At 71.4% G+C, this 50,912-nt stretch carries 41 protein-coding genes and 1 pseudogene; 23 read left to right on the top strand and 19 right to left on the bottom strand.

Features of this window, described 5'->3' with window-relative positions; genetic code table 11:
- A partial coding sequence (locus tag ABZ857_RS34450; RefSeq protein WP_357051723.1) for a hypothetical protein occupies positions 1 to 216 on the bottom strand: 216 nt, incomplete at its 3' end.
- Between ABZ857_RS34450 and ABZ857_RS34455 the strand changes: the two genes are divergently transcribed.
- The 5 genes from ABZ857_RS34455 to ABZ857_RS34475 all read left to right on the top strand — a co-directional run bounded on the left by ABZ857_RS34455 (position 215) and on the right by ABZ857_RS34475 (position 5,086).
- On the top strand, positions 215 to 955 hold the full coding sequence (locus tag ABZ857_RS34455; protein WP_357051725.1) for a YggS family pyridoxal phosphate-dependent enzyme: 741 nt from the start codon (positions 215 to 217) through the stop codon (positions 953 to 955). The two genes, ABZ857_RS34450 and ABZ857_RS34455, sit on opposite strands and share 2 nt — an antisense overlap.
- Before the next feature lie 134 nt (positions 956 to 1,089).
- Positions 1,090 to 1,617: a cell division protein SepF gene (gene sepF, locus ABZ857_RS34460; RefSeq protein WP_079318306.1), complete on the top strand. Its 528-nt coding sequence runs from the start codon at positions 1,090 to 1,092 to the stop codon at positions 1,615 to 1,617.
- Positions 1,618 to 1,700: 83 nt separating this feature from the next.
- Entirely contained in the window at positions 1,701 to 1,988 is a 288-nt protein-coding gene (locus tag ABZ857_RS34465) for a YggT family protein (RefSeq protein WP_357051974.1), read from the top strand.
- A gap of 49 nt (positions 1,989 to 2,037) precedes the next feature.
- Positions 2,038 to 2,901, top strand: coding sequence for a DivIVA domain-containing protein (locus tag ABZ857_RS34470; protein WP_079318308.1), 864 nt, complete (start codon positions 2,038 to 2,040; stop codon positions 2,899 to 2,901).
- A gap of 46 nt (positions 2,902 to 2,947) precedes the next feature.
- Positions 2,948 to 5,086 (top strand): hypothetical protein, encoded by a 2,139-nt coding sequence (locus ABZ857_RS34475; RefSeq protein ID WP_357051729.1) that lies wholly within the window; start codon positions 2,948 to 2,950, stop codon positions 5,084 to 5,086.
- Positions 5,087 to 5,196: 110 nt separating this feature from the next.
- Here ABZ857_RS34475 and ABZ857_RS34480 read toward each other — a convergent pair whose 3' ends face one another.
- Positions 5,197 to 5,961 carry a hypothetical protein gene (locus tag ABZ857_RS34480; protein WP_357051732.1) on the bottom strand — a complete coding sequence of 255 codons (765 nt, stop codon included), beginning with the start codon at positions 5,959 to 5,961 and terminating at the stop codon, positions 5,197 to 5,199.
- Between the two features lie 273 nt (positions 5,962 to 6,234).
- Entirely contained in the window at positions 6,235 to 9,393 is a 3,159-nt protein-coding gene (gene ileS / locus ABZ857_RS34485) for an isoleucine--tRNA ligase (protein WP_357051735.1), read from the bottom strand.
- A gap of 715 nt (positions 9,394 to 10,108) precedes the next feature.
- On the opposite strand from ileS, the gene ABZ857_RS34490 reads away from it, so the two are divergent.
- Genes ABZ857_RS34490 through ABZ857_RS34500 form a run of 3 tightly spaced genes read left to right on the top strand, consistent with a single transcriptional unit; the run spans position 10,109 to position 12,043 of the window.
- Positions 10,109 to 10,504, top strand: coding sequence for a TraR/DksA C4-type zinc finger protein (locus ABZ857_RS34490; RefSeq protein WP_357051738.1), 396 nt, complete (start codon positions 10,109 to 10,111; stop codon positions 10,502 to 10,504).
- Complete coding sequence (gene lspA, locus ABZ857_RS34495) at positions 10,477 to 11,121, top strand: signal peptidase II (protein ID WP_357051741.1); 645 nt, start codon at positions 10,477 to 10,479, stop codon at positions 11,119 to 11,121. The genes ABZ857_RS34490 and lspA overlap by 28 nt, the downstream gene beginning before the upstream one ends.
- Positions 11,114 to 12,043 carry an RluA family pseudouridine synthase gene (locus ABZ857_RS34500; RefSeq protein ID WP_357051744.1) on the top strand — a complete coding sequence of 310 codons (930 nt, stop codon included), beginning with the start codon at positions 11,114 to 11,116 and terminating at the stop codon, positions 12,041 to 12,043. The genes lspA and ABZ857_RS34500 overlap by 8 nt, the downstream gene beginning before the upstream one ends.
- 232 nt (positions 12,044 to 12,275) lie before the next feature.
- On the opposite strand, the gene ABZ857_RS34505 is transcribed toward ABZ857_RS34500, so the two are convergent.
- The 5 genes and pseudogenes from ABZ857_RS34505 to ABZ857_RS34525 form a co-directional block, all read right to left on the bottom strand.
- Entirely contained in the window at positions 12,276 to 13,847 is a 1,572-nt protein-coding gene (locus ABZ857_RS34505) for a protein kinase (RefSeq protein ID WP_357051747.1), read from the bottom strand.
- Between the two features lie 93 nt (positions 13,848 to 13,940).
- Entirely contained in the window at positions 13,941 to 15,995 is a 2,055-nt protein-coding gene (locus tag ABZ857_RS34510; protein ID WP_357051750.1) for a protein kinase, read from the bottom strand.
- A 64-nt stretch (positions 15,996 to 16,059) separates the two neighbouring features.
- Entirely contained in the window at positions 16,060 to 16,365 is a 306-nt protein-coding gene (locus ABZ857_RS34515) for a hypothetical protein (protein WP_357051753.1), read from the bottom strand.
- Positions 16,357 to 16,497: pseudogene (locus ABZ857_RS34520) on the bottom strand (IS5/IS1182 family transposase); the annotation flags it as partial. The gene ABZ857_RS34515 and the pseudogene ABZ857_RS34520, both read right to left, overlap by 9 nt.
- A gap of 37 nt (positions 16,498 to 16,534) precedes the next feature.
- Positions 16,535 to 17,026 (bottom strand): GNAT family N-acetyltransferase, encoded by a 492-nt coding sequence (locus ABZ857_RS34525; RefSeq protein WP_357051756.1) that lies wholly within the window; start codon positions 17,024 to 17,026, stop codon positions 16,535 to 16,537.
- Positions 17,027 to 17,124: 98 nt separating this feature from the next.
- On the opposite strand from ABZ857_RS34525, the gene ABZ857_RS34530 reads away from it, so the two are divergent.
- The 4 genes from ABZ857_RS34530 to ABZ857_RS34545 all read left to right on the top strand — a co-directional run bounded on the left by ABZ857_RS34530 (position 17,125) and on the right by ABZ857_RS34545 (position 22,755).
- The gene (locus tag ABZ857_RS34530) at positions 17,125 to 18,051 is read left to right on the top strand and encodes a LysR substrate-binding domain-containing protein (RefSeq protein WP_357051759.1); all 927 of its coding nucleotides are present in this window, start codon (positions 17,125 to 17,127) and stop codon (positions 18,049 to 18,051) included.
- A complete protein-coding gene (locus tag ABZ857_RS34535; protein ID WP_357051762.1) occupies positions 18,048 to 18,272 on the top strand; it encodes a hypothetical protein in 225 nt (74 codons plus the stop codon). The genes ABZ857_RS34530 and ABZ857_RS34535 overlap by 4 nt, the downstream gene beginning before the upstream one ends.
- A 161-nt stretch (positions 18,273 to 18,433) precedes the next feature.
- On the top strand, positions 18,434 to 21,259 hold the full coding sequence (locus ABZ857_RS34540; protein ID WP_357051765.1) for a M14 family zinc carboxypeptidase: 2,826 nt from the start codon (positions 18,434 to 18,436) through the stop codon (positions 21,257 to 21,259).
- 65 nt (positions 21,260 to 21,324) lie between these two features.
- Entirely contained in the window at positions 21,325 to 22,755 is a 1,431-nt protein-coding gene (locus tag ABZ857_RS34545; protein ID WP_357051768.1) for a M1 family metallopeptidase, read from the top strand.
- Between the two features lie 55 nt (positions 22,756 to 22,810).
- Here ABZ857_RS34545 and ABZ857_RS34550 read toward each other — a convergent pair whose 3' ends face one another.
- A complete protein-coding gene (locus tag ABZ857_RS34550) occupies positions 22,811 to 23,446 on the bottom strand; it encodes a response regulator transcription factor (RefSeq protein WP_357051770.1) in 636 nt (211 codons plus the stop codon).
- Positions 23,443 to 24,588 carry a sensor histidine kinase gene (locus ABZ857_RS34555; protein WP_357051773.1) on the bottom strand — a complete coding sequence of 382 codons (1,146 nt, stop codon included), beginning with the start codon at positions 24,586 to 24,588 and terminating at the stop codon, positions 23,443 to 23,445. Before ABZ857_RS34555 ends, ABZ857_RS34550 begins: the two co-directional genes overlap by 4 nt.
- Before the next feature lie 123 nt (positions 24,589 to 24,711).
- Between ABZ857_RS34555 and ABZ857_RS34560 the strand changes: the two genes are divergently transcribed.
- Positions 24,712 to 25,518 carry a type II CAAX endopeptidase family protein gene (locus ABZ857_RS34560; protein ID WP_357051775.1) on the top strand — a complete coding sequence of 269 codons (807 nt, stop codon included), beginning with the start codon at positions 24,712 to 24,714 and terminating at the stop codon, positions 25,516 to 25,518.
- Between the two features lie 58 nt (positions 25,519 to 25,576).
- On the opposite strand, the gene ABZ857_RS34565 is transcribed toward ABZ857_RS34560, so the two are convergent.
- Together ABZ857_RS34565 and ABZ857_RS34570 are read right to left on the bottom strand one after the other, a co-directional pair.
- On the bottom strand, positions 25,577 to 27,445 hold the full coding sequence (locus ABZ857_RS34565) for a cellulose binding domain-containing protein (RefSeq protein ID WP_357051778.1): 1,869 nt from the start codon (positions 27,443 to 27,445) through the stop codon (positions 25,577 to 25,579).
- Positions 27,446 to 27,602: 157 nt separating this feature from the next.
- Positions 27,603 to 28,319, bottom strand: coding sequence for a DUF2470 domain-containing protein (locus ABZ857_RS34570; RefSeq protein WP_357051781.1), 717 nt, complete (start codon positions 28,317 to 28,319; stop codon positions 27,603 to 27,605).
- Positions 28,320 to 28,388: 69 nt separating this feature from the next.
- Between ABZ857_RS34570 and rpsD the strand changes: the two genes are divergently transcribed.
- Positions 28,389 to 29,003 carry a 30S ribosomal protein S4 gene (gene rpsD / locus ABZ857_RS34575; protein WP_357051784.1) on the top strand — a complete coding sequence of 205 codons (615 nt, stop codon included), beginning with the start codon at positions 28,389 to 28,391 and terminating at the stop codon, positions 29,001 to 29,003.
- A 59-nt stretch (positions 29,004 to 29,062) separates the two neighbouring features.
- Here rpsD and ABZ857_RS34580 read toward each other — a convergent pair whose 3' ends face one another.
- The 3 genes from ABZ857_RS34580 to ABZ857_RS34590 are packed head-to-tail and all read right to left on the bottom strand — an operon-like array spanning position 29,063 to position 31,928.
- Positions 29,063 to 30,436 carry a hypothetical protein gene (locus ABZ857_RS34580; RefSeq protein ID WP_357051787.1) on the bottom strand — a complete coding sequence of 458 codons (1,374 nt, stop codon included), beginning with the start codon at positions 30,434 to 30,436 and terminating at the stop codon, positions 29,063 to 29,065.
- A gap of 32 nt (positions 30,437 to 30,468) precedes the next feature.
- Positions 30,469 to 31,389, bottom strand: coding sequence for a hypothetical protein (locus ABZ857_RS34585; protein ID WP_357051790.1), 921 nt, complete (start codon positions 31,387 to 31,389; stop codon positions 30,469 to 30,471).
- 5 nt (positions 31,390 to 31,394) lie between these two features.
- Entirely contained in the window at positions 31,395 to 31,928 is a 534-nt protein-coding gene (locus tag ABZ857_RS34590) for a hypothetical protein (RefSeq protein ID WP_357051793.1), read from the bottom strand.
- 382 nt (positions 31,929 to 32,310) lie between these two features.
- On the opposite strand from ABZ857_RS34590, the gene ABZ857_RS34595 reads away from it, so the two are divergent.
- Positions 32,311 to 32,871 (top strand): RICIN domain-containing protein, encoded by a 561-nt coding sequence (locus ABZ857_RS34595; RefSeq protein ID WP_357051796.1) that lies wholly within the window; start codon positions 32,311 to 32,313, stop codon positions 32,869 to 32,871.
- A 287-nt stretch (positions 32,872 to 33,158) separates the two neighbouring features.
- Here ABZ857_RS34595 and ABZ857_RS34600 read toward each other — a convergent pair whose 3' ends face one another.
- Complete coding sequence (locus ABZ857_RS34600; RefSeq protein ID WP_357051799.1) at positions 33,159 to 33,848, bottom strand: GNAT family N-acetyltransferase; 690 nt, start codon at positions 33,846 to 33,848, stop codon at positions 33,159 to 33,161.
- Between the two features lie 431 nt (positions 33,849 to 34,279).
- Here ABZ857_RS34600 and ABZ857_RS34605 point away from each other — a divergent pair, with 431 nt between their 5' ends.
- Positions 34,280 to 35,053 (top strand): MerR family transcriptional regulator, encoded by a 774-nt coding sequence (locus tag ABZ857_RS34605; RefSeq protein ID WP_357051802.1) that lies wholly within the window; start codon positions 34,280 to 34,282, stop codon positions 35,051 to 35,053.
- A 120-nt stretch (positions 35,054 to 35,173) separates the two neighbouring features.
- On the opposite strand, the gene ABZ857_RS34610 is transcribed toward ABZ857_RS34605, so the two are convergent.
- Entirely contained in the window at positions 35,174 to 37,825 is a 2,652-nt protein-coding gene (locus ABZ857_RS34610) for a protein kinase (RefSeq protein WP_357051804.1), read from the bottom strand.
- A gap of 282 nt (positions 37,826 to 38,107) precedes the next feature.
- Between ABZ857_RS34610 and ABZ857_RS34615 the strand changes: the two genes are divergently transcribed.
- The 7 genes from ABZ857_RS34615 (at position 38,108) to ABZ857_RS34645 (ending at position 47,645) form a co-directional block, all read left to right on the top strand.
- Positions 38,108 to 39,190 (top strand): chorismate mutase, encoded by a 1,083-nt coding sequence (locus ABZ857_RS34615; RefSeq protein WP_357051807.1) that lies wholly within the window; start codon positions 38,108 to 38,110, stop codon positions 39,188 to 39,190.
- Positions 39,191 to 39,347: 157 nt separating this feature from the next.
- The gene (gene dnaE / locus ABZ857_RS34620; protein WP_357051810.1) at positions 39,348 to 42,869 is read left to right on the top strand and encodes a DNA polymerase III subunit alpha; all 3,522 of its coding nucleotides are present in this window, start codon (positions 39,348 to 39,350) and stop codon (positions 42,867 to 42,869) included.
- Between the two features lie 417 nt (positions 42,870 to 43,286).
- Positions 43,287 to 43,682 carry a hypothetical protein gene (locus ABZ857_RS34625; RefSeq protein ID WP_357051813.1) on the top strand — a complete coding sequence of 132 codons (396 nt, stop codon included), beginning with the start codon at positions 43,287 to 43,289 and terminating at the stop codon, positions 43,680 to 43,682.
- Positions 43,683 to 43,701: 19 nt separating this feature from the next.
- On the top strand, positions 43,702 to 44,724 hold the full coding sequence (locus ABZ857_RS34630; RefSeq protein WP_357051816.1) for an MvdC/MvdD family ATP grasp protein: 1,023 nt from the start codon (positions 43,702 to 43,704) through the stop codon (positions 44,722 to 44,724).
- The gene (locus ABZ857_RS34635; RefSeq protein WP_357051819.1) at positions 44,717 to 45,235 is read left to right on the top strand and encodes a hypothetical protein; all 519 of its coding nucleotides are present in this window, start codon (positions 44,717 to 44,719) and stop codon (positions 45,233 to 45,235) included. Before ABZ857_RS34630 ends, ABZ857_RS34635 begins: the two co-directional genes overlap by 8 nt.
- On the top strand, positions 45,232 to 47,025 hold the full coding sequence (locus tag ABZ857_RS34640; protein WP_357051822.1) for an ABC transporter ATP-binding protein: 1,794 nt from the start codon (positions 45,232 to 45,234) through the stop codon (positions 47,023 to 47,025). Before ABZ857_RS34635 ends, ABZ857_RS34640 begins: the two co-directional genes overlap by 4 nt.
- The gene (locus ABZ857_RS34645) at positions 47,022 to 47,645 is read left to right on the top strand and encodes a hypothetical protein (protein ID WP_357051825.1); all 624 of its coding nucleotides are present in this window, start codon (positions 47,022 to 47,024) and stop codon (positions 47,643 to 47,645) included. The genes ABZ857_RS34640 and ABZ857_RS34645 overlap by 4 nt, the downstream gene beginning before the upstream one ends.
- Before the next feature lie 18 nt (positions 47,646 to 47,663).
- Here the strand turns inward: ABZ857_RS34645 and ABZ857_RS34650 are convergent, their stop codons facing one another.
- The gene (locus ABZ857_RS34650) at positions 47,664 to 50,189 is read right to left on the bottom strand and encodes a tetratricopeptide repeat protein (protein WP_357051828.1); all 2,526 of its coding nucleotides are present in this window, start codon (positions 50,187 to 50,189) and stop codon (positions 47,664 to 47,666) included.
- 4 nt (positions 50,190 to 50,193) lie between these two features.
- Complete coding sequence (locus tag ABZ857_RS34655; protein ID WP_357051831.1) at positions 50,194 to 50,607, bottom strand: hypothetical protein; 414 nt, start codon at positions 50,605 to 50,607, stop codon at positions 50,194 to 50,196.
- Positions 50,608 to 50,912: the final 305 nt, after the last annotated feature.

Here is a 50,912-nt window from a genome sequence, read left to right on the forward strand (position 1 = left end):
CTCGTGCTGGACGCGGGCGGCGTCGTCGTCAGGCCCGGCGTCGTGTACGGCCGGGGCGCCGGCATCCCCACGGTGCTCACCGCCCCCGGGCAGGATTCCGGAGCCGCCGACCCCGATCACCTCCAGGACCGCGCAGCCGGGTCCCCGGCGTCCGGTGGTGTTCGAGGAGCAGGAGGAGGAGCTCGACGTGCCGGACTTCCTCAAGTGACGCTGCATGTTCGTTCGGCCGGGGGCGCGGTCCGTGGGTGACCGGCGCGAGGAGCTGGCCGCGGCGCTGGCCGAGGTGGAGCGGAGCGTCGAGGACGCCTGCCGGGCCGCGGGCCGGTCGCGGTCGGAGATCACCCTGATCGCGGTGACGAAGACCTACCCGGCCTCCGACGTGCGGCTGCTCGCGGAGCTGGGCGTGTCGCACGTCGGCGAGAACCGCGACCAGGAGGCGGCGGCCAAGGCGGCCGAATGCGCCGGTCTCGGCCTCACGTGGCACTTCATCGGCCAGTTACAGACGAACAAGGTCCGCTCGGTCGTCTCCTACGCCCACATGGTCCACTCGGTGGACCGCCCCCGCCTGGTGGACGCGCTCGGCCGCGAGGCCGTACGCGTGGGGCGCGAGGTGGACTGCCTCATCCAGGTCGCCCTCGACGCCGCACCGGGCGAGGGCGGGGCCGGACGGGGCGGCGCCGCGCCGCGGGAGGTGCCGGCGCTCGCCGGGCTCGTCGCGAAGGCGGAGGGGCTGCGCCTGCGGGGGGTCATGGCGGTCGCCCCGCTGGGGGAGGACCCTGCCGCCGCGTTCGCCCGGCTGCGGGCCGTCGCCGAGCGGGTCAGGGAGGAACACCCCGCCGCCGACGTGATATCGGCCGGAATGAGCGGGGACATCCCCCAGGCTGTGGCGAACGGCGCGACACACCTGAGAGTCGGTACGGCGTTGCTCGGCCGCAGAAAGCCCTTCGTCAGGTAATGTCCCCCAAGTGGACCATGGTGTCCGCGCTCAGGTAGAGGTCGATCAGCGGTGAGCTCCAAGGGGGGTACGGCTACCGCCCTGGCCTTCCAAAGGGACCTTGAAGGCACCAGTAATGCGGAGGACGACGAGCGATGGCCGGCGCGATGCGCAAGATGGCGGTCTACCTCGGTCTCGTGGAGGACGACCGCTACGAAGACAGGTACGCGGCAGAGTACGGCACCGACGAGGAGTACGGCGACGAGGAGTACGAGTCGCCGCGGCGCGGCTTCGCCGGTCCCTCGGGCACGCACTCCGGGCCTCTGGAGCGCGAGGACGACACCGAGACGGCCGTCCCCGCTCCGCGTCCCCCCACGACCGTGCTGGAGCGCCGTACGACCGATCTGGCGCGCATCACCACCCTGCATCCCCGCACGTACAACGAGGCGCGGACGATCGGCGAGCACTTCCGCGAGGGCACGCCGGTCATCATGAATCTGACAGAGATGGTCGACAGCGACGCCAAGCGCCTTGTCGATTTCGCGGCAGGTCTCGTCTTTGGCCTACACGGCAGCATCGAACGTGTTACCAACAAGGTGTTCCTGTTGTCCCCCGCCAACGTTGAGGTGACCGCCGAGGACAAGGCCAGAATCGCGGAACGCGGCTTCTTCAACCAGAGCTAGAGTTCCATACATGAACAGTGACCGGCTGAGCGGTGCCCGTGCGGCCCGAGGACGGCTGGACCGAGGGGAGGCGGGGCTCGACCGTGGGGATCATTAGCGAGATCTTGGTCATCGCCCTGACCCTCTTCCTGGTTCTGCTGATCGGCAGAATGATCATAGATACGGTGCAGGCGTTCGCCCGCACCTGGCGCCCCACCGGGGTCGTCCTGGTGCTGGCGGAGGTCGTTTACACAGTGACCGACCCGCCTCTCAAGTTCCTCCGCCGTTTCATTCCGCCCCTCAGGTTGGGTACGGTGGCCTTTGACCTGAGCTTCACAGTGCTGTTCATTGTGGTTTTGGTCTTGATCCAAGTCGTGAACGCGCTTCGTTGATCGGGTACCGTCCGACCGGACAGACTCCAAGCGCGCCAAGGAGACCCAAATGCCGTTGACGCCCGCTGATGTGCGGAACAAGCAGTTCAGTACCACCCGGCTGAGGCCGGGGTACGACGAGGAGGAGGTCGACGCGTTCCTCGACGAGGTCGAGGCCGAGCTGGACCGCCTCATCCAGGAGAACGAGGAACTCCGCGCGAAGCTGGCCGAGTGCCTCAGGGGCAAGGTTCCCGGGGGCATGGGCATGCCCGGCTCCATGCAGATGGCGCCCGCTCCCGTGGCCGAGCCCAAGCCCGAGATGATGGCCCCCCAGCCGGAGCCGATCAAGCCTCCGGAGCCGGCCCGCCCCGAGCCGGTGCCCGTCGGCATGGGCCTGCCGCCCGCCGAGGACAACATGGACACCGCGGCCCGCGTGCTCGCCCTCGCCCAGCAGACGGCCGACCAGGCGATCGCCGACGCCCGTCGCGAGGCGGACGAGACCGTGACCCGCGCCCGGCGTGAGGCCGACGACATCCTCGGCAAGGCCCGCCGCCAGGCCGAGCAGATCATCGGCGACGCCCGCGCCCGCGCCGAGACGCTGGAGCGCGACGCCCAGGAGCGGCACCGCCAGGCCATGGGCACCCTCGTGCAGACCCGGGACGAGCTGGAGCGCAAGGTCGAGGAGCTGCGCAGCTTCGAGCGTGAGTACCGCAGCCGTCTCAAGCTGTACCTGGAGAACCAGCTCGCCGAGCTGAACGTCGCGGGTGAGGGCAGCGGAGGCTTCCCGATCGTGGGCGCCGCCCCGGCCATGGCCCACGCCGTCGCCCCCGGTCCCCAGCAGATGACCGCCGCCCCCAACCCGTTCGGCCAGGAGCCCTCGCAGCACTCCGGCGCCTTCCCCGGTCCCGACGGCCCCCACAACGACCGCCGGTAAGCAGTGGCGGGTCCTCACAGGGACCCGATAGCTCGGAGAACCCCCCGTGATCCTCATCAGTGCCGCACTTGTCCTCGCCGCAATCGTCCTGCTCATCGCGGGCGTCGTGCTGGGGACACCCCCTCTCGTGATGTGGTCGATCGTCGTCAGCGTGCTGTCGGCGGTCTGCCTGCTGATCGGGGCACTGCTGAGGCGCCACGAGCTGTTCCCTGCCGGTGGGCGTGCCGCCGCGGGAACCGCTCCCACCCCCCAGGGTTCGTCCGTGCCCCAGCTCGCGCACGTCGGTGCCGTGAGCGGGGCGTACGGCGGAGCCCTCGCCGGGGCACCGGCGCATCCGGTGGCGACGCCCATGGTGGCGGCACCGCCGGTCACGCATCACGGGGCGATGCCCCCGCAGACCTTCCCGTCCCCGCCGCCCCAGCGGACGGGACCGATCACGCGGCCGCCGGCCGGTTCCGGCCGCGGCCTCGCCCCCGACGCGATCGTCCTCGTGATCCCCGGGCGCAAGCGTTTCCATCTGGCCACCTGCCGCCAGCTCGCCGGGCGTGAGACCGAGGAGCTCACCCACGAGGAGGCCCGCGAGGAGGGCTTCACCCCCTGCACCACCTGCCTCCCCGAGACCTCCACCCGTACGGCGGAGCCGGAGGAGGCCCCGCTCCGCGACGACACAGCCCGCGACGCGGTTCGCGACGAGAGCCTGCGCGCCGAAGCCGCTCCCACGACCCCCACGTCTCCGGCCGGGACCTCCGGCACGACCGACCAGGAACCGCCCCGTCCCACGCCCGCTGATCGCGAGCCGCCTGTCGCGCGGTTCCCTCAGCCCGGCGTCCCGGGGTCGCGCCTTCCCGAGTCGTCCAGCCCCCAGTCGTCCGGCCCCCAGTCGTCCGGCCCCCAGTCGTCTGTTCCCGGCGTGTCAGGCCCCGCGGCGGGTGCCGCCGGCGCCGCGCCGGCCGCCGCTCCGTCCGCATCCGGCCCTTCCACAGCGGGCCCGTCCGAGCCGGCCGATGACGAAGCGCGTGAAGAGCCCCGCGAGACGCCGGGGAAGGCGTCCGGGGAGACCACCGACGCCGACGAGGCGGACCCGCAGGACGGTCCGGCGGACGACACGGTCTCCGAGGCCGATGGCGAGACCGAGGGCGACGGGCACACACCGGTGAACTGGTTCGGCCGGGGCACGCAGCAGGAGTCCGGCTCCACGACCCCGGCGCCGGGGCCCGCCGCCTCCACGCCGCCGTCCTCGCCTTCCCCCTCGTCCTCCGCCGCGTCGTCCGGGTCCTCGTCCGGATCCTCCGCGCCGTCCTGGCCTTCCGCCACGTCATGGTCCGCACCGGCCTGGTCTCCGCCGGCGGCGGGATCGGCGTCAGGCCCGGCGGACGACGAGACGGACGAGTCTCTCACCGACACCGCGGAGCACGACTGGTTCAGGCCCGGCCAGGTCTCCCGGCCATGGGACCCGGCGCGCTCCAGGCCCGCCGCCGGAGAGGCGGCGAAGGAAACCCCGTCGTCAGGGGACGGCGAGTCCGGTGGAACCGCGGCTGGGGACAAGGCGCCCGGTGCGGCTGCGGCCTCGCCGCAGCGGGCCCCCTCTTCCCCCGTGGACGACGAGCAGGCCCGTGACGACCATGGCGACTCCGGCGCCGCGGACGCGCAAGCGACGTCCCGTCCGGAGGACGCCCCCACGCCCCCGCGTGCGGGGACCGGAAAGCCGGTGGAGCCGGCAGAGACCCCCGGATCCGGGCGCGCCGGATCCGCGGCCTCGGCCGGCTCCACCTCCGGCCCGGCACCCGCCGCCGAGAGCACCGCTGAGAAGGGCGCCGGGACGAGGGCTGAGAAGACCGGCCCCGCCGGCGAGGAGGACGGTGCGGGCAAGGGCGACGGCGCGGCCGCGGCGGCCGACGCGGAAAAGGCGGCCACGCCCGGTCCCGGCGATGCGGACACGGACGGCGAGACCGGGGAGAACCGCGGTGAGTCCGGGAGTGCGACCCGAGACGATCGCACCGCCGACGCGGCGGAGTCGTTCGCTGGGGGAGACACGCCGGTGCGGGTCATGGTCGGCACACGGCGCTACCACACGGGCGATTGCCCCCTGATCAGCGGGATGGGCGACTCGGGCATCGAGACCATGACACGGGCCGAGGCCGACGAAGCGGGCCTCACCCCCTGCTCGGTCTGCCAGAACGGCTGAGACGCGGGCGTAGGCCCCCTGCCAGGTCGCGGTCGAGCGGCGACTCGGGAAGCCACCCGTGCCCCAGGCAATGCCGCCGAGCATACCTCCATAGAGCGATGGCGGTGGCCTCAGCACCACCAGAGGCCCGCGGTGACGAGTATCGCCTTGATGTAGTTGTCCCGGCTGTAGGCCGAACAACTGAACCAGCCGCAATGGATCCAGAAGGCGATGCCCAGCGCGAGCAGGAGGGCGATGACCGCGACCAGTTTCCAGATGGCGAAATTGGTCGCGGCCCCGCGATCGGGCCGCTGCCTGACGTCGACGGTCTCCGCGAGCTTCGTGTCCATCCAGCCGGCCAGGCCGGTGAATCCCTGTTCGGCGGTGACCCGAATGGCGTCCTCGGTGAGTTTTCTGATCTCCTCGGCGTCCGATTTCTTCATTTCGATGTCCGCGAACGAGGCGAACGTCTCGGTCCGGAAATCGGCGAGCTCGGCACGCAGGTCGCGCCCCGACGCGCTCAGCTCGTGATCGAAGCGTTCCAGTTGCTCCCGGAGCTCCCGGAGGGTTTCGCGCGTCCGGCCGAGCGCCTCGACACCCAGGCGGTTGCGCTGCTCGAACCGCGCCCAGGCGTGCGCCGAGAGGTTCTGCGAGTGCTCGTCCGTACGGAACACCTCGTGGCGTTCCGCTCTGCGCGCGTAGAGCTCGGATTCGCCGACGTACGAGACGGCCTTCGACCAGCTCTCGATGAAATCCGGTAAGGAGCGCGCCGGGAAGTGCCTGGCGGCGTCGGCGAGAGGACCGACGCATTTCGCCCATTCGACGACCGAACTGTCCTCCCTGCCCAGGCTGTAAAGCATGTCGCCTCCCGCTTTCTCGAGGGAAATCCCGCCCATTTCTGCGATAGTGCGTCCCGTGCGGGACGATGTCAATGGGCGGCTATTCCGCTTCATTTGGTGGGCGGGATAAAAGGCGACCGCTGGGACATTGGTATTTTCATCGCGCAAACACGTTTTTCTCCGGAAGAGATGGCGTTGCGCATCACCCTCATCACCGCCTCGCCGGCATCGCTGGCATCGACGCGGAGAGCCTCCGGGGACGCGCCGGGAGCGGAAGGGGGCTCCCGACGCCGATGGGGCCGGTCGGCGACCGGCCCCATCGACTGCGGATCAGGCCTTGCGGAGGCGGAAGGACAGGCCGAGGTCGGCGTCCTCGTGGACCGGCAGGTCCTCGTCCGGAGTGCCCTCTGTGAGGCTTTCCGCCAGCACCTCGTCGGCGACGGCGCCGCCGCCCTCGCGCAGCGCCTCGGCCAGCTCGCCGTCCGCCGACCACCACAGGTGGATGCGGTCGGTGATGGACAGGCCGGTGGACTTGCGGGCCTCCTGGACGAGCCGGATCACGTCGCGGACCAGGCCGGCCCGGCGTAGCTCGTCGGTGATCGCCAGGTCCAGCGCCACGGTCTCGCCGGTGCCGGTGTCCACCGCGCCGGTTTCCACGGCCCAGCCCGACTTGGGCTGCTCGGTCACGATCACGTCGTCCGCGCCCAGCTCCACCGTGCCCAGCTCCCCGGCCTCGACCGTCGCGGACCCGCCCGAGCGCAGGGCGCGGGCCAGCTCCGCCGGGTCGGCGGCCGACACGGCCGCGGCGACGAGCTTGGTCTGTGAGCCGAAGCGCTTGCCGAGGCTGCGGAAGTTGGGCTTGACCGTGAACGTCACCAGGTCGGCGGAGAACCCGGACAGGTCCTCAAGCCGTTGAACGTTGAGCTCGTCGGCGATCAGATCGCGAAGCTCGCCGGGGAGCGCGGCCCAGCCGGGGGCGCCGACCAGCGCCCGGCCGAGCGGCTGGCGGGTCTTCACCGACGACGAGGCGCGCGCCGACCGGCCCAGCTCGACGAGCCTGCGCACCAGCGCCATCCGTTCCGACAGCTCGGGGTCGAGCAGGGCGGTGTTCACCTCCGGCCAGGTGGCCAGGTGCACCGAGGCCGGGGCGTCCTCGCCGCGCAGCACGTCCCACAGGTAGTCGGTGGTGAACGGCACGAGCGGGGCCATCAGCCGGGTGACGGTCTCCAGGCACTCGTACAGCGTCGCGAAGGCCGACGCCTCGCCGGACCAGAAGCGACGGCGCGAGCGGCGGACGTACCAGTTGGACAAGTCGTCCAGGAACTCGGTGAGCCGCCGCCCGGCCCTGGCGGTGTCGAACTCGTCCAGCGACGCGGTGACCTCGGCCACCGTGCGGTGCAGCTCCGCCAGCGCCCACCGGTCGATCAGCGGCCGGTCGGCGTACGCCGGGGCCTCGGCCATCCGCGCCGGGGACCACGACTCGGCGTTGGCGTAGAGCGTGAAGAACGACGCGGTGTTCCAGTAGGTCAGCAGGACCTTCCGGACGATCTCCTCCAGCGCGGCGTGGCCGATCCGCCGGGGCGCCCAGGGGGACCCGGAGGTGGCCATGTACCAGCGCAGGGCGTCGGCGCCGTGCTGGTCCATCAGCGGCATCGGCTGCAGGACGTTGCCCAGGTGCTTGCTCATCTTGCGGCCGTCCTCGGCGAGGATGAGGCCGAGGCAGAGCACGTTCTCGTACGACGAGTGGCCGAACACCAGCGTGCCGACGGTCATCATCGAGTAGAACCAGCCGCGGGTCTGGTCGATCGCCTCGCAGATGAACTGGCCGGGGAAGGAGCTGTCGAAGACGTCCTTGTTGACCAGCGGCGCGCCCCACTGGGCGAACGGCATGGCGCCCGAGTCGTACCAGACGTCGATCACGTCGGGCACCCGCCGCGCCTGCGCCCCGCACGCCGGGCAGTCGAAGGTCACGTCGTCGACGTACGGGCGGTGCGGGTCGAGGCCGGTCAGGTCGCGGCCCGCCAGCTCGCCCAGCTCCTTCAGCGAGCCGACGCAGGTGACGTGGTCCTCGTCCTGCGAGCAGACCCACAGCGGCAGCGGGGTGCCCCAGTAGCGGGACCGCGACAGCGCCCAGTCGACGTTGTTGCGCAGCCACTCGCCGTACCGGCCGTGCTTGATCGTCTCGGGGAACCAGTTGGTGCGCTCGTTCTCGGCGAGGAGCTGGTCCTTGATCGCGGTGGTCCTGATGTACCAGGACGGGAGCGCGTAGTACAGCAGCGGGGTGTGGCAGCGCCAGCAGTGCGGGTAGCTGTGCTCGAAGTGCTCGCCGCGGAACAGCAGGCCGCGCTCGCGCAGGTTCTCCGTCAGCGGCTCGTCGGCGTCCTTGAAGAACAGGCCGCCCACGAACGGCACGTCGGGCAGGAAGCGCCCGTCCGGGCCGATCGGGTTCACCACCGGCAGGCCGTACCGCTTGCAGACGGCCATGTCGTCGGCGCCGAAGGCGGGGGCCTGGTGGACCAGGCCGGTGCCGTCCTCGACCGTGACGTACGTGCCGAGCACGACATAGTGGGCGCCCTCGATGTCCACCAGGTCGAAGGGACGCTGGTAGGCCGTGTGCTCCAGCTCGGCGCCCCGGTAGGTCGCCAGCACCTCGGCGTCCTCGCCGAGGACCCGCCGCAGCAGCGGCTCGGCGACCACCAGCACCTCGTCGCCGCGCCGGGCCGCGACGTACGTCACGTCGGGGTGCACGGCGACGGCGGTGTTGGACACCAGGGTCCAGGGCGTGGTGGTCCAGATCAGCAGCGAGGCGCCCATCTCGGCCAGAGGGCCGGAGACGACGGGCATCCGCACGTACACCGACGGGCTGGAGACGGTCTCGTAGCCGCCGGGCTGGCCGAGCTCGTGGTCCGACAGGCCCGTGCCGCAGCGGGGGCAGTAGGGCGTGATCCGGTGGTCGCGGAACAGCAGGCCCTTGTCCCAGACGGTCTTGAGCGACCACCAGACCGCCTCGACGTACTGGGGGTCCATGGTGCGGTAGGCCTGGGACATGTCGACCCAGTAGCCCATCCGCTCGGTCATCTCCTCGAACGCGTCGACGTTCCGCAGCACCGACTCGCGGCAGCGCGCGTTGAATTCGGCGATGCCGTACGCCTCGATCTCGGGCTTGCCGGACAGGCCGAGTTCCTTCTCGACGGCGACCTCGACGGGCAGGCCGTGGCAGTCCCAGCCCGCCTTGCGGGGGACGTGGTAGCCGCGCATCGACTTGTAGCGGGGGAAGACGTCCTTGAAGACGCGGGCCTCGACGTGGTGGACGCCGGGCATGCCGTTGGCGGTCGGCGGGCCCTCGTAGAACACCCAGGAGGGGCCGTCGGCGTTCTGCTCCATCGAGCGCTCGAAGACCTTCCCGTCCCGCCAGCGTTCGAGGACCTCGTGTTCGAGGGCCGGCAGGTCGACCTGCGCGGGAAGTGAGCGGAAAGAGTGGGAAGACATCGTCGGGCGGAACCTCCACGCGGTGGCTGTGACAGCGCTGCTGACATGGCGTGAAGGGACGAAGCCGGGGACGGCTCCGCGGTACCACCCTTCTTGACGCCCGGCCGGTGCCGGACGCCCTCTCGTTTGCTCTCCGCTGCCGGTTCTACTCGGCCGGGACGGCCTTTCCTCCGGCGGCTCCGGGGTGATCTTCCCTTCGCGGCCCGCCCCGGGCTCACACCGTCCCCGGGTCGCTGAGCGGGCGGATGCGGAGGTACTCGTCCCCATCAACGCCTTGCAGACTAAGACGATAACGCAACCCGGCCGGAAGGGCTTCCCGATATACGGGTGACGTTCCGGGTGAGACCCGGCACATCGCGGGAATACGTGGGAGGAACACACGGAGACTCCGCGATTGTTGTGCTGGTGTGCGGGTGGGCCCCGGCGCCCGGCGGAAGGGCGACGGAGGGGCCCGCGGGCCGTCACCTCGGCATTCGGGGCACGCGGTCCCAGTGGCACCGCCCCAGCGGCACCGCCCGTGACAAAGTGATCGAAATGGAGTGCGACGAGGAGGAGCTGGCCGAATGCGCCACCCGGTTACGGGTGGGGTAAAAGCCTCAGCGAGTCCGTTGCCGATCCGTTATCGGCGGCTTATTCTGCCCGGACCGGCTCGAATCGCACCCTGCTCGAAGGGTGCCCTGGGCTCGAAGGGTTCTGGGCGAAGGGGAGGCCCGCAATGACGACGCGCACGGCGAGAACCGCCACCAGTGACGACGTCTGGTCCGACGAGGAGCTCGCCGAGGTCCATGAGCGGCTGCGGCACGAGATCGAGGAGTTGCACGCCGACATCGCCCGGGCGGAGGAACAGCTCGCGTCCGGGGACGTGAGCCAGGGCGCGGGGGACGATCCGGCGGACGCCGGAGCCAAGACGTATGAGCGTGAGCGCGAGATCGCCCTTACCCTGAATGCGCGCGACCTGCTCGCGCAGAACGAGCGGGCGATCGCCCGCGTCGAGGCGGGGACTTACGGAGAGTGCGAATCGTGCCACAAGCCGATCGGCAAGGAGCGCCTGCGGGCATTCCCGAGGGCGACGCTGTGCGTAGCGTGCAAGCAGCGGGAGGAGCGCCGCTGAGCGGCGAGCCCGCGTGGCCCGGCCGGGCGCGGAGGATCGCTCTCCTCGTCGTCGTCGCCGCGGTCGTGTACGTGCTCGACCAGGTCAGCAAGTTCCTCGTCGTGGAGTTCCTGGAGCACGAGGAGCCGCTCACCGTCGTGCCCGGCGCGCTGGTGCTGACCGTGATCCGCAACGCCGGCGCCGCCTTCAGCATCGGCACCGGCATGACGATCGTGTTCACCGTGATCGCGCTGGGTGTCGTCGTCGCGATCGTGCGTACGGCGCGGAAGCTGCGCAGCCTGCCCTGGGCGATCACGCTCGGCCTGCTGCTGGGCGGGGCCGTCGGCAACCTGACCGACCGCATCTTCCGGTCGCCGGCCCCGTTCCAGGGGCACGTGGTCGACTTCATCCAGGTGTTCCCGGTCACCCGGTTCCCGGTGTTCAACCTCGCCGACTCGGCCATCGTGTGCGGCGGCGTGCTCGCCGTGTTCCTCGCCTGGCGGGGCTACCAGATCGACGGCACCCGCCAGATGGACGAGCCGGCCGGCGACCACACGAAGGACCACGCGGAGGGCCACGCGGAGGGCGAGGCGGACAAGCAGGCCGGCGAGCCGGCGGGGGAGCGGGCCGATGGGTGACCAGCGCAGCCTGCCCGTGCCGGACGGCCTGGAGGGCGAGCGCCTCGACGCCGCCCTGGCCCGGCTCTTCGGCTTCTCCCGCACCCGCGCGGCCGAACTGATCGCCTCGGGGGACGTGCTGGTCGACGGCGCCGTCCCGGCGAAGTCCGACCGCGTCCACGCCGGGGCCTGGCTGGACGTCACGATCCCGCCGCCTCCCGCCGCGCCGATGCCCGTGGCAGAGCCCGTGCCGGGCATGACGATCCTGCACGAGGACGACGACATCGTCGTGGTGAGCAAGCCGATCGGCGTGGCGGCGCACCCGACCGTCGGCTGGACCGGGCCCACGGTGATCGGCGGCCTGCTCGGCGGCGGCCACCGCGTGTCCACGAGCGGCGCGGCCGAGCGGCAGGGCATCGTGCACCGGCTCGACGCCAACACCACCGGCGTCATGGTCGTCGCCAAGAGCGAGCGGGCCTACTCGCATCTCAAGCGGGCGTTCAAGGAACGCACGGTCGACAAGCGCTACCACGCGCTCGTCCAGGGGCACATGGACCCGCTGCGGGGCACCGTGGACGCCCCGATCGACCGGCATCCGTCGGGCGACGGGCGCTTCGCGGTGGTGGCCGGGGGCAAGGACTCGGTCACGCACTACGACACGATCGAGGCGTTCCGGGCGGCGTCGCTGCTCGACATCAAGCTGGAGACCGGCAGGACCCACCAGATCCGGGTCCACATGGCCGCGCTCAGGCACCCCTGCGTGGGTGACCTGCTGTACGGCGCCGACCCCACCCTCGCCGCCCGCCTCGGCGTGGGCCGGCAGTGGCTGCACGCGGTCTCGCTGTCGTTCGAGCACCCGGCGACGGGGGAGTGGATGACCTTCACCAGCGACTACCCCGCCGACCTGGCCGGCGCGCTGGAGATCCTCGCGGACGAGGGCTGACGCCGCGCTCCGGGCCGCGATGCGCCGAACGGCGTTCGAGGCGGCCGCCCCCGTTCGTGGTGACGCGGTCAGGCGGTCCGCCCGGCGAGCGGAGGGCCTCGCCCGACCTCAGGGGCGGGGGACGCGCGGCCGATCAAGGCTCGGCCGGCGGCCACGGCGCGGCACTCCCGGAGTCCTACGGGGCCCGGTGATGTCGCCGATGGCGGCGCGTGCCTTCCGCCTCGTCCGGCGGTCAGGCCTCCCAGTCGTTCTCCGGCTGGGTGTAGCCGTCGGGGATGTCACCGGCGCCGTCGTCCGTGGTGGCCTTCTTGCCCTCGCCTTTTCCCCGGCCCCCACCCTTGCCCTGGGACGGCTCGGCGGTTTCGCCGCCGTTCCCTGACTTGGACGTGGAGGGCTTCCCCTTGCCGGACCCCTTGCCCGTCTGCTTCGCCGGGGGAGACCCCTTGGGCTTGCCTGCGCCTTTGGACGGGGCCCCGGTGGGCTTCTCGGCCGACCTTCCGGTCCTGTCCGCGGACCTGCCGCGATCCTCCGTGCGGTGCCCGCTCCCGGTCGTGCCGGAGGCGCGCGATGAGCGCTTCGCCACCGGCTGGGTGCCCGTCTTCTCCGCCTCGCGGCTCTCGGTCCGCTTGCCGGCCTCGGCGGTCCCGGCTTCGGCGGTCTTGGTCGCGAAGACCGTCACCGTGGGCGTGCTCACGACGGTGCCCCTCGGGTCGGCCGGATGCCGGGCTGTGGTGAAGGCGACGGCGCCGGCCGCCAGCCCGACGAACGCGACGAGGGCCCCGGAACCCGCCGCCAGCGCCCAGGGCCTGCGGCGTCCGCCCACCGGCACGGGCGCGGGGACCGGCGTCGGCGTCGGGGTGCCCTCGCCGAGGGGCACGGGAGTGGGCGTGAGAGCCGGAGTCGCGGTGTCGAATCCGGGCAGCAATCGGGCGAGCCGGGGCGGCTGCCGCGGACGGGGCACGACCGGGCCGGTCACCTGGCCGGTGGCCACGGCGTGCAGGTGCTGCGCGGCGTAGTCCGCGGTCATCCTGCGGTCCGGGTCCTTGATCAGCAGTCCCTCGATCACCGGTGCCAGCGGCCCGGCGTAGTGCATCGGGCCCGCCTCCTCGTACATCACCGCGGCCAGCGTCGCCAGCGCGTGGCCCCGGTGGAACGGCGAGCGCCCCTCGACGGCCATGAACAGCGTCACTCCGAGGGACCACAGGTCCGAGGCCCGCTGCGCCTGCCGTCCCGCGGCCCGCTCCGGGGCGATGAACGCCGGGGTGCCGATCAGCATGCCGGTGCGGGTGACCGGGGAGTCGTCCTCCATCGCGGCGATGCCGAAGTCCGTCAGCACGACCCGGCCGTCGTCGGCGAGCAGCACGTTGTCGGGTTTGACGTCCCGGTGCAGCACGCCGTTCGCGTGGGCGACGCGCAGCGCGGCCAGCACCTGGGACCCGATCTCCGCCACCCGACGCGGCGGCAGGGGGCCCTCCTCGCGGATGACCGATCCCAGCGTCCTGGACGGGATCAGTTCGAGGACGATCCAGGGGTAGCCGTTCTCCTCGAAGGCGTCGTACACTGCCGCCACGCCGGGATGGCTCAACCGGCCGGCGGCCCTGGCCTCGCGGAAGGTCCTGATGGTGAAGACCTCCCGCTCCGGGCCGGTGAGCTCGGCCGACGCGAGCAGCTCCTTGACGGCGACCTCCCGCTCGAGCACCTGGTCGACGGCTCGCCACACGGTGCCCATGCCGCCCCGCCCCAGCGGCTCGATCAGGCGATAGCGTCCTGCCACGACACGTTCGGAGGTCTGCGCTTCAGCCATGGTTGTCGCGCTACCCGTCTTGGGCGAACGCATGCGACATCGTTACTGTTCTGGGGCGAAATCCCCCTTGACCTGCGGATCTTCACCGAATCGTTATTTTGGTCGGAAGGTGTCCGTAAAGACATTGAAGTAGGACAAACCGGATGTCCATCGGGAGTCGGCGACCTGCCAGTAGAGGGCGACGCAGCGGCCGTCGTCGAGCCTGAAGGCGCGGTCGAGCACCCGCACCTTGCCGGCGTCGGTCATGTGGGTGAACTCCCAGTCGGCGGAGGAAACACCGAGGTAGTTTCCGGAGGCGAGGCCGATGCGCTCGTAGCCGCGCAGGTATCCCTTCTTGGTCGAGGCCGCCTCGACCGTACGCAGCGCGGCCACCGGGTCCGTGGTCTCCCAGGGGGTGAAGTCGACCTGCAGGTAGTCCCGTCCGCTCGGGTCGTGGAAGCGCACCCGGGTGGCCTCCCTCTTGAACGGGACCCAGCCGGAGGGCAGGGCGATCGAGAAGCCCAGCGAGTCGCGGTGGGTCTTCCACCCCTTGGGCGGCCTGGCCGCCGTCGGCGTGGGGGATTCCGGCGACGGTTCCTCCGACGGCTCCTCTGACGGCTCTTCCGACGGCTCGTGGGAGGCGCTCGGCTCGGTGTCCCCCGGGGTGGGATCGGTGTCGCCCGAGGTGGTGCCGGAGCCCGAGGTGGTGTCGGAGCCCGAGGTGGTGTCGGAGCCAGAGGTGGGGCCGGTCCCCGACGGGGTGAGATCCTCGGCGGCGGTCCCGCTCCCGGCCAGCGTGCGGTAGCCGTACCAGCCGCCCGCGACGACGGCCACGAGCAGCAGCGGTAACAGGACGAGCAGGGTCACCTTGGCGGCGGCGCCGCGCCTCGCGGGGCGGGCACCCGGTGCGGCGTGCGCGCCGGGGTGCGCACCCGGCGGAACGGCAGGGCCGCCGGGACCGGCGTGGCCGGCGTGGCCCGGCTGGGGCCCCTGGCCGCCCGGATTCGTGGCGTACCCTGCCATCGCCGCGCCACCGCCCGGGCCGGCCGACCCGGGGTAGGTGGCGGCCCCGGGCCAGGAGGGGGAACCGCCGGACTGGTGCGGGCCGCCGTGCGACTGGTGGACGCCGTACGGCTGCGGGGGGCCGGCCGGGCTCTGACTCCAGGACCCGGGCTGTCCCGGATGCCCCGGGCCGGAGGGCGCGCCGTCGTAGGGCTGCCGGGGACCGGAGGGGGTCTGCGGCCACGGGCCCGCGGGAGGCTGCGACGGGCCGGACGGCGCGCCGCTCCACGAGCCCGGCTCGGGTCCGGGACCCGCCGCGCTGTGACCCGCCGAACTGTGACCTGCCGAACTGTGACCCGCCGCCATGGCGGCGTCGAGCAGGGCGGCGGCCTCGGCCGCGCCGATGCGCCGGGCCGGGTCCTTGCGCAGCAGACCTTCGAGCACCGGCGTCAGGGCGCCCGCCCGCTGCGGCGGGGCCGGATCGTCGTGCAGGATGGCCGCCATCGTGGCCACGGGGGAGTTGCGGTCGAACGGAGTCCTGCCCTCGACCGCGGCGTACAGCGTCGCGCCGAGGGACCACAGGTCGGACTCGGGGGTCGCGGGATGGCCGTTCAGCCGCTCGGGCGGCATGAACGCGGGGGTGCCGGTGATGCCGCCGGTCATGGTCAGCCCGGGCTCCTCCGGCATCGTCGCGATGCCGAAGTCGGTCAGCACCACCCGGGTCTCCCCGTTGAGCAGCACGTTCTCCGGCTTGACGTCCCGGTGGAGCACTCCCGCGGCGTGCGCGGTGCACAGCGCGTCGAGCACCTGCAGGCCGATCGCGGCGACCCGGCCGGGCGGGAGGGGGCCCTGCTCGCGCAGCACCTGGCCCAGTGACCGCGACTGGACCAGTTGCATCACGATCCAGGGACGGCCGTCCTCCTCGATGACGTCGTGGACGACGACGACGTTCGGATGGTCGATGCGTCCCGCCGCCCGCGCCTCGCGGATGGTGCGCCGGTTGAAGGTCTCCCTGTCCTCTTCGGAGGTGGGGTGGTAGAGCACCTCTTTCACGGCCACCGTACGGTCGAGCAGGTCGTCGTGGGCACGCCAGACGACGCCCATGCCCCCGCGGCCGATCGGTTCGAGCAGGTGATACCTGCCCGCCACCCGACGCTCCTCGTCCACCCTGTCCTCCTCGAAACCACCTGAATGTTCCCACAGCACGGCGCGCGGCCGTCCGTTTTCGATCTCAGGAGGCGGTGAAGGCGGCGCGGCCGGGATGCGGCAGCCGTCGGCGCCCGGGGTCGAACGGCCGGAAGCGGTCCGCGACGAAGCCGACGAGCCGGCCCGGCACCGGATGGCGGTGCTGCCGGTGACACGGCGGCGAGCACGGGTGGTCGCGGCCGACCAGCAGGCGCAGCGGTTCGAGGGAGGCCGGTTCGCGTCTCAGTTCCTCCTCCGGGGTTCCGCTCACGCGGGCGAAGGCGGCGTCCCTGACCGCACCGAGATCGAGACGCCGCCGCCCTATCCGCATCCGCCAGTTGTGGTTGCGCACGGTGATGATCGTATCGGCGAGGTCCGAAAAGGCGTCGATGACGGTGGTGCGCCGCTCGTAGCAGCGGGCGAGCCGGTGGAAGGCGTTTCGCCAGGCGTGCGTGCGTTCGACGTGCCGGCGCCGGCCGGCCTCGCGGCGCGAGGCAGAGTGCGAGCTCCGGGCCGGGGCGTCACTTCAGTTCCATGAGGATGTCGGCGCGGGCGTAATAGTCGGCCACCGGGAGGCGGTCGCGGGTGATCCTGACGAACCCGGCCTCCTCGTACAGGTGGATGGCTGGAGCCAGCTTGCTGTTGGTGCCGAGGAACAGTCGGGCCGCACCAAGTGCCCGGGCACGGTCGATCGCCGCGGCTATGAGTTGGCGGCCGATGCCGCGTCCCTGCGCGGCGGGGGTCACGGCCATCTTCGCCAGCTCGAACACGGCGCCGGGATAAGCCAGAAGCGCGACGCATCCGACCACGGCGCCGCTGCCCTGCTCGCGCGCCATGAGCACATCACCGCCCGGGCCCACGATGCGGCCGAACGGATCTCCGAGAACCGACCGGTCCTCCTCCTGAAGGGTGAACAGCCGGGAGATCCACTCCTCGTTCAACACGCGGAACGCGTCGGCATCACTTTGTGAGGCGATCGAGGAGACCACGGTCGGAGCAGAGATGTACGGCATGAGGCGGTTTCCCTTCGGGTGTTAGCTTCCCGCTAGCCTCCGGCCCCCTCACCCATATGTCCAATACAAGCGGTAACCTCCATCAATAAGCTAGAACTATGGATCAGCGAGTCGAGCTCCGCCACTTGCGGTACTTCCTGGCTGTGGCCGAGGAACTCCACTTCGGCCGTGCCGCCCAGCGGCTGAGCATCGCTCAGCCCGCCCTGTCCCAGCAGATCAGGCAGCTCGAGAAGATCGTCGGCGTTGAGCTGTTCCGGCGGACCTCTCGAAGCGTCCGCCTCACAGACGCGGGAGCGGCGTTCCAGCCACGGGCGAGGGACCTTCTGGGCCGTCTGGCGGCCGACCTCGACGAGGCCGGCCGGGTCGGGCGCGGCGAGGCCGGTCGCCTGGATGTCGCCTTCATCACCTCCGCCGCCGCGATCGTCAGCGAACGGCTCCGTGAATTCTCCCGCTGCCGTCCAGACGTCCAGGTCAAACTGCACGACGGCTTCACCGTCGATGTCCTGGCGGCCCTGGAGCGGGGCACGGCCGACGTCGGGATCGTGCGGGACGCCGAGGAGCGAGACGACATCGACCTTTCCCCGCTGACAACGGAACGGTTTGTGGCCGTCATCCCCACGGAACACCCCGCCGCAAGGGCTGATCATGTGGCGGCAACGGCGCTGGCCGCCGATCCGCTGATCCTCTTTCCGCGTTCAGCAGGTGCCCAGGCGTTCGACGTGAACACACAGCCCTTGCGGGACGCCGGCATCGACGTCCAGGTCGCGCAAGAGTGCTCGAACTGGCACACCATCATCATGCTCGTCGCCGCGGGCCTTGGCGTCACCATCGCCCCCTACAGCGTCACGACACTGCTCCCGGCAGGCGCCCAACGTCTCGAACTCGACGGACCTCCCACAATGAGCCGGATTCTCATGGCCACCCGCCGAGGAGACGACCGTCCCCTCGTACAAGCCTTCATCGCAGCGTCCGAGTCCGTGACAGGTCGTGGTCGCGACCAGACGACGAGAGCACGTTCGACGTGACCGATGTGGTCTTCACCCACCCGCACTTCGATCGCATCGGCTGGGCCGTCGTCGACGGCCGGCCTGTCTTCCCCCGCGCCACCTACCGCGCCCGCCGCGCCGATCGGCAGTACCGCGTAGTACCGCGGCGGGCTGTGACCACCGCCGAAGCGGGCGAAGCCGATGCCCAGTTGTTATCGGACGTTATGAAAGGACGATTCGGTCAGACGATGCCGCGCTGACATGCGGAAACGTCATTGCTCACAGTTTCCGTCCAGGCGTGGTTATATTTCGCGGCGTCTTGTCCGGTTTATTCCCTTCTAATACTGTCCGCAGTGACTTTGTCGTTTCCCGGACGGGTGCTCCCCCCGAGACCTCCCCCGTCCCCCCGCCTGGAGGCGAGATGCGGTTACGCACGACGTTGTGCGGAAGATCCCCCTACGGCATGGCGCTCGGCGCCGCGGTCCTGGTGTCGGCCGCGCTCACGCTGACGCCCGTGTCCCCGGCGCAGGCCGACCCGGCCGATGCGCGCAAAGCGCCCGAACGGTGCAGCACCGACCCGAACGCGCACCTGGCCACGGTGCCGGCTCCTGAGCAGTTCTTCGGCTTCCCGCTGGGCAAGGGACAGCCCCGGGTGCTCACGACCGAAGAGATCGAGAAGTACGTGGCAGCCGTGGGAGGCGCCTCGGACCGCGTGGTCACGGGCACCGTGGCGCACAGCGTGACCGGCCAGGACCTGCCGTACGCCATCGTGTCGAATTCCCACAACATGGTCCCGGGGCAGCTCAAGAAGATCGCGGACCAGATCCGTTCGCTGCGCGACCCGAGGTCGCTGCGGGCGGACAAGGCGGCGCGCATCGCCGGCGACTCGCCCGCCATCGTCTGGATCGCCGGCAACGTGCACGGCGGCGAGAAGAGCGGCGCCGACGCCGCGCTCAAGACCCTGTACGAGCTGGCCAGCGGCCTGTCCTGCGACGTGGCCAAGCGCAACGACAACCTGGTCACGGTCATCGTGCCGACCCAGAACCCGGACGGCCGCGACGCGAACCGCAGGCAGAACGAGTACGGCTTCGACCTCAACCGGGACTGGTTCGCCCGCACCCAGCCGGAGACCGACGGCAAGATCGAGATGCTGCGCCGGTATCCGCCGCAGGTCTTCGTCGACGCGCACGAGATGGGCGGGCGGCAGTACTTCTTCCCGCCGAACGCCGACCCGATCCACCACGAGATCGCCGACCAGCCGGTGAACTGGATCAACCGCATCGGCGCGGCGAACGCGGCGGGCTTCGGCTACAACGGCGCCTGCGGCGGCGCGGTCACCACCGAGTGCTACTTCAACTACGCGACGTACGACCTGTTCTACATGGGCTACGGCGACACCGTCCCGGCCGCGGGCTTCGGCGCCGCCGGGATGACGTTCGAGAAGGGCAGCTCGTCGGCGGTCGAGGACCGGGTGCAGCAGCAGTTCAACACCCAGTGGGCGACGACCGGCTGGGCCGCCGACAACAGGCGCGAGGTTCTGGACGGCTACTTCAAGATCTGGCAGACCGCGCTCGCAGAGGGTGCCGCCGGCACCCTGGAGCCGAACGAGGTCGTCCAGCCGACGAACACGGTCCGGTTCCCGGTGCCCGACGTCACGATCCGGTCGTACTTCCTGCTGCCCGACCGGCAGCTCGGCGACGTGCGCCGGCTGGTCGAGCGGCTGCGCCGCATGGACGTGGAGGTCTACCGGGTGAAGAAGCCCGTGAAGGTGCCCTCCGCGCGGGTCTTCGGCGGCCGGACGGCCAGGGACGTGACGGTCCCCGAGGGCGCCTACTGGATCCCGATGGACCAGCCGCAGAAGCACTGGATCCAGGGGGTCATGGGGGAGGACCCGTACGTCCCGTTCCCCTACTTCTACGACGTCTCCTCGTGGAGCAACCCGCTGCTCTCCGGCGTGAACACCATCTCCACCGGCGACGTGCTGTCGCCGAAGGCCGACCTCGTCAAGGACGCCGACGGCGGCGTGGCCTCGGCCGCGCCCCGGGGCGGGTCGTACTCCTACCCCATGGACTCGGCCGCCGCGTCGGAGCTGACCTTCCGGCTGCTCGGCGCGGGCGTGCCGCTCACGCGTGACGCCCGGACCGGGGTCGTCGGCCTGCCCGCCACGGCGATGAACCGCGGCGAGCTGGACAAGCTGGCCCGCTCACTGGGTGTGACGGTCGAGGGCTCCGCCGCCCCGGCCTCCGGCGCCGCGCTGCGCACGCCCGACGTCGGCCTGTTCGCCGGCACCGGCGTCTCCACCACCTCCGGCTCCTACGGCGAGGCCCGCTACGTGCTCGGCGACCGCTGGGGCCTCGGGCTCACGCCGGTGACCACGGCCGACATCAACGGCAACACCCCGGCGTTCACCGGGCGGACCGTCCTGCTCGTGCCCGACGGCAGCAGCTCGAACGGCGGGCTGACCGCGCAGGGCCTGGCCAACCTCAGGCAGTGGGTGGCCGCGGGCGGCACGTACGTCGGGCTGCGCAACGAGGGCACCCGGGTCGCCAGGGCCGCGGGCCTCACCTCCACGACCGAGAAGGCCAAGCCGACCGGCTACCAGGTCATCGGGTCGCACTTCCGGGTGGACGTGACCCAGGGCAGCCCGGTGTCGCTCGGCCGCCCGGCGGAGGACTTCCAGTTCAACAACGGCGACCCGATCCTCAACCCCAGCCAGACCGGGGTCAACGTGCTCACCTACCCCTCGGACGACACGTTCTGGTCCAACGGCTACACGGTGGGGGCCGAGGCGCTCAAGGGCACGGCCTCTCTCGTCGACGAGCCGACCGGCGCCGGGCGCGCCGTGCTGTTCGCGTACAACCCGCTGTTCAGGGCGTACAACGAGAACGGCATCCACCTCCTCGCCAACGCGCTGCTGTACCCGGCGGGCGCGTCCCAGGCGAAGCAGCGGATCGCCTCGGCTCCGGCGGAGCCCCTGCGCATCGCCGCGGCGACGACGGAGGAGCCGCCGAACCTCGGCGGGGAGTGGCGGCCGATCGTGATCCAGGTGGCCGACGCCGACCTCGCGCGGACCCGGGCGGTGGTCGAGCGCTACACCGACACGGCGCTGACCGCCTCGGCGGACGGCTCGTCCTACATCACGATCCCGAACCCCGACGGACTGTCCGCCGACGAGCACCCGTTCGTCCGCGACCTGGTCCGCGACCTCGGCGCGGCGGGCATCCCGCTCCGCTCCGTCGTCGCCTGATCCCACCTGAAGGACCGGGCCGGGCGGCCGGTCTCCCGGCCGCCCGGTCCGCGGAAAGGACTCCCATGACATCGTCCCGTTCGCGCCGGGCGGCGCGGCTCGGCGGCGCGGCCCTCGCGGCCGCGCTGCTCACCGCGACCCAGGCGACCACGGCTCTCGCGGCTCCCGGGAACCCCGGGGAGCCGCGTTACTCCGCGGGCGCCCCCTCGCTCGGCGATCCGTACTTCCCCGACCAGGGCAACGGCGGCTACGACGTGCGGCACTACGACGTCACCTTCTCCTACGACCCCGCCACCAAGGTCATGGACGCCACGACGGTGATCACCGCGGTCGCCACCCAGGACCTGGACCAGTTCGACCTGGACTTCCGCGGCCCGCAGATCACGTCGCTGAAGGTGGGCAAGCACCCGGCCGCCTACCGGCGGGACGGGCAGGAGCTCGTCGTCACCCCGCGGCCGAAGCTCAAGACCGGGGAGACCTTCACGGTCACGGTGACGTACGCGGGGACGCCGCCGGTCGTCACCGACCCCGACGGCTCGATCGAGGGCTGGGTGCCCACGGACGACGGCGCCTTCGTGCCGGGCGAGCCGCAGGGCGCCCCGGCGTGGCTGCCGGCCAACGACAGCCCGGCGGACAAGGCGACGTTCACCTTCCGCGCGACGGTCCCCGAGGGCGTCACGGTGGTCGGCAACGGCCGCCTGGTGTCCAGGACGACCGCGAACGGCAGGACGACGTTCGTCTGGGACTCGGCCGAGCCGATGGCGACCTACCTCGCCACGGTGACCCTGGGCAACTTCGTCGTCAACGAGACGACCACGCCCGGCGGCATCCCGGTCTACACGGCGGTGGACCCGCGCCTGGTGACCCAGTCGGCCGCGGCCGTCGCCCGGATCCCCGACATCCTCGAGTACTTCTCCTCGATCTTCGGGCCGTACCCCTTCAACCAGGCGGGCGCCATCATCGACCGCGCGCCGGACGTCGGCTACGCCCTGGAGAGCCAGACCAAGCCGATCTTCTCCAGCGCGCCCGGCGTCGGCACGATGGCGCACGAGCTCGCGCACCAGTGGTACGGCGACAGCGTGAGCGTCGGCAAGTGGTCCGACATCTGGCTGAACGAGGGCTTCGCGACGTACGCGACCTGGCTGTGGACCGAGCACAGCGGGGGCGCCACCGCGCAGCAGACGTTCAACAGCTCCAGCAACTACGGCCGGGCGGCGACCTCGTCGTTCTGGCAGATCGTCACGGCCGACCCCGGCCCCGAGGACATGTTCGGCAACGTGCCGTACAACCGCGGCGCGATGACGCTGCACGCGCTGCGCGGCAAGATCGGCGACGCCGCCTTCTTCAAGCTGATCAAGGACTGGGCGGCGGAGCACCGGTACGGCAACGTCGGCACCGCCGACTTCATCCGGGCGGCGGAGAAGGTCTCGGGCATGGACCTGAAGGCGTTCTTCGACGTGTGGCTGTTCCAGAAGGGCAAGCCCGCCTCCTGGTGAACCCGTTCCGGCGGCTCCCCGGCAGGGGAGCCGCCGGTCTTTCCGGGTGGCGCGTTCACGAACGCAGGTGCAGGGCGAGCTGGATGCGGTCGCGCAGGCCCAGCTTGCGCAGCACGCTGGACACGTGGTTCTTGACCGTGCCCTCGGTGATGAACAGGCGCGCCGCGATCTCCCTGTTGGCGGCCCCGGCGGCGACCATCCGCGCCACCTCCACCTCGCGAGCCGACAGCGACTCCTGCCCACGGAAGGCGACCGGGGTCACCGGCAGGTGCCGCAGCTCGGCGACCAGGCGGGCCGCGACCGGGCTGCCCAGCACGGTCTCCCCGCGGCTCACCCGGTGGACGGCCGTGACCAGTTCCTCCGGCGAGCAGTCCTTCAGCAGATAGCCGGTCGCGCCGCCGCGCAGCGCGCCGAAGATGAACTCGTCCTCGTCGAACGTGCTGAGCACGACGACCGCCACCTCCGGATGCCGGGCGGCCAGGCGGACGATCAGCTCCACACCGTTCATGCCCGGCATGCGCATGTCCACCAGCGCCACGTGCGGGCGGCGGTCGCCGATCACCCGCAGCGCCTCGTAGCCGTCGGCCGCCTCGCCGACGACCTCGATGCCGTCCTCGACCTCCAGCAGCTTGCGCAGCCCCTGGCGCAGCAGCGCCTGGTCGTCCACGAGCACCACCCTGACCGGCGTCATGCCCGCACCCCCAGCGGCAGCTCGGCGCGTAACTCGAACCCTCCGCCCGGCCTGTTGCCGCCGGCCAGCGTGCCGCCGAGCGCCCTGGCCCGATCCGTCAGCGACGCCAGCCCGAAGCCGCCGCGCGCCTGGTCGTCCCTGCCCGTTCCGTCGTCGCTGACCACGAGCGCCACCTGGCCGTCGCCGAACGTGAGCGTGCCGTGCACGTGCTCCGCCTTCGCGTGCCGCAGCGCGTTGGTGAGCCCCTCCTGCAGCACCCGGTAGAGGACGAGCTCGGTGTCGGCCTCCAGGCGCCGTTCCTCGCCCCGCACCTCGAAGCTCACGCTGATGCCGGTGCCGTCGAACGACGCCGCGAGCCGTTCGAGCGCGGCGCTGCCGACGCGGCCGTCCAGCGCGAGCGGCCGCAGCGCGCGCACCCAGCGCCGCGCGTCGGCCAGCGCCTCCACGGTGAGTTCCTTGGCCTGGCGGACCTCCGCCCAGGCGGCCTCGGGGCGGCGCTCGCGGAACCGCTCGGCGTTCTCCAGGCCCATCTTGATGACGGTGAGGTGGTGGCCGACCGAGTCGTGCATCTCCGCCGCCATCCGGGCCCGCTCCTCGGCGACGGCCAGTTCCCTGATCCGCTCCAGCAGGCCCTGGGCCTCCTCGCGCCTGCGCCGCGCCTCCAGCGTGGACGCCGCCATGCCCAGGACGAACGCGGAGAACACCGCCATCGCGGTGGCCTGGACGATGCCGTTGGCGATCGTCGACCCGAGAAGCGGGGGCACGAACACGGAACCGGCCACGACGCAGGACAGGATGGCCGTCGCGACGCGCATGCCGTACAGGAACGCGAGGTTGGCCACCGCGACGAGGATCAGCGGCAGGTGGGTCTCCCGGGAACCGGTCATCCCCAGCAGGATCGTCGCCGCGAGGAACAGCGGGGCCACCCAGAGGCGGCCCCGCGCCCGGCTCCAGGGCAGGGCCGGCCAGAGCGCCGCGAGCAGCACCAGGTCCGCGCCGAAGAGCACGCCCTGCAGCGGGGTCACCCCGCCGTTCACGAATCCCTGCGCGAGGCCGAAGGTCAGGATGGCCGTCATCGCCCAGAACACGACGTTGAACAGGAACGGCCGGTCGGCGTCGCGAAGCCAGTCGAAACGCGCCATGTTCTCGACCCTAGAGCGCCACGGCGCGGACGCAATCGCCCATCGGGACCATGACCATGGTCATGCCCGCGTCTATCCGCCGCTCGATGTGCCGGAGAGCAGGGCGAATCTAGCGTCTCGCCCATGAGAGCCACCAAGCCCGTGTGGGCTGTGTCGATCGCCGTCGTCGTGATGTTCGTCCAGGCGTTCAGCGGCCCGCTGCTCGTGGCCCTGCTGACCGACGATCACGGCATCCTCGTCCAGACGCTGAGCGCCCTGTCCGTGACGCTCGTCTCGCTCGCTCTGGTGTACGCGGTCCGCCGGTTCCTCGGCCGCCAGAGCTGGTCGGGCGTACGGCTGACCTGGTCGTGGAGCGCCTTGTGGCAGGCGCTCGCGGGACTGCTCGCCGGAGCGGCGGCCGTCGCGTCCGCCAAGGCGCTCGCGGTGGCGCTGGGCCTGACCACCTGGCTGCCGTGGGCGGAGCAGGGCGCGGTGCTGCTGCGGTACCTTCCGTTCGCACTGGCGATCCTCATGCTCAGTCAGGCGTTCCCCGAGGAGCTGTTGTGGCGGGGGCACGTGTACGACACCCTGTCGGCCCGGCTGTCCCCCCGCGCGGTGCTGATCACCGTATCGGTCGTCTTCGGCGCGCTGCACATCCTTTCCCAGAGCGCGGCCGACACCCTCGCGGTCAAGCTCCTGTACGTCGTGCAGGCCACCGCGCTCGGCTTCGCGTGCGCGGTGGCCCGGATGCGGAGCGGCGCGGTATGGATGGCGGTGGGCGTGCACACCGGCCTGCACGTCGGCTTGCGTCTGGCGGCCACGCAGGTCACGAACTACGGAGTGCAGCTGGTGCTGATGACAGGCGCCCTCATACTGGCCGCGTGGGTGATCGACATGGTGTACCGGGCGCGTGCGGGTCGGGAGCCGGTGGCCACCCCGGAGACGGTCTGAGAGTGGTGGTGGGGCCGCGCCCGCCCGCTCGTGCGTACGGGGCGGGCGCGGCCGGGTGTCAGCCGGTGGTGCAGGAGATCGGCGACGGGACGTCACCGGTGCCGTTGGCGGTGAAGCCGAACGACGTGGAGGCTCCGGCGGCCAGGCTGCCGTTGTAGCTCACGTTCCTCGCGGTGACGGCGGCGCCCGACTGGGACACCGTGGCGTTCCACGAGGAACTGATCGTCTGGCCGTTCCGATACGACCAGCCGGCGGTCCAGCCGGAGATCGCGGTGGTGCGGGTGTTCGTGACCGTCACCTCGGCCTGGAAGCCGCCCGGCCAGGAGTTGACCACCTTGTACGTCGCCGAGCACCCCGAGCCGCCGGGCGTGGGGGAGGCCGAGGGCGACGGGGACGGCGTACGCGAGGGCGAGACGGACGGCGAGGGGGACGGCGAGGGCGAGGGCGAGGCGGACGACGAGGGGGACGGCGAGGGGGATGCGGTGCCGCCGCCGGACGCCTTGAGGACTGTGATGGAGTACGGCGGGAGCGTGATCGAGGTGGCGGACGACGCGCTGCTCGTGCTGATCGAGGTGGCGCCCTTGCGCCACTGCACGACCGTGGCCGAGGCGCCGGGGGAGAAGCCGGAGTAGGACAGCGAGACCGTCGTGGAGTTGTTCAGGTCCTTGTTGACGAGCACGACGTTGACGCCGCCGGAGGTCTTCACCGCGTGCGCGGCGAGCAGCGAGCTGGACGAGGACGCTTTGACCAGGGTGTCACCGGGCGATCCGGCCCTGCCGACCATGGCCAGGCCGTAGTAGGGCGGGAGGGGCGTGTTCACCGGGGGCTCTCCTGAGCTGCCCGAGGACAGGATGCCGAAGTCGTTGTAGTCGGGGGTCCCGTCGTCGTTGGTCTTCGGGCTGCTGCTGGTGCCGTTGTGGAGGCTCCACCAGTCGACGTTCATCACCCCGTTCTCGAACCAGGTGAGGTAGCTGTCGGCGGCGCCCAGGGCCGTCGTCGCGCTGTTGAGCTGGTAGTTGAGGTTCGCCTCCGTGACCGCGATGCCGATGCTCGACGCCCTGCTCCCGGCGTATCTGCCGAGCAGGGAGCGGATCGTGCTCACCATCGGGGCGATCTGGGAGACCTTCGTCAGGCTGTCGGCCGCCGACGTGGCGCCCGGGTACCAGTGGATGATCACGAAGTCGGCCTTGTCCTGCACGATGGACATGACCGTGTTGTTCCAGTCCGCGCTGTCGCCCGAGCCGACGACGCCGTCCGGCCAGCCGCCGGGGGTGGTCAGCACGACGCCCACCTTGATCGAGGAGTCCACGGCCTTCATCGCCGAGATGTACTGCAGGACGTTGTTCGCGTACGCCTTCGGGCTCTTGTCGGCGTGGTTGTCCTGCTCCCAGCCCGAGCCGTAGTGGCCGTTGCCGTAGACCTCGTTGCCGATCTCCCAGTATTTGACGCCGTATCCCTTGGTGACGTTGGCGTACCGCACCCAGTCGGCGGCCTCCTGCGCGGTTCCCGTGCCGTAGTTGGCGATGACGACGGGCTGCGCGCCGGCCGAGCGCACCGTGCTGACGTAGGTGTCGAAGTCGGTGCCCGGGGCCACGTAGCCGCCCTCGGTGGTGTGCGTCTTCCAGTGGTAGATGTCGCCGTACGACCCGCCGGGGTAGCGGACGGCGGTGAAGCCGGCGTCCCGCAGCAGACCCGAGATGGGGGAACTGTTCATGTTGCCGTCGTAGACGGCGACGTTGACGCCGTGCCCGGCGGCCGGGATCGTGCCGAGGCTCGTGCCGGTGTTCACCGTCACGGTGGCGGAGGTCGCGGCCGAGGCGGGTGCGGTGACGGCCGTCGCCGCCACGAGGGCCGACGCGGCGGCGAGCGCCGCGGACGTCAGCAGGGCCAGGCCGGCGCGCCGCCGGCGGGTGAGCGAGCCGTGCATGGGGAGCTCCTTCGAGCGGTCGCGCTGTCGCCCTCTCCGGGCGCAGGTCGAGCCGCATCCTTTCCTCGCCATGCCGTACGGTCAACGATCAGGGGGTCCGCAAGCCTCTGACCTGCGGCCGATTTCGTATGGACGTGCAACTTTCATCGTCGTGTCTTCACGGGGACAGCAGGCAGGCGAGGGCGTGTTCGAGCGCTGCGGGCGTCGCGACGGGCGCCGCCCAGGCGACCCTGACCAGGTGGCCGGGCCCCGGCCGCAGCGTGGCGCCGTAGCGGTCCAGCTCCCACAGCCACACCTCCTGGGCGGGTTCCCCCGTCAGCCGCTCCGCCGCCTCCCGCAGCTGCCCCGGGTGGGACTCGTTGACGTGGCGCACCATGCGTTCGGCCAGGGGGAGCAACGGGTCGGGGGCCGAGGCGAGGTAGCTCTCGGCGTCGAGGACGCCCGACTCCTGGCCGGTCAGGTAGATCACATGGCAGACGTCCACGCGCAGCAGCCTGGGGGCACCGCCCTCGACGGCCGCGAACAGGTCCTCGTCGGGGCACGCCTCCGCGATGGCGACGGCGGCGGCGCGGGTCTCCGCCTCGGGCACGGGCTGCGTCCATCCGCGCACCTTCAGCAGCGCGCGGGGCCGCTCGACCCCGCCGACCGCCCTGCTCGCCGTGAGATCGACGGTCACCAGGGTCTCCGCGGGCGCGCCGTAAAGGATCTCGCCCGGCTTCACCAGCAGGACCGGCCGGCCTCTGCCGTCCACGCCGCCGCGTGCGGCGGCCGCGGGCACGTCGGACCCGGCGACGGAGACGTGCGTGGGCGCCGCCAGGGCCGCGAGAGTGCGCACGCGTTCGGGGGCGGGGGGAGCGGTGACGGGGTGCTGCATGGGGAGCTCCTCGGGTAAGTAGGTTAGGCTTACCTTAGTAAGGCTTACCTAACTTGAAAAGAGGGCGTCATGCGTTACACGGGTCCGAAGGTGCGGCTGTCGAGACGGGCGGGCGTTCCGCTCACCCGGAAGGCGGTGAAGTACTTCGAGGCCCGGCCCTACCCGCCGGGGGAGCACGGCCGCAAGACCAGCCGCCGCAACACCGGCGACTACGGGGTGCGGCTGCTGGAGAAGCAGAAGCTCCGCTGGTACTACGACGTGTCGGAACGCCAGCTCCGCCGCTACTGGGACCTCGCGGTCCGCCGTCCCGGCCGGTCGGGGGAGGAACTGCTGGCGCTCCTGGAGACCCGGCTCGCCTCGCTCGTCCTGCGGGCCGGCCTGGCGCCGTCGATCTACGCCGCCCGGCAGTACGTGAACCACGGGCACATCGCGGTCGACGGCCGCAAGGTGGACATCCCGAGCTATCTGGTCAAGCCGGGCCAGTCGGTGGCCGTACGGGACCGGTCGGCCAGGATGCAGCCGTTCGTGGCCGCCGCCGAGGGCACGTACGCGGACGAGCGGACCGCCCCCTACCTGGACGTCGACCACCGGGGGCTGCGCTTCACCCTGCTGCGGCGCCCGGCGCGCGAGGAGATCGTGGTCCCGGTGGACGAGCAGCTCGTGGTCGAGCACTACTCCCGCTGACGTGCCGGCGAGGGCGGCTTGGGCGGCGTAGCCGGCGGGTGCCGGCTACGCCGTGACGGTCAGGAAGAGCGGTTGGTGCCCGCCGGGGTGTTCATGCCGACGGGTGTGGAGGCGGTGGGACGGTCGGCCTGGCAACGCTGCTTCTCCGACGCCGTCATCGGGCCGGTGCGCTGGTAGACGCGGTCCGACAGCTCCGGAGCCGGGTAGTCCAGGACGGTGTACAGGCGCCACTCGGTGTTCGGGTCCGCCGGAGCGGGGCTGGACGCGAACCAGCCCTCGGTGCGGCGGCGGCCGGCCTGGGTCTCGATCCACGCGGCCTCCGAAGGCTGAAGGGCCTCGGTCACCGTGTGGTCGCTCTTGGCGGCCCACGCGGGACTGGTCGCGGTCCCGGCGGCGAACTGCTGGGCCATGCTGCTGGGCGTGCCGGTGGTGCCGGGAAGGCCCGCGCCGGCGGGCAGGTCCCCGTAGGAGCGCCCGGCGAAGGTGACCGGGCGCGTGCGGGTCAGCGCGTTGCGGGTGCAGTTGATGTAGGTGTCCCCGTTGACCTGGGCCGGCTCGTAGTACGCATACGAATACTCCTTCTCCGGTGTGAAGACGCACCTGCCGGGAGCGCCGTTGCAGTAGTTCACCGCTTCGGTCACCGGCCTGGCGTCGTTGCCGTAGAAGGCCTGGGAGGGCGGCAGGGCGGTCTTGGGAATGGTCTTGTCGACCGGCGGCGGGACCTGGACCGCCCGTACGTCGGCGATCAGCGGGCCGCAGTTGCCGTTGGCGTTGGTGGGAGCCGGCACCTTCGAGGTGAAGGTGAGCAGCGGTTCGTGCTCGGACGCGGTGAAGGTGTAGGTCTGCCCGGTGCGCCAGACGCCCTTGCCGAGGGTGTTGAGCTTCTTGTCCGGGTCGGGGGCGGTGGTCCGCTCGCTGACCTCGCCCCCGGCGCCCTCGATCGTGTACGACTGGCCCTGGGCGACCGCCGCCGGTGTGCAGGCGGCGGCGATTCCGGGGCTGTCGTCGAAGGTGACGGTCACCTGGGCGCCTGCGCGTACCCCGCGCAGCCGCTGTTTGAAGCCGTAGGCGGCGGCCGGGAAGCGCAGCATGATGGCCGTCTTGCCGTCCGGATGTCCCGAGTCCGCGCCCGCGTAGCGCCCGACCCCCGCGGCGGTGCCGGATCCGGCGGTCGAACCGACGGACCACCCCTGCACCGGGCTCCAGTTCACGCTGCCGGCGGGAAAGGCGGGGAGGGCGAAGTCGCCGTTGATGACCGCGACCGGCCGGCTGGCCGCGCTGCCCGAACTGCCCGAACTGCCCGCGCTGTCCGAACTACGTGGTGCGTCGGCGTACGCGGGCTGGACGGCCGCGGGCACGCCGAGGCAGAGGGCCGCGGCGAGGCCGGCGGCCGGAACCATGCCCGTCACGGCACGGGTCTGCACGATGTTCACAATGATCTCCATCAGAGAGGCTGGCGGGACGGTCAGGACGTCCGGAGCGGAAGCACGGTCCGCTCCCTGAGCCGGGCACCTGGCGGCAGCGCGGAGACGGGCGTCAACGCGTCGACGCGGCGGGGGGACTGGTTGACGTTGTCGTCCGCGGCGGTCTTGGCGTGCGGATGCACCTGTTCGCAGGTGTTCCCGCCCACGACGAAGGTCTCGGCGACGAAGGTGCTGGTGTTGACGGATGACGGCCCGGTGACCACGACGTTGCGCACCGACAGGCCGCCCGGCGCGGTGATCGTCCCGGCGACGCGCTGCATGGCGGCGCTGGCGCCGAACACCAGGGCGTCCCCGGGCCGGACGACGGTGGTGTAGGTGGTCGACTCGGTCTGCTCGCTGGTCCAGGTGTGCTGGTAGGCGAGCTTGAACGCGCCCTCGAAGGCGCCCTTGAGCCCCAGGGAGCCGCCCACCTTGCCGCTGCCGTTCGCGCCGGCCTTGGCGCCGAAGGTCGCGCTGGGACCCTGCTGCTTGTTGGGGGTGTCGAAGCTGCCGCTGCCTTCGGCGTTCACCGCGGCGGAGACCTCGCCGGAGGCGTTGAGCTGCCCCTCCACCGCGATCTTCCCGGTGATCTCGCCGCCGAGGTTGTCGGTGCTGCCGGTACGCAGGGTGATCTGCCGCGTCACGGTGATCTCGTCATCGGTGCAGTTGACGGCGGCGTTGCCCAGCGACTTGACGGCGCTGTAGAAGTCCCCGGACCCGGCCTTGTCGACGGCGAACCGGCACGCACCGGGATGCGCGGCGCAGTACTCGGTCACCGGACGCACGGACGGCAGCGGCGTGTCGCCGTCGAACGCCTGCGCCGCCGGCAGGTCCGGCTCCGAACCGGCGAACGCCGCCATCGGAAGGAACGTGATCAGGGCGGCGGCGGACAGCACCGGCATCCGCCGAGTCAGAGGTGTCATGAAGCTCACTTGTTCATCAACTCGCACAGGGCGGTCAGCGAGGGCGAGCCGTCGCTGACTTTGAAGGCGGCGGGCAGGTCCGCGGCGAACGCGTCACAGGTGGCGTTCAGCGCCGACGTGGCGTTGTCGGCCGGCGCGGGCTGGAAGGTGTTCAGCTCCTGCTGGACGCCGGCCATGCCCTCTCGCTGCTCGGCGCCGTCGCCGATGAGGTTCTGCATGCACTGCTTGCCCTGCGCGGACCCGGGAGGGCACTGATCGGCCTTGTCCTTGGCGGCGGCGATGTCCTTCTTGGCCGCCTCGGCATCCTTCTTGGCGTCCTCGCGGCCGGAGTCGACGCCTTCCCGGTCCTGCCCGGAGGCGCCGCAGGGCTTCGGTTCCCCGTTCGGGCAGGGCTTGTCCTCAGGTGGATCCGGCTCCAGTACGGCGGCTCGGGCGGCGGTCGTCACCCCGGCGTGAGCGGGGGCGAAGGCAGAGGCGGCGACGAACGTCGAAGCCAATGCGAGCGTGGCGAAAGCGCCAGCCTGGCGAAGATTGCGCATGTCCTTCTTCCGGCGATTCGGAACGGATGACTCAGGCGTCGAACGGACGCACAGCTGCAGACCGTAGTCAGCCGAACCCGAAAAGTAAGATCACCACGCCGAGCGTGCCGGCCCTCACTCGGTAATCCTCCGAAGAGGCGCAACGCCCCGAGACAGGGCCATTCAAAAGGCGACCCGCAGTGAAAAGGGGGCGCATCTCACAAGGCGCTCTCAAAGGGGGCAGACGCTCCCATCCGGCGGCGCCACCGGGCTTTGATCATGTCTTGCACGCGCCTTTGTGGGCGGAAAGCGAGATCCGAGCCGCGGCCGGGATTGACTACCGCCAGTGATCCACCAGGGGATCCCTCCACGCGCTTCCACCGAGAGACAGGGAGATACGCCCATGCCGAACATCAGGTGCTCCGCGCTGATGACCTCGACCATCGCGTCAGCCGTCCTCGTCGGGTTTCCGGCTGCCGCCCACGCCGACACCACCGACTTCAACATGCGGATCATCAACAAGATGGACGGCAGCCGGATGTCACTCTCGGGCGACGCGGTCGCGGAAGGGACCCGGGCCGTCACACTGCGCGCCCCGACCATCCAGCACAGGTCGGCCCGCTGGACCATCACCGAGAAGGACGACGGCTTCCTGGTGATCAGGAACGAGGTGGCCGGCAAGTGTCTCCAGCCCGCCTCCGGCGCCCCGAACGCGGGAGACACGCTGGTCGTCAAGACATGCGACGGCTCACCCCTCCAGGACTGGTCGCGCCGGGACGAGGTGTCCGAGACCAACGTCAACACCGAATGGGGCAGCCTGCGACCGCGTACCAACACCTCGCTCGCGATAACACTGCAGACCTACGAAGGTTCCGGCGTCTGGGACCACATCTATCTCGACCAGGACCAGAACTCCAGCGACAGGCTGTGGCACTTCACCCGCCCCGACGCCGTCGTGTGGTGACATCCCCGGACGACGTCTCACACGGATCAATGGGCGCCGCCCTGATTCGGAAGTGAAGGATCGGCCAGGCTTTCCTGCTCGGCTATGGCGTGGCACAGTTCCCGCAGGTCGTCGCCGTCCACCGTGCGGAAGGCGCCGGCGTTCTCCGCGCTGACGGGGAACGGGCGCTCCCGCGTGGCCCAGGAGCGGCCGGCGTCACAGGGAGCAGGGCGACTACGGCGTGATCCGCCGCGGCGTCCTGAGGACGTCGTCACAGATGACGGAACCCGGCGAAGTGCGCAGGCTTCTCACGGCGTACGGAACCCGCGAAACGTCACGCGCTTCCTGACCACGAAGCCGAGCCGCTCGTAGAGTGCGATCGCGTGGACGTTGGCCTCGGCCACGTGGAGGAACGGTCGCTCGTTCCGGGACGTGATCCGGGTGACCAGGGCGCGCACCAGGCGGGCGGCATGACCTCGCCCGCGAACCTCGGGGGTGGTGCAGACGGCGCTGATCTCGGTCCATCCGGGCGGGCGGAGCCGTTCGCCCGCCATGGCGACCAAGGCGCCGTTCTCGCGGATACCCAGATAGGTGCCGAGTTCCAGAGTCCGGGGCCAGAACGGTCCCGGCCGGGTCCGCGCGGTGAGATCGAGCATCTCGGGCACGTCGCCGACGCCCAGCTCGACCATCCCCGAGTCGCTCTCGGTCTCGGCGCGGCCGGGATAGATCATCTGGAGGCCGTCGAGGGTGAAGACCGGCTCCCAGTCCGCGGGCGGGGCCGCCGGGCAGTTGAACAGATCGGCGAGTTCGCCGCGCCCGAGCAATCGCGCGAGGTCGGCCCACTCCGCCGGGTCCGGATCGGCGGACACCGCGGAGAAGGTCGCCACCTCCGGCAGGTAACCGGCCGCCCGGCCGAGCCGGCGGGCCAGGTGCGCGTGGTGGCCGCGGAGCGACTCACCGACCGGGTCGTCGAGCCTGACGGCGTCGCGGTCGACCATCGTGCTGTGCCTTTCGTGTCGTGCGCGGGTGAGGCCACGGCCGCCGGCGCCATGCCACTCCAGACCACGACGTCCTGCCGACGGCCGGCACCCGGCGCGATCGGTGACCGGCCGTCGACAGGGTCGTGACCGGGGGTTCTCGCAGACCGTCGCGCCCAGATCGAGTTCCCCTGGGCGATGGCGGTCACGGATCGACGCGCGGGCACGCTCGGGGCGCTGTCCGGTGGGGTGTCAGTCTCCTGTGGCTCACCTTTGCCCTGAGCTGCGACCTGATTGCAGTCGCGAGTGTAGCCAGGCGGGTTCCTGCCCCGGCCTGGGGAAGCCCAGTCGGATACCGTCGGCCACCCGCCGGGCATCGTCGTCACCCCGGTCGTACGCGAGCTACGCCGAGGCTTGAACCCTCCGTTGGGTGAGGTCGTAGCGTTGCGGGCGTGATCGGGGCAGACGACGCCGGACGGCGGTGGTCCATCGGAGAGCTGGCGCGGGCGACCGGGATGACGGTGCGCGCGCTGTACCACTACGACGAGATCGGGCTGCTGAGCGCGAGCGAGCGTACGCCCGCGGGGCACCGCCGGTACACCGAGCGCGACCTGCGGCGGTTGTACCGCGTCCGCGCCCTGCGGGCGCTCGGTCTGTCACTGGAGGAGGTCGCAGGCGTCCTCGCGGGCTCGGCGGACGACCCGGAGTCGCTGCGCGACCTGCTGACGGCGCAGTTGCGCAAGCTTGACGAGCACGCCGGGCGGATCGAGGCGCTGCGGAGCCAGATCGGCGGGCTGCTCGGCCGGTTGGACGAGTCGTCCGTCCCCGATCCCGACCGGTTCATGACGACCCTGGAGATGATGTCGGTGTTCGAGACCTATTTCACAGCGGAGCAGCGCGAGCGGCTGGCCGAGCGCAGGGACGCGCTGGGCGGCGAGGGCATCGAGGCGGCCAGGCGCGAGTGGGCGGGGCTGGTCGAGGAGGGGCTGCGGCTCATCGAGGCCGGCGTGCCCGCGGAGGACGAGCGCGCCCGGGGCCTCGTACGCCGCTGGGACGCGCTGGCGGGCGGGTTCCACCCCGGCGGACCGGACGGCGAGCGGACCGCGGCGGCGGCGCGGAGGATATGGCGGGACAACAGCGCGGAGATCGCCCGGAGCCTGCCCTGGCCGGCCGAGCGGATGGCCGGCCTGGTGGCCTACCTGGAGCAGGCCCGACAGGCCGGCTGAGCGGCCTGCCGGCCGCCGTACCCGATGGAGGACGCGGCGCGCGTACACGCGGGGAGCCGAAAGGTCCGGCCCGGCCCCCGCCGTCGGCGTGCGGCCCAGGGCCGCGGACCGACCGCCCCCCTACTTCGCGGGCTTGAAGGTGGAGGCGATGGTCTCGAAGAGCTCCTTCTTCTTCTTCCAGTCCTTGTCCTGGGTCTTGTAGAGCAGCGCGTAGCCGTTGTGCTTGTCGGTGACGAAGCCGCGGTCGATCACCCGTGACCGGTACGGGCTGTCGCCGAAGGTGAACTCCCAGTCGGCCGCGGTCTTCCAGTACCCCTTGACCTCTCTGATCTCGACGAGCTTGTAGCCGGGGAAGTTCCGGCTCATTCCGGGCACATCGCGCTGCCAGACCTTCAGCGCGTCGGACTCGGGGCTGGTGGTGTGGTGGACCTCCAGGTAGGTGTGCGAGTCGCCGCGGAAGCGGACCTCGCCGTTGCCCCTGCCGTCGGCGTGCCACCCCTTCGGCAGCGCGATGGAGAAGCCGCTCGAGTGTTTGTACTTGTGCCAGCCCTCGGGGACATCCCCGGGTTCGATGGTCTCGGGGCTCGGGGAGGACTCGGGAGACGGGGACGTCGTCGCCTCGTCCGAGGCGGACGCGGACGGCTCGGCGGAGGACGGCGCGGCCGAGGAGGGCGCCGAGGTGGAGGGCTTCTTGGTCTTCCCCGGTGCCGCGGTGGCCGGGTCCGACCCGGCGGCGGGCTCGCCCCCGTCGCCCTCGCCCGCCTGCAGGCCGAGGTAGCCCGCGACGCCCGCGATGACCAGCAGCGCGGGGATGAGGATCAGCGCGACCTTCAGCAGGCCGTTCGACGACGACCGTGGCGCGACCGCGGCCGTGGACACCTCGTGCCACGCCGCCCCGGCCTGCGGGGGCACCGTCGCAGGCGCCTGCCTCAGCCCGGCGATCGGGCTCCCGGCGCCGGCGATGCCGGCCGCGCCCGGGGCGTCCTGCGCCTGATCGGCCGGGGCGGCCCGCCGCTCGTCGCTCGCGCCCGGCGCGGGCCCGCCGCTCGCGGCAAGCTGGGGCGTCCCGGCGCGGGCCGCTCCGGCGCGGTCGCCCGCCCGGTCCGTACGGCTGTCGCCCGCTGCCTCGGAGCCCGCTGCTTTGGAGCCCCCCGCCTCGGAGTCCCCCGCGTTGGAGTCCCCTACTTTGGAGCCCGCTGCCTCGGAGCCCCCTGCTTTGGAGCTTCCTGCCCCGAAGCCGGCGCCGGCGCCCTGGGCGGACGACTTCCGGCCGGCGGCGCTGCTCGCGCCGGAACCCGTGCCGGCGGTGTCCTTCGACGTCCCGTCCGTGGGGGAGGCCGCCGGGGCCGCTCCCTTACCGGAGGCGGCTCCGCTCTCCGGCGAATCGCCGCCCTTTCCGGTCTTCCCGGCCTTTTCTGTCTTTTCGGTGGCGGTCGTCCCGGAGGCGGCGGCCGGGGAGACCTTGGCGGTGCCGTCGCCCTCCTCCCGCGCCGTCTCCTGAACCGTGCCGGGCCTGTCCTCGGCGGAGGCGCCGGTCGAGGGCTTCGTACGGGCGGGCGGGGCGGCCTGCACGCCGGTCTCCGGCATGGGGCCCGGCGCCTTCCCGGCGGCCTTCGCCGCAGCAGGGCCGTCGTCCGGATGAGGGGTCCCGGGGTCGTCCTGGACGACGGGGATGGGCGAGGTGATCTCGCCGGGACCGGCGGTCTCGCTGCGCGCCCCGTTCCCGGCTCCGCCGCGCCCGTCCGCCGCTTCCTCGCCGGCGGACGTACGGCCCGCCGCGTCGTCGCGCTCCGCGGGACGCCCGTCGCGGCGGGCGGAGGACACCGGAGGGTACGGCGTGGCGCCCCGGGACGCCTTGCCCTGCCGGGAAACGGGTGGTTCCGCGGCCTCCGGCGTCGTGGACCGCGCCGGCGCGGGCTCGGCGGGCGCGGCGGCGGGCCGGGACGGCGGCGGGGACAGCTCCCGCGACGCCCGCTTGAGCAGCCGTGTCAGTTCGTCGTAGCCGGGCCGGTCGGCGGGCTCCTTCGCGAGCATCCGCAGCAGCACGGGACCCAGCGCGCCCGCGCGCCGCGGCGGGGCCGGGTCCTCGTTCAGCACGGCGTGCATGGTGGCCATCGCCATGCCCCGGTCGTGCGGGGGCTTGCCCTCCACCGCCGTGTAGAGCGTGGCGCCGAGCGACCACAGGTCCGACTCGCGCTGCGCGGCCTCGCCGCGGAGCCGCTCGGGGGCGATGAAGGCGGGGGTGCCGACGAGGCCGGTGCGGGTCATGGTGGAGTCGGCTTCGAGCCTGGCGATGCCGAAGTCGGTCAGCACCACCCGGCCGTCTTCGGTGAGCAGCACGTTCTCGGGCTTGACGTCGCGGTGCAGCACGCCCTGGCGGTGGGCGGCGCGCAGCGCGTCCAGGATCTGCAGGCCGATCTCGACGGTGCGCTCGGGGGACAGCGGCCCGTCCTCCCTGATCACCTGCCCGAGCGAGCGGGACGGGACCAGCTGCATGATGATCCAGGGCCGGTCGTCCTCTTCGATCACGTCGTGGACGACCACCACGTTCGGATGGGTGAGGCGCCCGGCGGCCCGGGCCTCGCGCATGGTCCGGCGATTGAGGTCGCTGAGCTCGTCGCCCATGGCGCTGTCGTAGCGGACCTCCTTGACCGCGACCGCGCGGTCCAGCAACTGGTCGTGGGCGCGCCAGACGACGCCCATGCCACCCCGGCCGATCGGCTCCATCAACTGGTACCGGCCTCCGACGAGCCGGCCTTCCGCACGCGACACTCGAACCCCTTCCTGGACCCATGAATCGTCCCACGGATGGCAAAGGGATCAACCGCGTCCATGCGTGGCGATCCCGGAATCCGAGACAGATCGGTTCGAGTCGTGGCCGGGCGCTGCTAAGGTCCTTGTTATGGGTACGTACAGCTCGTTTATGAGGCCGGCTCCGGGAGGGCCGGTCGCGTGACGGTGAGCTAGCGACCATCCGGAGCCGGCTTGAGGCAGGGACGCCAGCGTCTCTGCCTTTTTCGTTGTCAGAGCTTCCCGGCGTAAGAAGGAGCCCACATGTCGAAGGCAGCCCAGCTCGACCGCGACGCCGTACGGATCGGCGATCTCGTGATCGGCGGCGGGCTACCCGTGGTGGTCGTCGGCGGCCAGGACGCCCGCTGGCTGCGCCTGCGCGGAGACGGCGGCCCTCCCGGAGGCGGCGCGGGCACGGTGACGGACGTCTCGGCGGACACGGCGGTGGACGCAGCGGCCGACACGGCGGTCGACACAGCTGTCGACACGGCGGTGGACACGGCGGTGGACACGGCGGCGGAGGGGACGGTCGCCGAGGCCAGGGCGCGCTGGGCCGGCCCGCTGCTGGTGGAGCCCGCCTCGGTCGCCGACCTGCCCGCCGTGGCCCGGCACGCCGACGGGGTGGTGGTCGGGGCGGCCTGGGCGGGCGATCCCGAACTCGTCCGCGCCGCGGCCCGGCTCGGGCTCCCCGTCGTCCTCCAGCGGGGCCTCGTCCAGCGCGGGCGCGTGGCGACGCTGGAGGAGTGGCTGGCCGCGGTGGACGCCTGCGTGGCCGAGGGCAACGAGGCGGTCGTGCTCTGCGAGAGCGGCGGCCGTGCCGAGCCGGAGGACGCCGCGCCCGACCTCGGGCTCATGCGCGCCGCGCGGGAGCGCACCGGCCGCCCGGTGCTCGCGGGGCTGGGCGGCGACGGCGTGCTGGCGCACGCGGCGGTGGCGGCGGGGGCCGACGGCCTGCTCGTCGGCCCGGGCGCCCCCGTGCGGGCCCTCGCGGCGGCGCACGAGGCGGCGACCGTCATGGCGGCGCTCGTACGGCCGGACAGCCCCGAGACCCTCGAGGCGGCCCGGGCCGCGATCGACCGGGTGGACGCGGCCCTCGCCACGCTCCTCGAACGCCGGGCCGCGCTGGCCGGGCGGATCCAGCGGCTCAAGCCCGTCGGCGGTTTCCGGGGGCGGGACATGGAACGTGAGAGGCGCCTGGTCGCGGCCATGGCCCGCCGCGCCCCCAGCCTCGGCGCCGGGCTGCTCGCCCCGATCATGAACGCCGTGATCGAGGCCGGGCTGCGCCTGCACGCCGCCCAACAGGAAAACCCGAGCGATCCGGAGGGGCGCGCCGCCGGTCTGGACTGAGGAGCGCGACGAGGGAAGCCCCCACTGCGCGCCTACGGCACGACCGGCGGGTGTGAGCGCCCCGATGGTGAGCGGGAAACACGGTAGGATCCGAACCACGTGAGTCCCACTGGTTCGCGTTAGGCTCTGTCCGCGGTCCGGTGACGATGGGGGTCTCATGGGTGATTCGTTTGTTCATCTGCACGTCCACACCGAGTATTCGATGCTCGACGGAGCGGCGCGCCTGAAGCAGATGTTCAAACTCGTGGGCGAGCTGGAGATGCCCGCGATCGCGATCACCGACCACGGCAACATGCACGGCGCCTACGACTTCTACAAGCAGGCGACCGGCGCAGGGGTGAAGCCCATCCTCGGCATCGAGGCGTACGTCGCGCCCGAGTCGCGCATGCACAAGAAGCCGGTGCTGTGGGGCGAGCCGCACCAGAAGAGCGACGACGTGTCGGCGGGTGGCTACTACACCCACATGACCATCTGGGCGCGGAACAAGACCGGCCTGCAGAACCTGATGAAGCTCAGCTCGCGCGCCTACACCGAGGGCTTCGTCCGCAAGTGGGCCCGGATGGACGCCGACATCCTCGCCGAGCACGCCGAGGGCCTGATGGCCACCACCGGCTGCCCGTCCGGAGAGGTGCAGACCCGGCTGCGGCTGGGCCAGTACGACGAGGCGCTCAAGGCGGCCGCGAAGTTCCAGGAGATCTTCGGGAAGGACAACTACTTCCTGGAGATCATGGACCACGGCCTCGACATCGAGCGCCGGGTCCGCGACGGCCTGATCCGGATCAGCCGCGAGCTGGACATCCCCCCGGTGGTCACCAACGACTCCCACTACACGTACGAGTCGGACGCCGCCGGTCACGACGCGCTCCTGTGCATCCAGACCGGCAAGCAGCTCAGCGACCCCGACCGGTTCCGGTTCGACGGCAGCGGCTACTACATCAAGACGGCCGACGAGATGCGGGCGGTCGACTCCTCCGACATCTGGCAGGAGGGGTGCCGCAACACGCTGCTGGTGGCCGAGAAGGTCGACCCCGAGGGCTTCTTCCCCTACCACAACCTGATGCCGACCTACCCGATCCCCGAGGGGATGACGGAGGAGGAGTACTTCCGGCAGCAGGTCTGGGAGGGCATGAAGCGCCGCTTCCCGAACGGTGTGGACGAGGAGCACCGCGCCTGGGTCGAGAACGAGATCGGCGTCATCCTCCAGATGGGCTTCCCGAGCTACTTCCTCGTGGTCGCCGACTTCATCATGTGGGCCAAGAACAACGGCATCCGGGTCGGTCCCGGCCGTGGCTCCGCCGCCGGCTCGCTGGTCGCGTACGCGCTGGGCATCACCGACCTCGACCCGATCCCGCACGGCCTGATCTTCGAGCGGTTCCTCAACCCCGAGCGCGTCTCGATGCCCGACATCGACATCGACTTCGACGAGCGCCGGCGCGCCGACGTGATCCGCTACGTGACCGAGAAGTGGGGCGCCGACAAGGTCGCCATGATCGCCACGTTCGGCACCATCAAGGCGAAGGCGGCCGTGAAGGACGCGGGCCGCGTCCTCGGCTACCCGTACGCGCTGGGCGACCGCATCTCCAAGGCGTTCCCCCCGGCGGTGATGGGCAAGGACATCCCGCTGTCGGGCATCTTCGACTCCGACCACCCGCGCTACAACGAGGCGGGCGAGCTGCGCAAGCTGTACGACGAGGACGTCGACGTCAAGGCGACGATCGACCTCGGGCGCGGCCTGGAGGGCCTGATCCGGCAGACCGGCGTGCACGCCGCCGGTGTCATCATGTCGGCCGAGCCGCTGACCGACCACATCCCGATCATGCGCCGCGACTCCGACGGCGCGATCATCACGCAGTTCGACTACCCGACCTGCGAGACGCTCGGCCTGCTGAAGATGGACTTCCTGGGCCTGCGCAACCTCACGATCATCGACGACTGCCTGAAGATGATCGAGGGCAACACCGGGAACAGGATCGAGCTGCTGGAGCTCCCGCTCGACGACACCAGGACGTACGAGCTGCTGGCCAAGGGCGACACGCTCGGCATCTTCCAGCTGGACGGCGGCGGCATGCGCACGCTGCTGCGGCTGATGAAGCCCGACAACTTCGAGGACATCTCCGCGGCCCTCGCGCTCTACCGGCCCGGCCCGATGGGCGCCAACTCGCACACCAACTACGCCCTGCGCAAGAACGGCCAGCAGGAGATCATCCCGATCCACCCCGAGCTGGAGGAGCCGCTCAAGGACATCCTCAGCACGACCTACGGCCTGATCGTGTATCAGGAGCAGGTCATGGCCATCGCCCAGAAGGTGGCCAACTACACGCTCGGCGGCGCCGACCTGCTCCGCCGCGCGATGGGCAAGAAGAAGAAGTCCGAGCTGGACAAGCAGTTCGAGTTCTTCGAGAAGGGCATGAAGGAGAACGGGTTCTCCGCGGCGGCCATCAAGGCCCTGTGGGACATCCTGCTGCCGTTCTCCGACTACGCGTTCAACAAGGCCCACACCGCCGGGTACGGCCTGGTGTCGTACTGGACCGCCTATCTCAAGGCCAACTACCCGGCCGAATACATGGCGGCGCTGCTGACCAGCGTCAAGGACGACAAGGACAAGTCGGCGCTCTACCTCAACGAGTGCCGTCGCATGGGCATCAAGGTGCTCCCGCCGGACGTCAACGACTCCGACTTCGACTTCACGCCGCGCGGCACCGACATCCGGTTCGGTCTGTCGGCCATCCGCAACGTCGGCGCGAACGTCGTGGACGGGATCATCGCGGCGCGCAAGGAGAAGGGCAGGTTCACCGACTTCAAGGACTTCCTGCGCAAGGTCCCGGCGATCGTCTGCAACAAGCGCGTCATCGAGTCGCTGATCAAGTCGGGCGCGTTCGACTCGTTCGGGCACGTGCGCAAGGGCCTGCTCATGGTGCACGAGCAGGCCGTCGACGCGATCATCGACATCAAGAAGAACGAGGCGATCGGCCAGGACTCGCTGTTCGGCGCGATCGACGGCGCCGAGGACCAGACCTTCGACGTGCAGATCCCGCCGGGGGAGTGGGACAAGACGACGCTGCTGCAGTTCGAGCGGGAGATGCTCGGCCTGTACGTCTCCGACCACCCGTTGTTCGGCGTCGAGCACATCCTGTCGGCGGGCGCGGACTGCTCGATCGCGGCGCTGCAGGACGACAGCCGCCCCGACGGGCAGGTCGTCACGGTCGGCGGCATCCTGTCGGGCCTGCAGCGGAAGGTCACGAAGAAGGGCGACACCTGGGTCCTCACCATGCTGGAGGACCTGGAGGGCTCGATCGAGGTCATGATCTTCCCGTCGGCCTACCAGCTCTGCGCGACCGTGCTCGCCGAGGACGCGATCGTCTTCGTCAAGGGCAGGATCGACAAGCGGGAGGACGTCGCCAAGATCATCGCGATGGAGGTGACCGCGCCGGACCTCACGGCCGAGTCGGGCGGGCCGCTGGTGGTGAGCATGCCGATCAACCGCTGCACGCCGCCCGTCGTCGGCCGGCTCAAGGAGGTGCTCACCACCCACCCGGGGACCACGGAGGTCCATCTCCAGGTGCACAACGGGCCGCGCACGACGGTCATGCGGCTGGACGACCGGCTCCGCGTGAGCCCGTCACCCGCGCTGATGGGCGACCTCAAGCAACTGCTCGGCCCGGCCTGCCTGGCCGGCTGACCGGCCACCGGGCCGCTGCGCGGGAGGCGGCGGCCCGAACACGCCGACGGCCGCGGCGGCGACCCGCCGCGACGGACGGCGGTGTACGTCTCCGCGCGGCCGAAGGTGTTCCCGTTAGGAGCGGCCACGCGGCATCGTGCGGCCCGTCCGGAAACCTCCGAGAGCCGTATGACGACGGCCCGCGCCGGGAAGGAAGCCGCCGTCCCCCCGTTGTCCGCGGTGGCGTCCGGAGCGGGGAATCGTGCTGGTCGAACCGGGTACGCCGAGAAACCACCGGCCTTGCCCGCCGTTTCACCGTTCACCTGAGTGACTTCGCCCATTCGCAGGGTCACCGGCCGGGAGAAAATCATACTTGACCCGAAATGGGCCGCCATGTTTGCCTGCTAATGCGATCATTTCCACACCTACGGGGGTAACATGGGCGTGATAGCAGAGGCAGTGACGCGCGTTTCGGAAATGCCGAATCGCCGCTCCGACATCGCCACGAGTCCTCTCCCGCTGGGCGTTCCGTTCGGGGTTCCGCTCAGTACGACCGAAGTCCGCAAGGATCGTCCCTCGGTGTTCGGGTTGTCCTTGAGCCGCCCGTTCGCCGAAGTTATCGAGGGGCTCGAACTCGAGTACAACGACGAACTGCAATTGGCACTGGAATCACTGGCCGGGCCGTGGGACGGCTCGATTCTGCCCAGAATGGTGACGGTCGCCGGTTCCATCGAGCAGACGCCCGCCACCGGAACGCTCATCGTCTCGACGGGCAACCAGGTCTGCCCCGACTCGGACAAGGACACGGACGCCACCGACCGCGACAGAGACTAGACCCGGCGGAGACGGAGAAGTGCCCGACTCGTCGGCGCCGACCATCCTTGTCCTGACCCAGCAGATCGACCCGACCGCGGACTTCGTCGCGCACGAGTTCAACCGGCGATCTGTCCCGTTCGTTCGGATGGACCTGGGAGAGTTCCCGTCCCGGATGAATCTGTCCGCTTCGATCGACAGTGGCGAAGGCGATTGGAAAGGCGCCTTTCACAGGCCGAGCCGCAGCGTGCGGCTCGGCGGCGTCCGCAGCGTCTGGTGGCGCCGGCCGACGTCCTTCCAGTTCCCCGAACATCTGACCCGTGAGGAGCGCTGGTTCGCCCGGGACGAGGCCTCGGCGGCGTTCGGCGGTCTGCTGCGACTGCAGGATGCGTTCTGGATGAACTATCCGGAGGCGTCGATGCGGGCGGAGTTCAAACCGATTCAACTGAAGGCCGCCCGTCGGCGCGGACTCGAGATACCGCGAACCCTCATCACCAATTCAGCAGACGAGGCGCGTGCGTTCATCCGCGAGAATCGGCGCGCCGGTCATCGGACGGTCTACAAAACCCTGGCGTTTTCCGACGTGGTCAATCCGGTGTCCGGCGAGAACGAGGTCATCTACACCAGCGTCATCACCGAGGACGACCTCGACGACGGCCTGATAAAGATATCGCCGTGCCTGTTCCAGCAGGAGGTGGCGAAGAAACTCGAACTGCGGGTCACGGTGGTGGGCGACAAGGTGTTCACTGCGGGAATCGACGCCTCCGCGACTCCCGAGGGCAGAGTCGACTTCCGCACCTCCTACTCCAGCATCACGTATCGGCATCTCGAGTTGCCCGCGGCAGTGTCGGACGCCCTGGTGGCGCTGGTCCGAGATCTCGGGCTGGCCTTCGGGGCGATCGACCTGATCCTGACACCGGACGAGCGGTATGTATTTCTGGAAATCAACCCCTCCGGGCAGTGGGCCTGGTTGGAGATAGAGCTGGGGCTGCCGATCACAGCGGCCATCTGCGACGCGCTTCAGGGAGCCACCTCGCTGCAGTCCGCGGGGAGACATGGCTGAGCCGCCGGACGCAGTGGACGGGGCGATCACGGCTGTCGCGAAATCGGTCGTCGTTCTCGACGGAGCCCTGGCCTTTCTCCTCAGAACACTCCCGGAGGGCGACACAGGCGCGGTGGCGACCCTTCGAGCCCGGCTTCTGGGCGCGGGCCTCAGCGAGGAGGTCGCCGCGCGCTGCCTCCGCCTGCTGAAAATCCTGCTCTCCGATGAGAGCGAGAGCGCCAGCGAACGGCTTGGGCTCACCCGGGACTTCGAATGCTGCCTGTGCGGGACCGTTCCCGACCCCCGGCACATCGTCTTCGGAGATCGAGCCTCCGTCTGCCGGTCCTGCGCGCTCCTCGCGAGCGGGGGCGCGATGAGGCCGGGTCAGCCCGCCGAGACAGCGGGCCTGGCCTGCCTGTTCTGTGGCATCTCGGCCGACGTGGCTCCCGACGTCGACAAGTTTCCCGATCAGCGGCACGCCGGGTTCGTCTGCGTGAACTGCGTCCGCGTCGCTCTCGAAGTCTTCCCATGAACGGAGTCCCGGCGCAGTTTCGTCATCTGGTCACGGGGTTGCGCTTCATCCTGCGTGCCAGCCGTCGTTCCTACTCGGTGCTGCTGTCCATGAGCGCGGTGGCCGGCGCCTGCGCGGCGGTGGTTCCCCTGGCCACCGCGGCCGTGATCGGTACGCTCATGACCGCCGGCAGCGTCGCCCGGGTCGAGGTCGCGTCTCTTCTGTTTCCGCTCGCATCGGGCGTGCTCGCCGTAGGAGTCGAACGGGTCATCCAGGTGTGGCGGTCGAGCTATCTGGATTACCTCGCCTTCGACGTGCGGCTGGCCGCCGAACGCATGATCGTCGACACCACCACCGGCGTCGGATTGGAGGCCTTCGACCGCTCGGACTTCTACGATCACCTCGACCGTGCGACCCGGGCCGCCTCGTTGCGGCCCACGCAGATGGCCCAGTCGCTGCTCAACACGGTGACGGCCCTGGCGGGAGGGATCGGGACGGCGGTCGCGGTCATCTCGCTGGACCCGCTGCTCTTCGGCGTCGCCCTGATCTCCTTCGTTCCCACATGGTGGCTCGCGCAGCGCCGAGGCGCCGTGCGCATGAGGTTCATCCAGGAGGCCACCCCGACCGAGCGTGCCGCCGCCTACCTCATGTCCGTCCTCACCGATCGGTCGAGCGCCAAGGAGATCCGTACCTTCCGCGTGGCCGGGTTCTTCGACGGCAAGCGTCTGGAGGCCCTGTCCCGGCGGCGATCCGAACTCGTACGGGAGGCTCGTGAGCTTCGCCGGGTCGAGCTCGTCGCCCTGGTCTTCTCGGGCGTCGCCGGATGGGCGGCCTGGGCGGTCGTGCTGCTCATGGCGCTTCGCGGCATCGGGGACATCGCGTCCATCATCGCGTTCGTCTTCGCCTTCCAACGGCTCAAGGGCTTCCTCATGTCCCTGTCCTGGGGACTCGCGGAAGCGGCCGAGGCGAGCACGCTGCTGAACGACATCCACCTTCTGCGCACGCTGGCCCGGGACCGGTACCGGGACGCCTCCACCGCCGAGGAGCTCCCGGAACTTCGCGTCGTCTCCCTCACCGGTGCGTCGTACGCCTATCCGGATTCCGACCGGCCGGCGCTCCGCGGCGTGTCGGCGCACTTCCACCGCGGGGAGTTCGTGGCCATCGTGGGCGAGAACGGCTCCGGGAAGTCGACCCTGGTGAAGATCCTCTGTGGGCTGCTCCCACTGCGGGAGGGCAGGCTGCGGTGGAACGAGATCGGCGTGAACGGCGGGCTGGAAGGCGCGCTGCGCCGCCGGACCGGTGTCGTCTTCCAGGACTCCGCCAGGTTCGCCCTCTCCGTCAGAGAGAACGTCACACTGGGACGCGAGGAGGCGGACGCGCGGGCGGAGGACCTGCTCGCCCGCGTGGGGATGTCGGACGCGGTGACGGCCCTCGGCAACGGTGCCGACACCATGCTGGGCCGCCAGTTCGACGGCGGCACCGACCTGTCCGGCGGTCAGTGGCAGCGCCTCATGATCGCTCGTGGCCTGTTCGACAGCCGGGCCGACCTGCTCGTCCTCGACGAGGCCAGCTCGGCGCTGGATCCGGTGGCCGAGTTCGAGCTGGTCAAGTCAGTGAAGGAGCTGTGCTCCGACAAGCTGGTCATCGTCGTCTCGCACCGGCTGTCCTCCATAGTGGAGGCCGATAGAGTCCTCGTGATCGAGGACGGCAGGATCGTCCAGGAGGGGCAGGTGAAACGACTGCTCGAAGAGGAGGGCAGGTTCGCCGAGATGTTCAACGTCCAAGCGCGTGCTCTCGGCCTGGCACCATGAGCGGTTCGCTGCATCGCGGACGTACGGCTCGGTCCCGGGCGGCCGACGCGTGGTCGGGGCGTGAGCAGGCGGAGGCGTTCAACCTGCCGGAGATCCTTGTCCGTCTCGCCGGCCCCGATCCCCGAGCCGCCGACGATCCCGAGCTCACGGACCTCTTCGAGCAGGATCAGAGCGACCGCTACGACGACGGCGTCGCCGAGGGAAGCGGGACACGAGACCTGGCCCGCCGGAGGAGGGCCATGGAGCTGCTGGCGCTCGGACGGGTACGCAGCCCCGGCGACTACTACCACCTGGCCATGGTCCTTCAGCACAGTGGCCTGCTCGAGCATTACCATCTGGGCTTCGAGCTGGCACGACGGTCGGCGGCGGCGGGGTTCCGGCCCGCGCGGTGGCTCGCCGCGGCGGCCCTCGACCGGTGGCTCCTGCATCGCGGTCTTCCCCAGCGGTACGGAACGCAGTACGTCGACACGGGGGGCAGGTGGCGCCTCTACCGGGTCGATCCGGCCACCACGGACGAGGAGCGGACTGACTGGGACGTTCCCCCACTCGCCGACGCCCTTCGCCGCGCGGAGGAGATGAACGGCGACCGTCCCGGCCTCGACGAGGACCCCGGAGGCTGATCCCCGCCGTCGCGTGTCTCAGCCGACGTTGCAGCCGGGGATGAGCACCTCGCCGAGGCGTCCGTCGTCGCCGCGCAGCACGGCGTGCGGGAGGTCGTCCAGCCAGTCGCGCACCAGCTCGGGTTCGTCGCTCGTACAGGCCTCGCCGGGCGGCACGGGCGGACGTCCGGCGCGTGACGCCGCGCGCACCTCGCGGCACTCCCGCTCGGCACCGAGATCCTGGAAGATCGACAGCGCCTCGGCCAGGCTGTGGCGGGCCTCCTCGGGCCCGGCCGCCAGAGCCAGCGCCGTCAGCGCCCTGGCCCGGTGGTAGGGGTCGCCCAGCTCACCGAACAGCGCGACCGCGCGCCGGCCCCACGCCAGGGCGGACGGTTCGTGGCAGACCGCGCACCTGTTCCGGTAGGCGGTGCACAGGCTCAGGAAGATCAGCGCCTGCGCGTGGCGGTCGTCGAGGTCCCGCGCGGCGGCGAGGGCGGCGCACAACTGCCAGAGGATGTAGGTGGGCGTGCGGTCCGGGCGGCCGGCCAGATAGGTGAGCGCGAGGTTGACCCGCGCCCCCATCAGGGCGGTGCGGCTGCCCAGGCCGAGTCCGTCGAGCCGCTGGAGCAGCGTGACGGCCTCGGTCAGCACCCTGGCCGCCTCCCCGTAGCGCCGCCTCGCGCGTAGCACGTCCCCCAGCGCGACGGCGGCCTGCGCCCTGCCGCGAAGGTCGCCCGCGAGAGCGCAGATGCGGCGGTCGCGGCGGTGGCACGCCTCCGCCTTGGCCAGGGCCCCCATCCGCAGGTACGTCAGCCCGAGGTTGTGCAGGACGGGGCTGCGGGCCCGGTCGTCGCGCGCCAGGCCGAGGGCTCTGCGCAGCTGGGTGGCGGACTCCTCGTGGCGCCGGCCGAGGCGGTAGGCGTTGCCCAGAGTCATGGCCGCCGCGAGCGCGGCGCGGGGCCCCAGCCGCTCCGCCGCGCCGACGGCGGCCAGGGCCGTGGCGATCCAGTCGTCGGTGCGCCGGCGGAACTCGAAGTAGGGGGCGAGGTCCACGGCGAGCGCGTACGACCGTTCCCAGCGGCCGCGCCCGGCTGCGGCGGCGACGGCCGCCACGAGCGCGCGCCCCTCGGCGTCCAGCCACGTCACGGCCTCCTCCCGGGAGGCGAACGTCCCCTCCCACCGGGCCTGTGCCTCCGGCAGGGACAGCCACGCTCCGGCCGCGCGCGTCCGGGAGCAGTAGTGGCCGAGGAGCCGGTCCAACGCCTCCTCGTGCCGGTCGGGCCCCGCCTGGTCGCGGGCCCGCTCCTCGGCGTACAGGCGGACGAGGTCGTGCATGCGCCACCGGCCGTACGCGCCGCCGCGCTCGACGAGATGAGCGCGGTGCAGGGCCTCCAGCAGCCGGCGGGCAGGGCGCGATTCGCGGTCCGCGACGACGGCGGCCGCCTCGGTGGACAGGTCGGGGCCGGGGACGGCGGTCATCAGCCGGAACATCCGGGCCTCCTCCGCGCCCAGGCGGCGGTAGGACAGCTCGAAGGCCGCACGCACCCCGCGGTCGTCGTACGACAGCTCGTCGAGCCGGGTGGCGGCCTCCTCCAGGTCCTCGGCCATCGCCCGCAGGGGACGGGCGGGATCGGCGGCCAGGAGCGCGGCCACGATCCGCACGGCCAGCGGGAGCCCTGCGCACAGGCCGGCGACGTCCGTCGCGGCGGCGGGCTCGCGGGCGACCCGGGTGTCGGCGTCCCCCAGGGCCAGGCGGAGCCGGCGGGCCAGGAGTTCGACGGCCGTGCCGGGCGCGAGCATGCCGAGATCGAGGATGCGCGCCCCCACGTCCAGCGTGTGCCGGGAGGTGATCAGCACCTTCCCGGTGCCGGGCAGCAGCGGCCTGACCTGCTCGGCGGAGGAGGCGTTGTCGAGGACCAGCAGGATCGGCCGGCCCTGCTCGGCGTACGCGTCCAGCACCGTCGCGAACAGCCGGGCCCGGTCCTGGGTGCCGGGAGGGATGCGCTCGGGGTCCAGCCCCAGTGCCCGCAGCAGCTCTCCGAGCACCTCGCCCGACCGCGCACCGCACCCCCGTCCGTGTCCGGCCCCGTCGAGGTGGCCGGACCGCTCGTCCGGGCAGGTTCCGGGGTGGCCGGACGCTCCGCGGCGGTGCCCGGTCCCTGAGGGGTGGTCGTCCCCGTCGTGCTGTTCGGGATGGCACGGGATGTCGCTGTAGCCCTGGAGGTCGGTGAACAGCACACCGCCGGGAAACCAGCCGCGCTCGCGGGCGAGATGCGCGGCCTGCAGGGCGAGCTCGGTCTTGCCCGATCCGCCGAGGCCCGTGACGAGGGCGATGCGCGGGTGGACCGGCTCGGCACCCGTACCGGAACCGGTGTCCCGGGCCGGGTCGAGCAGGTCGAGCAGCGTGGACAGCTCGTCGTCCCTGCCGGTGAACGCCTCCGTCCGCGGGGGCGCCCCGGACAGCGCCGGGGTCACCTGCGGGGGAAGACGGACGGTGACGGTGTGGCCCTGGATCACCGCGTTGAGGAAGAGCCCGCCGCTGATCGTGTTGCGGGTCGCGGCCACGCGTTCAGTCCTTCCCCGCGCGCTCGTCCGGTGTGGCCGGGCGGCGACCGGGGACGACCGGTCCGGTGATCGTGCGCCCCTGGATGACCGGGCCGTGGAACGTGCCGCCGCTGATCTCGTTGTGAATCGTGGTGCGCACTCCGCTGCCCGTTGTGCCCGTTGTGCCCGCTGTGGCCGCTGTGGCCGCTGTGGCCGCGCCGCTCGTCGGCGCGTGTGCCTCCTGCCGGTGCGTCAGCAGCAGGCCCCACACCCCGACGGCCAGGCCCGCGAGGCCGACGAAGAGCCCGATGACGCTCGCGAGTTTGTCGGCCTTCTCGAGCCCCACCGAGGAGAGATACACCGCGAGCGCCGTGCCGGCCCCGAGCGCGGCGATCCCGCCGGCCCAGGTGAGAACACGTGTGAGAACACGTCCGCGCATGCCTCCATCATCGCCGTCCGGCTCCCTCCGCGGCAGGCACAATCGCGACCACCGCTGAAGAACGGGCTATACCGCCCCAGCCGCCCGGCGGCGCGACTCCGGAGCGCGCTCCCGGCGGTCGTGGCGCAGGGACGCGATGACAGCCGCTCCGCGACCCCCTCGCACCCGTGCTGTCCCGCACCCGTGCCGCCCCTCAGGCGTGGCGCGTCCGCACCCGTGCTGTCCCGCACCCGTGCCGCCCCTCAGGCGTGGCGCGTCCGCACCCGTGCTGTCCCGCACCCGTGCCGCCCCTCAGGCGTGGCGCC

The sequence above is a fragment of the Microbispora sp. NPDC046933 genome (assembly GCF_040644635.1).
GTDB lineage: Bacteria > Actinomycetota > Actinomycetes > Streptosporangiales > Streptosporangiaceae > Microbispora.

What these genes read in the sequence shown, in the direction of transcription:
- ABZ857_RS34455 (WP_357051725.1), top strand. Translation starts at nt 215, where the DNA reads ATGTTCGTTCGGCCGGGGGCGCGGTCCGTGGGTGACCGGCGCGAGGAG.
- sepF (WP_079318306.1), top strand. Translation starts at nt 1,090, where the DNA reads ATGGCCGGCGCGATGCGCAAGATGGCGGTCTACCTCGGTCTCGTGGAG.
- ABZ857_RS34470 (WP_079318308.1), top strand. Translation starts at nt 2,038, where the DNA reads ATGCCGTTGACGCCCGCTGATGTGCGGAACAAGCAGTTCAGTACCACC.
- ABZ857_RS34480 (WP_357051732.1), bottom strand. Translation starts at nt 5,961, where the DNA reads ATGGGCGGGATTTCCCTCGAGAAAGCGGGAGGCGACATGCTTTACAGC.
- ileS (WP_357051735.1), bottom strand. Translation starts at nt 9,393, where the DNA reads ATGTCTTCCCACTCTTTCCGCTCACTTCCCGCGCAGGTCGACCTGCCG.
- ABZ857_RS34490 (WP_357051738.1), top strand. Translation starts at nt 10,109, where the DNA reads ATGACGACGCGCACGGCGAGAACCGCCACCAGTGACGACGTCTGGTCC.
- ABZ857_RS34500 (WP_357051744.1), top strand. Translation starts at nt 11,114, where the DNA reads ATGGGTGACCAGCGCAGCCTGCCCGTGCCGGACGGCCTGGAGGGCGAG.
- ABZ857_RS34505 (WP_357051747.1), bottom strand. Translation starts at nt 13,847, where the DNA reads ATGGCTGAAGCGCAGACCTCCGAACGTGTCGTGGCAGGACGCTATCGC.
- ABZ857_RS34525 (WP_357051756.1), bottom strand. Translation starts at nt 17,026, where the DNA reads ATGCCGTACATCTCTGCTCCGACCGTGGTCTCCTCGATCGCCTCACAA.
- ABZ857_RS34530 (WP_357051759.1), top strand. Translation starts at nt 17,125, where the DNA reads ATGGATCAGCGAGTCGAGCTCCGCCACTTGCGGTACTTCCTGGCTGTG.
- ABZ857_RS34540 (WP_357051765.1), top strand. Translation starts at nt 18,434, where the DNA reads ATGCGGTTACGCACGACGTTGTGCGGAAGATCCCCCTACGGCATGGCG.
- ABZ857_RS34545 (WP_357051768.1), top strand. Translation starts at nt 21,325, where the DNA reads ATGACATCGTCCCGTTCGCGCCGGGCGGCGCGGCTCGGCGGCGCGGCC.
- ABZ857_RS34550 (WP_357051770.1), bottom strand. Translation starts at nt 23,446, where the DNA reads ATGACGCCGGTCAGGGTGGTGCTCGTGGACGACCAGGCGCTGCTGCGC.
- ABZ857_RS34555 (WP_357051773.1), bottom strand. Translation starts at nt 24,588, where the DNA reads ATGGCGCGTTTCGACTGGCTTCGCGACGCCGACCGGCCGTTCCTGTTC.
- ABZ857_RS34560 (WP_357051775.1), top strand. Translation starts at nt 24,712, where the DNA reads ATGAGAGCCACCAAGCCCGTGTGGGCTGTGTCGATCGCCGTCGTCGTG.
- ABZ857_RS34565 (WP_357051778.1), bottom strand. Translation starts at nt 27,445, where the DNA reads ATGCACGGCTCGCTCACCCGCCGGCGGCGCGCCGGCCTGGCCCTGCTG.
- ABZ857_RS34570 (WP_357051781.1), bottom strand. Translation starts at nt 28,319, where the DNA reads ATGCAGCACCCCGTCACCGCTCCCCCCGCCCCCGAACGCGTGCGCACT.
- rpsD (WP_357051784.1), top strand. Translation starts at nt 28,389, where the DNA reads ATGCGTTACACGGGTCCGAAGGTGCGGCTGTCGAGACGGGCGGGCGTT.
- ABZ857_RS34585 (WP_357051790.1), bottom strand. Translation starts at nt 31,389, where the DNA reads ATGACACCTCTGACTCGGCGGATGCCGGTGCTGTCCGCCGCCGCCCTG.
- ABZ857_RS34590 (WP_357051793.1), bottom strand. Translation starts at nt 31,928, where the DNA reads ATGCGCAATCTTCGCCAGGCTGGCGCTTTCGCCACGCTCGCATTGGCT.
- ABZ857_RS34595 (WP_357051796.1), top strand. Translation starts at nt 32,311, where the DNA reads ATGCCGAACATCAGGTGCTCCGCGCTGATGACCTCGACCATCGCGTCA.
- ABZ857_RS34600 (WP_357051799.1), bottom strand. Translation starts at nt 33,848, where the DNA reads ATGGTCGACCGCGACGCCGTCAGGCTCGACGACCCGGTCGGTGAGTCG.
- ABZ857_RS34615 (WP_357051807.1), top strand. Translation starts at nt 38,108, where the DNA reads ATGTCGAAGGCAGCCCAGCTCGACCGCGACGCCGTACGGATCGGCGAT.
- dnaE (WP_357051810.1), top strand. Translation starts at nt 39,348, where the DNA reads ATGGGTGATTCGTTTGTTCATCTGCACGTCCACACCGAGTATTCGATG.
- ABZ857_RS34625 (WP_357051813.1), top strand. Translation starts at nt 43,287, where the DNA reads ATGGGCGTGATAGCAGAGGCAGTGACGCGCGTTTCGGAAATGCCGAAT.
- ABZ857_RS34635 (WP_357051819.1), top strand. Translation starts at nt 44,717, where the DNA reads ATGGCTGAGCCGCCGGACGCAGTGGACGGGGCGATCACGGCTGTCGCG.
- ABZ857_RS34640 (WP_357051822.1), top strand. Translation starts at nt 45,232, where the DNA reads ATGAACGGAGTCCCGGCGCAGTTTCGTCATCTGGTCACGGGGTTGCGC.
- ABZ857_RS34645 (WP_357051825.1), top strand. Translation starts at nt 47,022, where the DNA reads ATGAGCGGTTCGCTGCATCGCGGACGTACGGCTCGGTCCCGGGCGGCC.
- ABZ857_RS34655 (WP_357051831.1), bottom strand. Translation starts at nt 50,607, where the DNA reads ATGCGCGGACGTGTTCTCACACGTGTTCTCACCTGGGCCGGCGGGATC.